This is a genomic window from Streptomyces sp. S6 (genome assembly GCF_054880855.1).
The window spans coordinates 1-41,465 of sequence record NZ_JBTYMC010000024.1 but is presented as its reverse complement, the minus strand read 5'-3'; the positions used below and the strand labels follow the sequence as shown (position 1 = coordinate 41,465).

The 41,465-nt window shown below is 70.5% G+C and carries 40 protein-coding genes and 2 pseudogenes; 22 read left to right on the top strand and 20 right to left on the bottom strand.

The window, feature by feature from the left end; genetic code table 11:
* Nucleotides 1-621 (bottom strand): annotated as a pseudogene (locus tag ACVNF4_RS05875) (ABC transporter ATP-binding protein); the annotation flags it as partial.
* 105 nt (nt 622-726) lie between these two features.
* Between ACVNF4_RS05875 and ACVNF4_RS05870 the strand changes: the two are divergent.
* The 3 genes from ACVNF4_RS05870 (at nt 727) to ACVNF4_RS05860 (ending at nt 4,644) form a co-directional block, all read left to right on the top strand.
* Nucleotides 727-1,437: a hypothetical protein gene (locus ACVNF4_RS05870; RefSeq protein WP_461801585.1), complete on the top strand. Its 711-nt coding sequence runs from the start codon at nt 727-729 to the stop codon at nt 1,435-1,437.
* Nucleotides 1,438-1,482: 45 nt separating this feature from the next.
* Nucleotides 1,483-3,102 (top strand): peptide-N4-asparagine amidase, encoded by a 1,620-nt coding sequence (locus tag ACVNF4_RS05865; RefSeq protein WP_461801584.1) that lies wholly within the window; start codon nt 1,483-1,485, stop codon nt 3,100-3,102.
* A gap of 171 nt (nt 3,103-3,273) precedes the next feature.
* On the top strand, nt 3,274-4,644 hold the full coding sequence (locus ACVNF4_RS05860) for a cation:dicarboxylate symporter family transporter (RefSeq protein ID WP_461801583.1): 1,371 nt from the start codon (nt 3,274-3,276) through the stop codon (nt 4,642-4,644).
* Nucleotides 4,645-4,722: 78 nt separating this feature from the next.
* Here the strand turns inward: ACVNF4_RS05860 and ACVNF4_RS05855 are convergent, their stop codons facing one another.
* A complete protein-coding gene (locus ACVNF4_RS05855) occupies nt 4,723-5,169 on the bottom strand; it encodes a MarR family winged helix-turn-helix transcriptional regulator (protein WP_461801582.1) in 447 nt (148 codons plus the stop codon).
* 85 nt (nt 5,170-5,254) lie between these two features.
* Here ACVNF4_RS05855 and ACVNF4_RS05850 point away from each other — a divergent pair, with 85 nt between their 5' ends.
* Entirely contained in the window at nt 5,255-7,087 is a 1,833-nt protein-coding gene (locus tag ACVNF4_RS05850; RefSeq protein WP_461801581.1) for an ABC transporter ATP-binding protein, read from the top strand.
* A gap of 131 nt (nt 7,088-7,218) precedes the next feature.
* On the top strand, nt 7,219-8,064 hold the full coding sequence (gene mltG, locus ACVNF4_RS05845) for an endolytic transglycosylase MltG (protein WP_461801580.1): 846 nt from the start codon (nt 7,219-7,221) through the stop codon (nt 8,062-8,064).
* Nucleotides 8,065-8,447: 383 nt separating this feature from the next.
* Here mltG and ACVNF4_RS05840 read toward each other — a convergent pair whose 3' ends face one another.
* The gene (locus ACVNF4_RS05840; protein ID WP_461801579.1) at nt 8,448-9,527 is read right to left on the bottom strand and encodes an NAD(P)-binding domain-containing protein; all 1,080 of its coding nucleotides are present in this window, start codon (nt 9,525-9,527) and stop codon (nt 8,448-8,450) included.
* Between the two features lie 748 nt (nt 9,528-10,275).
* Here ACVNF4_RS05840 and ACVNF4_RS05835 point away from each other — a divergent pair.
* On the top strand, nt 10,276-10,698 hold the full coding sequence (locus ACVNF4_RS05835) for a secondary thiamine-phosphate synthase enzyme YjbQ (protein ID WP_461801578.1): 423 nt from the start codon (nt 10,276-10,278) through the stop codon (nt 10,696-10,698).
* Between the two features lie 121 nt (nt 10,699-10,819).
* Here ACVNF4_RS05835 and ACVNF4_RS05830 read toward each other — a convergent pair whose 3' ends face one another.
* The 4 genes from ACVNF4_RS05830 to ACVNF4_RS05815 all read right to left on the bottom strand — a co-directional run bounded on the left by ACVNF4_RS05830 (nt 10,820) and on the right by ACVNF4_RS05815 (nt 13,688).
* On the bottom strand, nt 10,820-11,548 hold the full coding sequence (locus ACVNF4_RS05830; protein WP_461801577.1) for a hypothetical protein: 729 nt from the start codon (nt 11,546-11,548) through the stop codon (nt 10,820-10,822).
* 6 nt (nt 11,549-11,554) lie between these two features.
* Nucleotides 11,555-12,160 carry an RNA polymerase sigma factor gene (locus ACVNF4_RS05825; RefSeq protein WP_461801576.1) on the bottom strand — a complete coding sequence of 202 codons (606 nt, stop codon included), beginning with the start codon at nt 12,158-12,160 and terminating at the stop codon, nt 11,555-11,557.
* Nucleotides 12,157-12,354, bottom strand: a complete 198-nt coding sequence (locus ACVNF4_RS05820) for a hypothetical protein (RefSeq protein WP_461801575.1) — start codon at nt 12,352-12,354, stop codon at nt 12,157-12,159. Before ACVNF4_RS05820 ends, ACVNF4_RS05825 begins: the two co-directional genes overlap by 4 nt.
* Nucleotides 12,355-12,971: 617 nt before the next feature.
* Nucleotides 12,972-13,688 carry a polysaccharide deacetylase family protein gene (locus tag ACVNF4_RS05815; protein WP_461801574.1) on the bottom strand — a complete coding sequence of 239 codons (717 nt, stop codon included), beginning with the start codon at nt 13,686-13,688 and terminating at the stop codon, nt 12,972-12,974.
* A 186-nt stretch (nt 13,689-13,874) separates the two neighbouring features.
* On the opposite strand from ACVNF4_RS05815, the pseudogene ACVNF4_RS05810 reads away from it, so the two are divergent.
* Nucleotides 13,875-14,432 (top strand): annotated as a pseudogene (locus ACVNF4_RS05810) (SWIM zinc finger family protein); the annotation flags it as partial.
* A 129-nt stretch (nt 14,433-14,561) separates the two neighbouring features.
* Here the strand turns inward: ACVNF4_RS05810 and ACVNF4_RS05805 are convergent.
* A complete protein-coding gene (locus ACVNF4_RS05805) occupies nt 14,562-15,788 on the bottom strand; it encodes a glycosyltransferase 87 family protein (protein WP_461801573.1) in 1,227 nt (408 codons plus the stop codon).
* Nucleotides 15,789-15,917: 129 nt separating this feature from the next.
* Between ACVNF4_RS05805 and ACVNF4_RS05800 the strand changes: the two genes are divergently transcribed.
* Together ACVNF4_RS05800 and ACVNF4_RS05795 are read left to right on the top strand one after the other, a co-directional pair.
* Complete coding sequence (locus ACVNF4_RS05800) at nt 15,918-17,060, top strand: glycosyltransferase family 4 protein (protein ID WP_461801572.1); 1,143 nt, start codon at nt 15,918-15,920, stop codon at nt 17,058-17,060.
* 130 nt (nt 17,061-17,190) lie between these two features.
* The gene (locus tag ACVNF4_RS05795; RefSeq protein ID WP_461801571.1) at nt 17,191-18,822 is read left to right on the top strand and encodes a GMC oxidoreductase; all 1,632 of its coding nucleotides are present in this window, start codon (nt 17,191-17,193) and stop codon (nt 18,820-18,822) included.
* A 19-nt stretch (nt 18,823-18,841) separates the two neighbouring features.
* Here the strand turns inward: ACVNF4_RS05795 and ACVNF4_RS05790 are convergent, their stop codons facing one another.
* Complete coding sequence (locus ACVNF4_RS05790; RefSeq protein WP_461801570.1) at nt 18,842-20,638, bottom strand: AMP-dependent synthetase/ligase; 1,797 nt, start codon at nt 20,636-20,638, stop codon at nt 18,842-18,844.
* Between the two features lie 279 nt (nt 20,639-20,917).
* Here ACVNF4_RS05790 and ACVNF4_RS05785 point away from each other — a divergent pair, with 279 nt between their 5' ends.
* The 6 genes from ACVNF4_RS05785 (at nt 20,918) to ACVNF4_RS05760 (ending at nt 25,814) form a co-directional block, all read left to right on the top strand.
* Nucleotides 20,918-21,673, top strand: coding sequence for a metallophosphoesterase family protein (locus ACVNF4_RS05785; RefSeq protein ID WP_461801588.1), 756 nt, complete (start codon nt 20,918-20,920; stop codon nt 21,671-21,673).
* Between the two features lie 83 nt (nt 21,674-21,756).
* Nucleotides 21,757-22,197 (top strand): SRPBCC family protein, encoded by a 441-nt coding sequence (locus ACVNF4_RS05780; protein WP_461801569.1) that lies wholly within the window; start codon nt 21,757-21,759, stop codon nt 22,195-22,197.
* Nucleotides 22,198-22,277: 80 nt separating this feature from the next.
* Nucleotides 22,278-23,420, top strand: a complete 1,143-nt coding sequence (locus tag ACVNF4_RS05775) for an ArsA family ATPase (protein ID WP_461801568.1) — start codon at nt 22,278-22,280, stop codon at nt 23,418-23,420.
* Between the two features lie 53 nt (nt 23,421-23,473).
* Nucleotides 23,474-23,914, top strand: a complete 441-nt coding sequence (locus tag ACVNF4_RS05770) for a DUF5304 domain-containing protein (protein ID WP_461801567.1) — start codon at nt 23,474-23,476, stop codon at nt 23,912-23,914.
* A gap of 59 nt (nt 23,915-23,973) precedes the next feature.
* The gene (locus tag ACVNF4_RS05765; RefSeq protein WP_461801566.1) at nt 23,974-24,927 is read left to right on the top strand and encodes an ROK family glucokinase; all 954 of its coding nucleotides are present in this window, start codon (nt 23,974-23,976) and stop codon (nt 24,925-24,927) included.
* 170 nt (nt 24,928-25,097) lie between these two features.
* Nucleotides 25,098-25,814, top strand: a complete 717-nt coding sequence (locus ACVNF4_RS05760) for an endonuclease/exonuclease/phosphatase family protein (RefSeq protein WP_461801565.1) — start codon at nt 25,098-25,100, stop codon at nt 25,812-25,814.
* Here the strand turns inward: ACVNF4_RS05760 and ACVNF4_RS05755 are convergent.
* Nucleotides 25,811-26,392 (bottom strand): hypothetical protein, encoded by a 582-nt coding sequence (locus ACVNF4_RS05755; protein ID WP_461801564.1) that lies wholly within the window; start codon nt 26,390-26,392, stop codon nt 25,811-25,813. The genes ACVNF4_RS05760 and ACVNF4_RS05755 overlap by 4 nt on opposite strands.
* The gene (locus ACVNF4_RS05750) at nt 26,385-27,170 is read right to left on the bottom strand and encodes an alpha/beta hydrolase (RefSeq protein ID WP_461801563.1); all 786 of its coding nucleotides are present in this window, start codon (nt 27,168-27,170) and stop codon (nt 26,385-26,387) included. Before ACVNF4_RS05750 ends, ACVNF4_RS05755 begins: the two co-directional genes overlap by 8 nt.
* A 159-nt stretch (nt 27,171-27,329) precedes the next feature.
* Here ACVNF4_RS05750 and ACVNF4_RS05745 point away from each other — a divergent pair, with 159 nt between their 5' ends.
* The 4 genes from ACVNF4_RS05745 (at nt 27,330) to ACVNF4_RS05730 (ending at nt 31,167) form a co-directional block, all read left to right on the top strand.
* The gene (locus ACVNF4_RS05745; RefSeq protein ID WP_461801562.1) at nt 27,330-28,067 is read left to right on the top strand and encodes a lysophospholipid acyltransferase family protein; all 738 of its coding nucleotides are present in this window, start codon (nt 27,330-27,332) and stop codon (nt 28,065-28,067) included.
* Between the two features lie 174 nt (nt 28,068-28,241).
* Nucleotides 28,242-29,423, top strand: a complete 1,182-nt coding sequence (gene macS, locus ACVNF4_RS05740) for a MacS family sensor histidine kinase (RefSeq protein ID WP_461801561.1) — start codon at nt 28,242-28,244, stop codon at nt 29,421-29,423.
* Nucleotides 29,420-30,085, top strand: a complete 666-nt coding sequence (locus ACVNF4_RS05735) for a response regulator (RefSeq protein WP_461801560.1) — start codon at nt 29,420-29,422, stop codon at nt 30,083-30,085. Before macS ends, ACVNF4_RS05735 begins: the two co-directional genes overlap by 4 nt.
* 53 nt (nt 30,086-30,138) lie before the next feature.
* Nucleotides 30,139-31,167, top strand: coding sequence for a 6-phosphofructokinase (locus ACVNF4_RS05730; RefSeq protein WP_461801559.1), 1,029 nt, complete (start codon nt 30,139-30,141; stop codon nt 31,165-31,167).
* A 114-nt stretch (nt 31,168-31,281) separates the two neighbouring features.
* Here the strand turns inward: ACVNF4_RS05730 and ACVNF4_RS05725 are convergent, their stop codons facing one another.
* Nucleotides 31,282-33,105: an anthranilate synthase family protein gene (locus tag ACVNF4_RS05725; RefSeq protein ID WP_461801558.1), complete on the bottom strand. Its 1,824-nt coding sequence runs from the start codon at nt 33,103-33,105 to the stop codon at nt 31,282-31,284.
* An 86-nt stretch (nt 33,106-33,191) separates the two neighbouring features.
* Nucleotides 33,192-33,248 (bottom strand): trp operon leader peptide, encoded by a 57-nt coding sequence (locus ACVNF4_RS05720; RefSeq protein ID WP_461801587.1) that lies wholly within the window; start codon nt 33,246-33,248, stop codon nt 33,192-33,194.
* Nucleotides 33,249-33,349: 101 nt separating this feature from the next.
* On the opposite strand from ACVNF4_RS05720, the gene ACVNF4_RS05715 reads away from it, so the two are divergent.
* Nucleotides 33,350-34,705, top strand: a complete 1,356-nt coding sequence (locus ACVNF4_RS05715) for a class II 3-deoxy-7-phosphoheptulonate synthase (RefSeq protein ID WP_461801557.1) — start codon at nt 33,350-33,352, stop codon at nt 34,703-34,705.
* A gap of 141 nt (nt 34,706-34,846) precedes the next feature.
* Nucleotides 34,847-35,068 carry a (2Fe-2S)-binding protein gene (locus tag ACVNF4_RS05710; protein ID WP_461801556.1) on the top strand — a complete coding sequence of 74 codons (222 nt, stop codon included), beginning with the start codon at nt 34,847-34,849 and terminating at the stop codon, nt 35,066-35,068.
* Here ACVNF4_RS05710 and bfr read toward each other — a convergent pair.
* A complete protein-coding gene (bfr, locus tag ACVNF4_RS05705; RefSeq protein ID WP_461801555.1) occupies nt 35,065-35,544 on the bottom strand; it encodes a bacterioferritin in 480 nt (159 codons plus the stop codon). The two genes, ACVNF4_RS05710 and bfr, sit on opposite strands and share 4 nt — an antisense overlap.
* Nucleotides 35,545-35,705: 161 nt before the next feature.
* On the opposite strand from bfr, the gene ACVNF4_RS05700 reads away from it, so the two are divergent.
* The gene (locus tag ACVNF4_RS05700; RefSeq protein ID WP_461801554.1) at nt 35,706-36,338 is read left to right on the top strand and encodes a sulfite oxidase-like oxidoreductase; all 633 of its coding nucleotides are present in this window, start codon (nt 35,706-35,708) and stop codon (nt 36,336-36,338) included.
* Between the two features lie 15 nt (nt 36,339-36,353).
* Here ACVNF4_RS05700 and ACVNF4_RS05695 read toward each other — a convergent pair whose 3' ends face one another.
* From ACVNF4_RS05695 to ACVNF4_RS05670, 6 genes are all read right to left on the bottom strand, one after another.
* The gene (locus ACVNF4_RS05695; protein ID WP_461801553.1) at nt 36,354-36,830 is read right to left on the bottom strand and encodes a DUF4396 domain-containing protein; all 477 of its coding nucleotides are present in this window, start codon (nt 36,828-36,830) and stop codon (nt 36,354-36,356) included.
* A 108-nt stretch (nt 36,831-36,938) separates the two neighbouring features.
* Complete coding sequence (locus ACVNF4_RS05690) at nt 36,939-37,805, bottom strand: deoxyribonuclease IV (RefSeq protein ID WP_461801552.1); 867 nt, start codon at nt 37,803-37,805, stop codon at nt 36,939-36,941.
* 59 nt (nt 37,806-37,864) lie between these two features.
* The gene (pknB, locus tag ACVNF4_RS05685; protein ID WP_461801551.1) at nt 37,865-39,778 is read right to left on the bottom strand and encodes a Stk1 family PASTA domain-containing Ser/Thr kinase; all 1,914 of its coding nucleotides are present in this window, start codon (nt 39,776-39,778) and stop codon (nt 37,865-37,867) included.
* 124 nt (nt 39,779-39,902) lie between these two features.
* A complete protein-coding gene (locus ACVNF4_RS05680; RefSeq protein ID WP_461801550.1) occupies nt 39,903-40,697 on the bottom strand; it encodes a thiazole synthase in 795 nt (264 codons plus the stop codon).
* 3 nt (nt 40,698-40,700) lie between these two features.
* Nucleotides 40,701-40,901, bottom strand: a complete 201-nt coding sequence (gene thiS / locus ACVNF4_RS05675) for a sulfur carrier protein ThiS (protein WP_461801586.1) — start codon at nt 40,899-40,901, stop codon at nt 40,701-40,703.
* Between the two features lie 29 nt (nt 40,902-40,930).
* Nucleotides 40,931-41,465 (bottom strand): FAD-dependent oxidoreductase (locus tag ACVNF4_RS05670; RefSeq protein ID WP_461801549.1); only part of this gene is annotated, 535 nt, incomplete at its 5' end.

Genomic DNA, 41,465 nt, shown 5'->3' with positions numbered 1-41,465 from the left:
GCGCCCCGCCTTGTCGCGCTCGACGTCGGCCCGCCGGGTCGCCCTCGGCAGCAGCGGCAGCGCCGCGAACGCCACGACGGGCGCACCGACGGCGACGATCACGCCGAGCGCGGGCTGGTAGACCAGCAGGCCGGCGCAGACGAGGACGACGGTCAGTGCGGCGGCGGTGAACCGGGAGACGGTCTCGACGAACCAGCCGATCTTCTCGATGTCCCCGGTGGAGACGGCGATCACCTCACCGGCCGAGACCTGCCGCGTGAGCGCCGACCCCAGCAGCGACGCCTTGCGGGCGAGCAGTTGCTGGACGCGGGCCGAGGCGGTGATCCAGTTGGTGACGGCCGCCCGGTGCAGGAACGTGTCACCGACGGCCGTCACGACACCGCACAGCAGCATCAGCGCGCCCGCCAGCGCGAGCCGTGTGCCCGACCGGTCGACGACGGCCTGGACGGCGTAGCCCACGACGAACGGCAGCCCCGAGACCGCCGGGAAGTGCAGCAGGCCCCACGCGAGGGCCTTGAGCTGACCACCCGCCTGGCTCCGGCCGAGCCACCACAGGAAACGGGGCCCCGAGCGTGCGTCCGGCACACCCGGATCGAGGTACGGAAGGTCTTTGATCTGCATGACGTCCCAGTCGGAAGGAGGCGCAAACCGTGTCAGCCTCGCCGTGGCGGACGATGAATCACAACCGGTTTTCCCTGGGCCGCCGAGATTGAGACCATGGGGCGCATGCGAGGAACCGCGATACGAACCGCGGCGGCGGCCGGAGCGCTGCTCGCCGCCCTGACCGGCTGCGCGAGCACGCAGGCGCACGACGGCGGGAACGCCGGGGCGAAGAAGCCCGCCGCCGCGAAAGCCCTGACCGCCATCCCGGACGTCGGCCCGGCCTTCCACGACCGCATCCCCGCCGCCGCCCGACAGGTCGTCACTGTCTACGGGGACGGCAGGAACTCTCCGGACGCGACGGTCGTTCTGTACATCAAGCAGGGCAGAACCTGGCAGAAGGAGAGCAGTTGGCCGGCCCACAACGCGCGCAAGGGCTGGACGACCGATCACCACGAGAACGACGGCCGCAGCCCCGTGGGGGTGTTCACGCTCACCGACGCGGGTGGCGTCCTGAAGAACCCCGGCACGAAACTGCCGTACACCCGCTCCGGCGCCTTCGAGACGCCGAGCTGGTGGCAGAAGCCGTACCGGCACGACTTCGACTACGTCATCGCCATCGACTACAACCGGATCAAGGGCACCTCCCCGAGCGACCCGACACGCCCGGAGGGGGAGCGGAAGGGAGGCAGCATCTGGCTCCACATGGACCACGGCACCGGCACCTCGGCCTGCGTGACCCTGTCGAAGACCGGCATGGCACACCTGCTGACGACGCTGGACCCGGCCGCGCACCCGGTCGTCGTGATGGGGGACCGGGCCGAACTGAAGGCCTGAACCGCACGGTTGCGAGGCGGGGGAGACTCCCCTAGAACACCGGCCATGACGAGACGGCTCATCATGTCCATGTTCACCATGCTCGCCGCGCTCACCGCGGCGGCCCTCCCCTCGGCCACGCTCCCCGCACAGGCCGTCGGCACCGCCCGAGTCGCCGACGCCCCGCCCGAGTTCGGCTCCGACTGGCACGACCCCCTGACCGCCGCCCCGCCCGTCCCGAGGCCCCACACCGAGTCCTGTGAAGTCACCGTCGCCGAAGCCCAGTTCCGTGACTTCACGCCCTACCGGGGCACCTACACCCCGCCCGCCCGCTGCGGCGACCGCTGGAGCAGGGTCGTCCTGCGCCTCGACGGCAAGGTCAAGGGCCGCCAGTACGACCGCCTCGGCTACCTGCACATCGGAGGCGTCGAGATCTTCCGCACCTCGACCCCGCAGCCCTCGCCGGACGGCATCGCGTGGTCGGTCGAGAAGGACGTCACGCGGTACACCGACACGCTCCGGCGCGCGCAGGACGTGGAGATGCTGATCGGGAACGTCGTGGACGACATGTACACGGGCGTGCTGGACGTCAAGGTGACGCTGACGTTCTACAAGGCGCCGGTGCCTGCCAAGGCGACGGGCGCTTCGGGCGATGCCGTCCCCGACAAGGTCCTCACCCTCACCCCCGACCACACCCTCACCACCCCGCGCAACAGCGAACGCATCCTCGCCGAGGTCTACGCGACCGGCTCCGGCGGCGGCTGCGAGGAGTACTGGTACCTGTCCGTCCCGACGCCGGCGCCCTACTCCTGTCAGACGCCGGACGGACCGTACCGGGAGGTGCGGATCAAGGTGGACGGCCAACTGGCCGGAATCGCCACGCCGTTCCCGACGGTGTGGACCGGAGGCTGGTCCAACCCCTTCCTCTGGTACGTCGTCCCGGGCCCCCGCGCCTTCGACATCAAGCCGATCGAGTACGACCTGACCCCCTTCGCGGGCCTCCTCAACGACGGCCGTCCGCACCGCGTCGAGGTGTCCGTCGTCGGCGTCCCCGAGGGGCAGACGGGGTGGAGCGCGCCGGTCAACGTCCTCGTGTGGCAAGACGCGAGGAAGGCGCGGGTCGGCGGCAGGCTGCTCACCCACAAGGAGAGCGCCCCGGCCGGTGACTCGACGTACACGCCGGGCGCCGAGCACCGGGTCGACACGGAGGCCGGGCACAGCCTGACGGTCGCCGGGTACGTCGACACCTCGCACGGCCGGGTCACCACCAAGGTCACCCGGACCCTGGCCCACACCTCGACGCACCGCTGGGCCGACGGGGAGAACACGGACGCCCTCGACGGGATGTGGACGGACGACGAGACGGTCACCGCCGGCCGGCACACGACCCGCACGCACCGGACGTACACGATGGACGGCACGACGACGATCGGCGCGGACGCCCGGCTGCGCACCGTCATGACGCTCGGCGACCGGTCCGTCGTCAGCGACTCGCGCGGGTACCGGTCGCGGCTCGACGACACGTACACGGGCGACGCGACGTACACGACCGGCGTGCCGCGCGACCAGCGCCACGGCGTCGCCACGACGACCGAGCGCTACCGCCTGACGGGCTCGCGCGGCTGCTACGACCGCACGGTGACGGCGGTTCAGGGCGTGCTGACGCGGGACAGCAACGCCTGCTGAAACCTTCCGATGTGTGATCCATCACCCCGGCCGTGATTTACAAATCGGCAACACGGAGGTCTTCCCCCTGAGTCACGGGCACTCCAAAGTGATCGGCACGGAAGACACTTTCCGTATCGCAGAAGTCCCGTAGGGCTTCCGCGAGTTCGCCGTCCCCTCCCAGGAGTGCCCGTGCCGCAGTCAGTACCGTCCCTGCCGCGACGCGTCGCACGAACGCTGCGTACCTCGCTCTTCCTCCAGGTCGCGATCGCGCTCGTGCTCGGAATCGCCGTCGGTAAACTGTGGCCGGGCTTCGCCTCCGACCTCCAGCCGCTCGGTGACGGGTTCACCCGGCTGATCAAGACGATCATCTCGCCGCTCGTGTTCTGCGTGGTCGTCGTCGGGATCGCCAAGGCCGGTGACCTCAAGGCGTTCGGCCGGATCGGGCTCAAGGCGCTGATCTGGTTCGAGGTCGCGAGCACGTTCGCGCTGCTCGTCGGGCTCGTCGCCGCCAACCTCGTCCAGCCGGGCTCGGGGATGCACGTCGACCCGGCCACGCTGAACACGGCGGCGGTCGACGCGAAGACGAACGGCGGCTCGCTGCCGTCGACCACCGACTTCATCCTCCACGCGCTGCCGACCTCGTTCATCGGCGCATTCGCCGAGAACTCCCTGCTCCAAGTGCTGATCCTGGCCTGCCTGGTAGGCGCCGCGCTGCTGCACCTCGGGCACACCAAGGTCCCGCAGGTGCTGCCCGCGATCGAGCAGGCCCAGGAGATCATCTTCGCGATCGTCGGCTTCGTCATGCGGCTCGCCCCGATCGCCGTGTTCGGCGCGATGGCCGTCCTCATCGGCAACTACGGCCTCGGCGTGATCGAGACGTACGGCAAGCTGATCGCCCTGTGCTACGCGGCTGCCGCCCTGTTCGTCGCGCTGCTCGCGGTCGCCCTCAAGGCGGTGACGGGGCTCAGCCTCTGGAAGTTCCTGCGCTACATCCGCGAGGAGATGCTGCTCGCGCTCGGCACCGCCTCCACCGAGTCGGTCATGCCGCGTGTCATGCAGAAGCTGCGCAAGGCGGGTGCCCGGGACGACGCGGTCGGCCTCGTCCTGCCGACCGGCTACTCCTTCAACCTCGACGGCGCCTCCCTCTACCTCTCCATCGGCACCCTCTTCATCGCCCAGGCGGTCGGCGTCGACCTCAGCCTCAGCCAGCAGATCACCGTGGTCCTCGTCCTGATGCTGACGAGCAAGGGCATGGCCGGCATCCCCGGCTCGGCCTTCCTCGCCCTCTCCGCGACGGCGTCCTCCCTCGGCGCGATCCCGGCGGGCGCGGTCGCCCTGCTGCTCGGCGTCGACCGGATCATGGACTCGATGCGCGTCGTGACGAACCTCCTCGGCAACTGCGTCGCGGTGTTCGCGGTGTCACGGTGGGAGGGGGCGCTGGACGTCGAGCGGGCGAAGAAGGTGCTGGACGGGGAGATCGATGTGGTGCAGGAGGATGCGGTGCCGGCCGCTGTGCCCGCCCAGCTTGCCAAGAAGGAGCCTGCGTCCGAGGCGAGCTGAGCTCTCACCGGGGATTTCCCGCGACCGCCGTGCCCTCGGGTGCGGCGGTCGCGTTTCTTCGCTGTGTGTGCCGCCGCCTCAGTGGTGCACCGGCATGCCGCTCATCAGCGTCTCCAGCAGTTCACCGAGCGCCTCCCGCTCGTCCTCGGAGAGCGGCGCGAGGATCTCCGAGGCGGCGGAGCGGCGTGCCCCGCGCAGCTTGAGCAGGGCACCGACGCCGTCCTCCGTCAGTTCGATGCGGATCACGCGGCGGTTGGCCGGGTCGGGGACCCGGCGCACCTTGCCGTTCGCCTCCAGGCCGTCCACCAGCGTCGTCACCGCGCGCGGGACCACTTCGAGGCGCGCGGCGAGGTCGGCCATGCGCGGCGGGGAGGGGTACTGCGCGAGCGTGCGCAGCAGGCGGGACTGGGCGGGGGTGACGCCCAGGCCGCACCCCTCGATGTGCCGCTTCTGGATGCGGTGCACGCGGCGGGTGAACCGCAGCAACTGCTCGGCGAGCAGGCTGTCGGAATCTGGTGTGCCCATACGGGAACAATAACAGGATGCCAATCATTGTGAGTATAGGTAACAATGAGCGTGATCCTGATCCTCGTGCTTCCCGAAGGAGCCCATGCACCCCGACCGAGAGAAAACTGCCTGGAACCCACCGGCCGACCGCGCAGCCACCGAGCCGCAGCCCCGCCAGGTCCGCCGCATCCTCAAGCTGTTCCGTCCCTACCGCGCCCGCCTCGCCCTCGTCGGCCTGCTGGTCGCCGCCTCCTCCCTGGTCGGCGTCGCGACGCCGTTCCTGCTGAAGGAGACGCTGGACGTCGCGATCCCCCAGGGCCGTACGGGCCTGCTGAGCCTGCTCGCCCTCGGCATGATCCTCAGCGCCGTCCTCTCCGGCGTCTTCGGCGTCCTCCAGACGCTGATCTCGACGACGGTCGGCCAGCGCGTCATGCACGACCTGCGCACCGCCGTCTACGGCCGCCTCCAGCGCATGTCCCTCGCGTTCTTCACACGTACGCGCACCGGCGAGGTCCAGTCCCGCATCGCCAACGACATCGGCGGCATGCAGGCGACCGTCACCTCCACCGCGACGTCCCTCGTCTCCAACTTCACCAGCGTCGTCGCCACGATCGTCGCGATGCTCGCCCTCGACTGGCGGCTCACCGCAGTCTCGCTGCTGCTTCTGCCGGTCTTCGTCTGGGTCAGCCGCCGGGTCGGCGCCGAGCGCAAGAAGATCACCACCGAGCGGCAGAAACAGATGGCCGCGATGTCCGCGACGGTCACCGAGTCGCTGTCGGTCAGCGGCATCCTCCTGGGGCGCACGATGGGCCGCTCCGACTCCCTGACCAAGTCCTTCGCGGACGAGTCGGAGCGGCTGGTCGACCTGGAGGTCCGCTCCAGCATGGCCGGGCGCTGGCGGATGTCCGTCATCGGGATCGTCATGTCCGCGATGCCGGCGGTCATCTACTGGGCGGCGGGCGTCGCCCTCCAGCTCGGCGGGCCCGACGTCTCGCTGGGCACGATCGTCGCCTTCGTCTCCCTCCAGCAGGGGCTCTTCCGGCCCGCTGTGAGCCTCCTGTCGACGGGGGTGCAGATCCAGACGTCCCTCGCGCTCTTCCAGCGGATCTTCGAGTACCTCGATCTGCCGATCGACATCACCGAGCGTGAGAACCCCGTCCACCTGGAGCAGGTGAAGGGCGAGGTGCGGTTCGAGGGGGTGTCGTTCCGGTACGGCGGTGAGGGTGCGGGGGGCGAAGGTGCCGGCCGCGCGATCCTCGACGGCGTCGACATCACCGTCCCCGCAGGCCGCAGCCTCGCGGTCGTCGGTCCGACCGGCGCCGGCAAGTCCACGCTGGGCCACCTCGTCCCCCGGCTGTACGACGTGACGGGCGGCCGGGTCACCCTCGACGGGGTCGACGTCCGGGACCTCGACTTCGACACCCTCGCGCGGTCGGTCGGCGTCGTCTCCCAGGAGACGTACCTCTTCCACGCGACGGTCGCGGAGAACCTCCGCTTCGCCAAGCCGGACGCGAGCGACGAGGAACTGCGCGATGCGGCGCGCGCGGCGCAGATCCACGACCACATCGCCTCCCTGCCCGACGGGTACGACACGGTCGTCGGTGAGCGGGGCCACCGCTTCTCCGGCGGTGAGAAGCAGCGGCTCGCCATCGCGCGGACCATCCTGCGCGATCCGCCGGTGCTGATCCTCGACGAGGCGACCAGCGCGCTGGACACGCGCACCGAGCACGCCGTGCAGCAGGCGATCGACGCGCTGTCGAAGGACCGGACGACGGTGACGATCGCGCACCGGCTGTCGACGATCCGGGACGCGGATCAGATCGTCGTCCTGGAGGGCGGTCGGGTCGTGGAGCGGGGGACGCACGAGGAGTTGGTGGCGGGGGAGGGGAGGTACGCGGGGCTGGTGCGGACGGACGAGCGGGTGACGGCTTCGTGAAGGGGGCCGCTTCCTGGGGAGGCCGCCTTATGGGGCGCTGCCTGCTGAGGGGTACGGCTTTCGAAGGGGCGATGATCCGACAAGGCGAAGATATGCCCGGTTTTTATCGGTATGCGGGTTACCGTGCCCGCATGCAGATGAACACTCCGCCCGGGAGCGCGATCCGTCTGACGCGCCGTGGCCGCACCGTCCTCGTCGTCGCCGGGGCCGTGGTGGCCGCTGCCGCCGTGGCGGTGCCGCTGCTGAGCGTCGAACGGCCCGCCGCCGAGGCCACGAAGCCGAAGGTGCTGACCGTCCCCGAGGGGTGGCGCTCCGGCCAGGTCTACGAAGCGGTCGACAAGGCCCTCGCGCTGCCGGTCGGTACGACGCGGAAACACCTGCCGAAGGCCGGCCTCAAGCTCCCGACCGACGCCGAGGGCAACCCCGAGGGCTACCTCTTCCCCGCGACGTACCCCCTCACCGAGAAGACGACCCCCCAGTCCCTCCTCATGTACATGGTCGACACCGCGAACAAGAAGTTCAACGGCGCCCCCATGGCCGCCGGTGCCCAGCGCAACGCCATGAACGTCTACCAGGCCGTCACCATCGCCAGCATCGTCCAGGCCGAGGCCGCCACCAAGGCCGACATGGGCAAGGTCGCCCGCGTCGTCTTCAACCGCCTGGAGCGCGGGATGCCCCTCCAGATGGACTCGACGATCAACTACGCCCTCAACCGCTCCACCCTGAACACGGCCGACGCCGACACGAAGATCGACAGCCCCTACAACTCCTACCAGCGCATGGGCCTCCCCCCGACCCCCATCGACAACCCCGGCGAGGAAGCCATGCGCGCCGCCATCACCCCCACCCCCGGCGACTGGCTCTACTTCGTCACCGTCAAGCCCGGCGACACCCGCTTCACGGCGAACTACGCGGAGCACCAGCGGAACGTGGCGGAGTTCAACAAGGTGCAAGGGCGGAAGGCGAGGGCGAGCTGAGGGGAGCGGGCAGTGGGTGGGGCCGACCGGCGTCGGCTGTCCCCCTCTGGGCGGCGGGGTGCCGGGACGCTCGTGCGGCTGACGGCGGACATTCCTCCTGAGGGCGCCTCCTCTCAAGGCGCGACCCCCTGAGGTGGGGCCCGAGACGCGAGTGCTGCCGGTGCGGGCCTCATTCGGCGGCGCGCGGCGGCTGCCGTCCTCCCCAGGCGGGGTGAGGGGTGGCAACGTCCGACGACAGCGGCTCTGGTTCCGCCCTCCAACCGTCGGCCCGTTCCGTCGACGTCCGTCCCGCAGTCCCGCCCAACCCGCTGCCCCAGCTGCTCCCGGCCCGGTTTCCAGGCCGAGGCGCGTTCAGGCGACGTCCCCCGGTATCCCCCTGTCCGCTACGCCGCCGCCGACTCCCCCCTCCCCAGCAGCCGCCGGACATCCCGTACCGCCGCCCGCCCCGCCCGGTTCGCGCCGATCGTGCTGGCCGAAGGTCCGTAGCCGACGAGGTGGACGCGGGGGTCGGCGGTGGCGCGGGTGCCGGTGAGGCGGATGCCGCCGCCGGGTTCGCGCAGGCCGAGGGGGGTGAGGTGGGCGAGGGAGGGGCGGAAGCCGGTGGCCCAGAGGACGACGTCCGCCGGTTCCTCGTGGCCGTCCCGCCAGCGGACGCCGTCCGGGGTGAGCCGGTCGAACATCGGACGGCGGTCGAGGACCCCGTTCGCCAGCCCCGCGCGGATCGCGTCGTTCAGCGGCAGACCCGTCACCGAGACCACACTCCTCGGCGGCAGCCCCTGCCGCACCCGGTCCTCGACCAGCGCGACCGCCGCACGCCCCTCCAACTCGCCGAAGGGCCCCTCGCGGTAGACCGGCGGACGCCGGGTGACCCAGAGGACGGAGGCGGCGTAGGGGGCGAGTTCGAGAAGGTGCTGCGTGCCGGACGCGCCCCCGCCGACGACCACCACACGCAGACCCGCGAAGGCTTCGGGCCCGGGGTACTGGGCCGTGTGCAACTGTCGTCCGCGAAACGTCTCCTGCCCCGGGTAGCGCGGCCAGAACGGCCGGTCCCAGGTGCCGGTCGCGTTGATCAGCGCCCGCGTCGACCAGTCGCCGTCCGACGTCTCGACCAGCAGCCGGCCCCCGTCCCCCGCACGCACTGCACGCACGTCCACCGGACGCCGTACCCGCAGGTCGAAGGCCTCCTCGTAGCGCGCGAAGTACTCCCCGATCACCTCGGACGACGGCCGCCCCGGGTCCGCCCCCTCCAACTCCATCCCCGGCAGCGAGTGCATCCCGTGCACCTTGCCGTACGTCAGCGAGGGCCACCGGAACTGCCAGGCGCCGCCGGGCGCGGGGGAGTGGTCGAGCACCACGAAATCCCGCTCCGGCCGAAACCCCGTCCGCCGCAGGTGATACCCGCTGGACAGCCCCGCCTGCCCGGCGCCCACCACGACCACCTCGACCTCACGCATGTCGTTCACGTTTCTACCAACGAGGACGGGGCCGAGGCTCTTCCCGTACCGGGCCGTCCTACGCCGGGCCGTCCTACGCCGGACGCGGACGACGCCGGATCGGCTCGCCGGCGTCGTCGAGATGGGGAGGACCCTGTTGAGCCGCCGGTCCACGAACCGAGCGAGGCCGGTCTTCCCGGGGCTGTGGAGGCGGGTGGTGTTGAGGGGGAGCGCGGTGGGGCGAGGTGGCGTCGGGTGGGAGCCTGTCTGTGCGGGTGTGTCGAGCGTGGCTGGGGGTGGCTTCCGTGCCTGTTCAGGGGTGTGGGGGAGGCTCGTCCGGCGGCAGGAGATCGGGTTCGCGGGCCAACGCCCTTGCCGGTGAGGCGTGTTGGGGATAAGTGCCGGAGGGGAGCTTCGGGGTTGGTCGCCAATACGCCGGTCGTGCTGAGGAGTTGCCGCTGCGCGAGCAACAGGTTCGGAGCGACTGGAGAGGTTGAAGGACCCATGCTCATGCCCAACTCTCCACCGGCAAGGCGGAGTTCGGTATCCCGAATAGTCGCGGACGTGTCGCGGTCACCCCTCCTCGCCACGCGTGGCCGCATCGACGTCCTGTGGGTGACCTCCGCCGCGTGCTCCCCGCACCACCCCACGGAGCCCGTCGAACATGGCCGGAGCCGGAGCGGGTGATCAACGGGAGATGCGACCCTCGAAGTTCTGCCGAGCGGACATCGGCACGGACCCGACGCCCCCACACGCACCGGCCGGAGACAATAGGACCATGTCCGACGCCTTCACCACCCGTGTCCTGCACATCACCTCCGGTTCCCGCGAACGGGTCGTCGACCTCACCCACGACTGCGAGACCTTCCTACGCGAGGCCGCCGCGGGCCGAAACGGCCTCCTCAACGTCTTCGTCCCCCACGCCACCGCGGGCATCGCCGTCATCGAGACCGGCGCCGGCAGCGACGACGACCTCCTCGCCGCCCTCCACACCCTCCTCCCCGCCGACAACCGCTGGACCCACCGCCACGGCACCCCCGGCCACGGCCGCGACCACGTCCTCCCCGCCCTGGTCCCACCCCACGCCACGCTTCCGGTCGTCAACGGGACTCTGGAGCTGGGGACTTGGCAATCCGTGTGCCTGGTCGACACCAACATCTCCAATGCCGACCGTCAGGTCCGGCTCAGCTTCCTGGGCTGAGCCTCCGGCACGACCATCGCCGTACCTTGAGCGCCCGATACAGGGCTACGGCAGTGCCTCATCGGGGCATGTCGGCTTACGGCCGCCGTGATGGATCACCGCGTTCTCCGGCACGTGCTTCTCAGATGATGAGCTCTTCGAGCCGGTGGGCGAGTGAGGGGTGGGACTGGAGGGCGGGGACGCCGTCGATACGGTAGACGTCGAGGTCACCGACGGCATCCCTTACGGCTTCCTCGGGGACGGCAGTGACATCGTCGGGCAGGTCGAGGTAGACCGTCACCCCGCCGGGGCCCGGCGGCAGGGCAGAGGTGCCGGTGCGGGTGTCGACGACTTCGTGGGCGACGGGCGTGTATTGGCACGGTTCTTCCTGTAGGACGGTGATCTGCCGGGCCCAGTGAGTCGCGTCGTACCACTCCCCGCGGTGCAGGTGGAGCAGGTAGAGGCAGACGGCGCCGGTGGCCTGGCCGCCACCCGCCGCGTACTGGAGCCAGAACTGGGCGCCGTCCTCTCTGCCGCCGAGGAACAGGACGCAGGCGAAGGCGAGTGCTCCTCCCGGATCGCGGGCGGTGTCGAAGCAGGCGATGCGCTCGACGGCATCGTCGTCACGCAGGACACCCCGGCACAGGGCGTTCAGGTCGGCCCCGGCCTGCTGGTGCAGCGCCACCCGGCCCCTGTTCGACGGCGGGGAAGGAGAGGCCGACGGGGTCTGGGGCCAGTGCAGTTCGTGAAGCTGTGCGGTGATGCGACGGCGGCTGGCCTCGCGGTGCGCGACCGCCCCGTCCCCGTCTCCATCCCGGACGCGGGCACGTTCGAGCACTTCGTCGATGGTGCGCGGCTGGTGCGGGCGCATCGGGTCTCACTCCTCGTCGTCAGCCTCACCGGGCTTCAGCTTCAGGTCTACGGCCAACTGGCGCTTGGCGGAGCGGCAGGTGGACCGCACGGTCGCGTCGCACACCCCCATCACCATGGCGATCTGGCGGGTCGTGAAGCCGAGCGCATAGCGCAGCACCATGACATCAAACTGCCGCTCAGGCAGTCGGGCCATTGCGGCATAAAGGCCCATACCGTCTTCGAGTTCGGTAATCTGCGCCCTGAACCGCGAGCGGAAATCGCCGAGGATGGGGGTGCAGGCCGCGCGTATGGCGCGCTCGAACGCGAGGGTTTCCCTGGCGGACGGGTCACGCCCTTGCGCCTGGAGTTCGGTGGCGACCCGCTCCTTCAGCAGCGCCCAGGCGTACGCCGCGACATTCTCCTGACGGGTGACCTCCGACCAGATGACCGCCAGGATCACGAAGGTCTGGTCGACCAGGGCGTCGGCGGCCTCGCGGTCGCCCAGCTGAATGTGGGCGTACTCGAAATACGCCTGGTGATAGAGCTCATGGAAGGCCCAGAAGGCCGGCGGCATCACGTCGCTGGAGTCCTGCAGGGCCTGTTCGCCACCCCTTCCGGAAGGCCCGGTCATCGGCCGCCTCCGCTGCTGTTGTCGTCCTGGAGTGCCGAGCGGTCGGCGGGTCGGTCGTGGGCGAGGAGGCTTGCCGCACCGACGCGAACCCCGGCGCCCAGCAGGCGCCGCACGCCGGCACGGACGTCAGGCGCGAACGCCCGGACCGCGGCGGCGGAGGCCAGCACGAGGCTGGCGACGTCGACCAGTGTCACAGTGGTGATCCCTTGATCTCGTGTGATCCCGCACGGCACCGGTCGTCACCCCCACAGAGCGTCCGGCACCTGGAGCTTCATTGCTCCTGGGCACCAGCAAACCGCCCGCCAGGTCGATTCGTGCACCGCCCTCACCACCACTTTTTAACGGACGGTAGCCTTCCGGTTGCAGCAAATGCGCTCACCTGTTTGCAGTTGTCCCCCCGATCTCGATTTCACACTGTGTCACCCTCTCGTTACCTGCGGCATGAGGCTCCCAGTGGGCCGCCCGCCCCGTTTTGCGCAAACGAACCACACCGGGGCAGACAAATGGATGTGGCGCACATCACGGCAATATGAGGATTCGCGCGCGCCCTCCGTGCGAGGGATCTAATCCGTCGGCCACACCCTTGGGTGTGGTGCGCGAGAGACAACCCCGACCGCCAGGTCCGACTGTCGTTCCTCGGGTGGTTCCGTGGCGCCCGTGGCTGGGGGAGTGATCTCCGGCCGCAGCGAGCCAGGAACTTGCCAGGCTCAGGTCGGAGCCGGGGGAGCCGTTCCTCGCGCCGAGGCGCGCATGCCTGAGCGCCATCAGGGGCGGTTCCGGGGTTCGGCGGGGTCGGAACGAAGCCGTCGCGTCAGCTTTCGGGAAGGCTGAACCGGTAGCCCTGCCGGATCATCCAGGGGAGCAGCTCGCGCAGGGCTGCCACGGTCTGGCTGCGGTCGCCGCCGCCGTCGTGCATGAGGACGACGCCGCCGGGGCGCAGTTCCCGTTCCACGGTGGCGATGATCGAGGCGACACCGGGGCGCGACCAGTCGCGGGGGTCGACGGTCCAGCCGAGCGGGCGTAGCCCGTCCTGCACGGCTATCCGGCGGTTCTCGGGGCTGAAATCGCCGCCGGGAGCACGGAACCACCTGATCCGGGTGCCCGGCCCGCCGGCCTCGCTGATCATTTCCTTGGCCGCGGTGATCTCGTGGACCTGTGTGGTGTACGGGAGGGTACGCATCGGCTGGGGGTGGTCCACGGTGTGGTCGCACAGCTGGTGGCCGTCGGCGAGGACGCGCTTGACCAGGGCGGGGTACGCGGCGGCCTGGTCGCCTATCTGGCAGAAGGTCGCCTGCACGTGGTACTGGGCGAGCAGGTCCAGGACCTGACCTGTGAACGGCCCCGGGCCGTCGTCGAAGGTGAGTGCCACGGTCCGGCCGTACGTCGCCGCACTGCGGGCGATCGAAGCGCTCGGGGCGTCGGTTGCGGCGCTTGCGCTCGCACCGGTACCGGCCAGGGCGAACGAGACGGCCACTGCGCAGCCGAGAGCCGCACGGCGCAGCACACGGACGGGACGGGAGTTCTGCATTCTGTTTCGCTCCTGGGGTGACCGGCCGTGTCGGGACGGCGAGGACGGACCCTCACGACAGTGACCGAATGCCTGACCGAAGCAAAGGGTTCACCGGCATTTGCAGCTTTTGTCACAAACAGGCCGATAGTGGCCCTCGTCACTGCGGCCGTCCCCGCCACCCTGCGGGGGCGGTTGAATAGGGGTATGGCACGGCAAGTGGTGGGATTCGGCGAAGACGAGCTGCGGGCCCTGGCCGGGGCCCGGTCCTTCGAGCGGGGGCTGGGGTATCTGGACGCGGTGAGCGGTCTGGAGGTGGGGGCTTCCTCGGTCGTCGCGTCGGTGCATGGCACCGGTGTCTACGAGGTGGAACTCACCCTCGGCGAGGGCACCGGGATCTCGGGCTGGTGCGACTGTCCGTACGGGCAGGAGGGCAACTTCTGCAAGCACTGCGTGGCGGTGGGACTGACCGTGCTGCGGCGGGCGGACGCGGTCCCGCGGCAGCGGGCAGCCGCCCGGACCCGGACCGCCGGCCTGGATGCCTGGCTCACGGCGTTGTCCCGGGACGAACTCCTCGCGCTGGTGCAGGAACAGGTCGTCGGCGACCGGGAGTTGCGCCGTCGGCTGGAGCTGCGGGCCGCAGCCGCGCGCTCCGACCTCGACACGGTCCGGGAGCGGGTCCTCGCGCTCCTCGATCCGCGGCCCTTCGCCCGGTACGGGTACGTCGAGTACGCGGACGCCCCTGGATACGCGCGGCAGCGAGGGGGACGGCGTGGGTGACGGTCGCCGGGACCGTCGTCCAACTGCCCCTGGCCTACGCCCTGTCGGGGTACGGGCTGCCCGGGATCTGCGCGGCGCTCGCCGCGTCGATGGCCGTGCAGTTGCTGCTCCTGTTCAGGAAGAGACCTCCGCGCGCGTCGGCTGGGGCGGGACCGGCAGCGGCTTCGGACGAGGAGCCGTCGAGCGCCAGAGCCGGGCGCAGGCGGTGACGGCGGCGGCGAGGAGGAGGCCGTTGCGCAGGAGGACCAGGGCGACACCGAGCGGCGTGCTGTGGACGACGTCCTCGAAGTACACCGGGAACTCCAGGACCGTCACCGCCGACGCGGCCACCACCAGCACCGCCGGGAGCGTCATCCGGGTGGCCCGGAAACAGAGGCAGACGGCGACCGTGCCGAGCAGCCACAGGAGGTACTGGGGGCTGATGACCCGGCTGGAGAGGGTGAACAGGAGGACGGCGGTGAAGGCCGCGTCCGCCGGGGTGTGCACGGAGAAGCGGCGGGCCAGCAGGCGCCACAGGAACAGCCAGCCGAACGCGGCCGACGTCAGGAACAGGGCGGCCGTGCTGACCGTCTTCACGCCGGGCCCCACGAACTCCAGCGAGCCGTAGTGGAACAGCACCTCCCCGCCCCACCCGAACCGCCGGGCCACGTGGAAGACCAGCGCCCCCAGCGACTCCACCTCCGTCCCCCGGTCCCGCTGGAACGTCACGAACGAGAACGCGCCCGGCATCACCGCCGCGAACCCGCCCGCCACGGCAACCGCCGTCACCGCCGCCGCCCCCCACGCCCGGCGCCGCACCACCCCCGCGAGCAGCAGCGCCGGCCACACCTTCAGCAACGCCCCGAACCCGATCAGCGCACCCATCGCCCTGGGCCGCCGCACCCCGGCGAGCAGCGCGCCCACCGCGACGGCCGTCACCATCACGTCGTACCGGGCGTACACGGTCGGCCCGAGCAGCGGCACCCCCACGGTCCACACCCACGCTCCACGCCGGGCCCGTCCGGGGCGGTGCGCGGCGTGGAGGAGGAGCGTCAGGACGGTGAGGTCGGCGATGAAGGCCAGCAGGTAGAACGCGGTCGGGTAGCCGAGGAAGGGGAGCAGCGCGGGGGCGAGGATCGGCAGGGCGGCGGCCGGTGGGTACTGCCAGGTGACGTCGTGCGGGGGGAAGGTGCCGGTGCGCAGGACGTCGTACCAGTGCCGGTAGATCACCGAGACGTCGGTGGTGACGTCGGGGCCGGGGAAGGGGAGCAGGTGGCAGACCAGGAGCAGGAGGAGCAGGCGGGTGGCTGCCCAGGTGAGCAGCAGCGCGGCCGGTGGTCGCCGTGTCCCCGTGATCTCCACTTTTGCCCCTTTTCCTACCTGATTGGCGTGTGGGGCACATCCTGCCTGTGAGGCTGGGGGAGAGCCGTGAGGCCGGGCCGGGGATCACCTGCCGGGGCCCGCCCCGCCCGTCCGTTACAGTCGGCCGCGATGCACAAGACCCTCGTCGTCACCAACGACTTCCCGCCCCGCCCCGGCGGCATCCAGGCCTTCCTGCACAACATGGCCCTCCGCCTCGACCCCGACAGCCTCGTCGTCTACGCGTCCACCTGGAAGCGCACCCGCGAGGGCATCGAGGCCACCGCCGCCTTCGACGCGGAGCAGCCTTTCCCCGTCGTACGGGACCGGACGACGATGCTGCTGCCGACGCCCGCGGCGACCCGGCGTGCGGTGTCCCTCCTGCGTGAACACGGCTGCACCTCCGTGTGGTTCGGCGCGGCGGCCCCCCTGGGCCTGATGGCCCCGGCCCTGCGGCGGGCGGGCGCGCGGAAGTTGGTCGCCACGACGCACGGCCACGAGGCGGGGTGGGCCCAACTCCCCGCCGCCCGGACCCTGTTGCGCAGGATCGGGGAGTCCACGGACACGATCACCTATCTCGGCGAGTACACGCGCTCCCGGATCGCCGGCGCGCTGACGGCCGAGGCCGCTTCGAGGATGGTCCAACTCCCGCCCGGGGTCGACGAGAAGACGTTCCATCCGGGGTCGGGGGGCGCGGAGATCCGAGCGCGGCTGGGACTCGCCGACCGCCCGGTGGTGGTGTGCGTGTCCCGGCTGGTGCCTCGCAAAGGGCAGGACACGCTGATCCGCGCGATGCCGCTGATTCTGAGGGCCGAGCCGGACGCGGTGCTGCTGATCGTCGGGGGCGGGCCTTACGAGGGTGACTTGCGCAAGTTGGCTGCGGAGACCGGGGTTTCGGACTCGGTGCGGTTCACGGGGGCTGTGCCTTGGGGGGAGTTGCCGGCTCATTACGGCGCGGGGGACGTCTTCGCGATGCCGTGCCGGACTCGCCGGGGTGGCCTGGACGTCGAGGGGCTGGGGATCGTGTACCTGGAGGCGTCGGCGACGGGGCTGCCGGTGGTGGCGGGGGACTCGGGGGGTGCGCCGGACGCGGTGCTGGACGGGGAGACGGGTTGGGTCGTACGGGGGGAGTCGGCAGAGGAGGCGGCGGAGCGGATCGTGGTGCTGCTGGGAGATGGGGAGCTGAGGAGAAGGATGGGGGAGAGGGGGCGCCGGTGGGTGGAGGAGAAGTGGCGATGGGATCTGCTGGCCGACTCTTTGAGGGCGTTGCTGTGACCAACTCAGGGGCGCGGGGAACTGCGCGACCAGCCACGAACTACCCGCACCCGCAACACGACAGAAACTCGGCAGACGAGTAGGCACCCAACCCCTAGCCGGAACCTGGGACTCCCCCCATGCTCCGCATATGACAGAAAAACTGACACAACGTCAGCTCAGTAGACGCCAAATCCTGGGCATGGCCGCCCTCCAGACGGCCGCCACCCTCGGCATCACGAGAATCTCCCTCCAGTCGGCCCGAGCGGAAGAACCCGAGTCCGTAGACAACTCACCGGCGATAGTGATCGGCTCGGGATACGGCGGAGCCGTGGCCGCACTCCGCCTGGCCCAGGCAGGGATCCGCACACTCGTCCTCGAAATGGGCCGCGCCTGGAACACCCCGGGCGCGGACGGCAAGGTGTTCTGCAACACCGCGAGCCCCGACAAACGCTCGATGTGGTTCCGCACCCGCACCGAGGCCCCCCTCGCCTCGTTCCTGTGGCTGGACGTCGTCAACAGGGACATCACCTCCTACCCCGGCGTCCTGGACCGCGTGAAGTTCGCGAACATGTCGGTGTACGTGGGCAGAGGAGTCGGCGGCGGCTCCCTCGTGAACGGCTCGATGGCCGTCACCCCCCGCCAGTCGTACTTCGCCGAGCAGTTCCCGACGGTCGACGCGGCGGAGATGTACGGCACGTACTTCCCCCGGGCCCGAGCCATGCTCGGCGTGAACACCGTCGACCCGGACTGGTTCGAGTCCACGGAGTGGTACAAGTTCAGCCGCACGGCGAGGAAGTCCGCACTCAAGGCCGGTCTGAAGACGACGTTCGTGCCCAGCGTCTACGACTTCGCGTACATGCAGAAGGAAGCGGCCGGCACGGCACCCAGGTCGGCGCTCGGCCAGGAGGTCATCTACGGCAACAACAACGGCAAGCGCAGCCTCGACAAGACGTACCTCGCCGCAGCGCTCGGCACCGGCGACGTCACCATCCACACCATGGAGAAGGTCACCGGCATCTCCCGTGCGAGCGACGGAAGTTGGGTGCTCAGCGCCGACCGGATCGACGACACGGGAGCGGTCGTCGAGACGAAGCAGTACGGCTGCGCCTACCTGTTCCTCGGCGGCGGCAGCCTCGGCACCACCGAACTCCTCGTCAAGGCACGCCAGTCGGGCACGCTCCCCGCACTGGACGCGAGCGTCGGCGCCGGCTGGGGCACCAACGGCAACGTCATGCTGGGCCGCGCCAACCACCTGTGGGACACGACCGGCGCCAACCAGTCCACGATGCCGGTCATGGGCATCGACGACTGGGCCAACACCGACAACCCCGTCTTCGCCGAGCTGGCCCCGCTGCCGACGGGGCTGGAGAACTGGGTCAGCCTGTACCTGGCGATCACGAAGAACCCGGAGCGCGCGACCCTGTCGTACACCGATGGTGCCCTGAGCCTGAGTTGGAACACCGCACAGAGCGCGGTCTCGGTCGCGATGGCGAAGAAACTGTTCGACCGGATCAACGCGGCGAACTCCACGATCTACCGGTACGACCTGTTCGGCACACCCAGCAAGGTCTTCGCGGACGACTTCTGCTACCACCCGCTCGGCGGCTGCGTGCTGGGGAAGGCGACGGACAACTACGGGAGGGTGAAGGGGTATTCACGGCTGTACGTCACCGACGGCTCACTCGTGCCCGGCAACATCGGCGTGAACCCGTTCGTCACGATCACCGCGCTCGCCGAACGCACGATGGCGCGGGTCCTCGTGGAGGACACCGCGCCATGAACTCGTGTGCGAAAGCGCACTACTTGGCGTAGAGCGCCTCGATCTCACCCGCGTAGTCCTTCGCCACCACGTTCCGCTTCAGCTTCAGCGACGGGGTGAGGTGGCCCGAGTCCTCCGTGAACTGGGAGGAGAGAATGCGGAACTTCCGCACCGATTCCGCTTTCGACACCGCGGCGTTGCCGTCGTCGACGGCCGTCTGGATCGCCGCGAGGAGATCCGGGTCGTCACGCAGCGACGCCGCGGTGACATCCGCCGGCTTGCCGTGCTCGGTGGCCCAGCGGCCCAGGAACTCGTCGTCGATGGTGATCAGCGCGGCCACGAACGGCCGCCCGTCCCCGACGACCATGCACTCGGCGACCAGCGCGTGCGCCCGGATCCGGTCCTCGATCACCGCCGGGGCGACGTTCTTGCCGCCCGCCGTGACGATGATCTCCTTCTTGCGGCCGGTGATCGAGAGGTAGCCGTCCTCGTCGAGGGTGCCGATGTCCCCGGTGTGGAACCAGTTGTCGGCCAGTGCCTCGGCGGTCGCCGCCGGGTTGTTCCAGTACTCCTTGAACAGGTGCTCGCCGTGCAGCAGCACCTCACCGTCGTCCGCGATCCGCACCACCGACCCGGGCAGCGGCTGACCGACCGTCCCGATCTTCTGCCGGTCCCACGGGTTGAACGCCGTCGCCGCACAGGACTCCGTCAGCCCGTAGCCCTCAAGTACGGTGAAGCCGATCCCCCGGAAGAAGTGCCCGAGCCGCTCACCCAGGGGAGCACCCCCGGAGATCGCGTACTCGCCCCGGCCGCCGAGGACCGCGCGCAACTTGCTGTAGACCAGCTTGTCGAACACCTTGTGCTTGATCTTCAGCCCCAGCGACGGACCCGACGGCAGGTCCAGCGCTTTGCTGTAGGCGATCGCCGTGTCCGCGGCCTTGTCGAAGATCGCACCCTTGCCGTCCGCCTGCGCCTTCGCGCGCGCCGAGTTGTAGACCTTCTCGAAGACCCGCGGCACGCCCAGGATCAGCGTCGGCCGGAACGACGCCAGTTCGTCCGTGAGGTTCTTGATGTCCGGCAGGAGGCCCAGCCTGATCGGCGCCATCATCGGCGCGATCTGCACGAGCCGCCCGAAGACATGCGCCAGCGGCAGGAACAGCAGCACACTGCACTCGCCGGTCTTGAACAGCGGGCGCAGCCGCTCCACGACGTTCCCGCACTCCGCGAAGAAACTCCGGTGCGTCAGGACACAGCCCTTGGGGCGACCCGTAGTACCCGAGGTGTAGACGATCGTCGCCGGGTCGTCCGCCTTCGCCCGCGCGCTGCGCTCGTCGACCGTCGTGTCCGGCACGTCCGCGCCGAGCCGCCCCAGCTCCTCCACACCCCCGGCCTCGATCTGCCAGACGTGCTTCAGCGCGGGCAGCGAACCGCGCACCGACTCCACGGCCGCCGCGTGCGACTCCAGCTCCACGACACAGGCCGTCGCACCCGAGTCGGAGAGGATCCAGCCGATCTGCTCCGGCGAGCTGGTCTCGTACACCGGCACCGTGACCGCGCCCGCACTCCAGATCGCGAAGTCCAGCAGCGTCCACTCGTACCGCGTGCGCGACATCAGCCCGACCCGGTCACCCGGCTCCACTCCGGCGGCGATCAGACCCTTCGCCGCGGCGTGCACCTCGGCGAGGAACTCCGTCGCCGTCACGTCCTGCCAGGCTGCGCCCACCTTGCGGGCGATCACGGCGACGTCCGGGTGCTGCGCGGCGTTTCTGCGGACGATGTCCGTCAGGTTGCCGTCCGCAGGGACCTCGTACAAAGCCGGAAGGCTGAACTCGCGCAAGACTGCTGCTCCTCATAGGGCGCCGGCGCCACGACGGTGTGCGATGCGCGACGGAACGGTCCAAGGGCTCGGTGGACTGCCCGGACGTTACCCGCCGGTATGGTGACTTCGACAGGGGGTCCGGCAGAGATGTTCGCCGTGTCACACCTCTCTGGTACTGCTCTGCGTACGGTAGTCCACCAACTTACTGACCGGCCAGTAACGGCCGTCGTGGACGTCGCTGTTCACCCGCCGCCTTCCCGCCTACCCTTGATCGTCATGGCTTCCACACGCATCCACGTGGTGAGTGACGTCCACGGCAACGCGCGGGACCTCGCGCGCGCCGGGGAGGGCGCCGACGCGCTCGTCTGTCTGGGCGACCTGATCCTCTTCCTCGACTACGCCGACCACTCCCGCGGCATCTTCCCCGACCTCTTCGGCGCGCAGAACGCGAGCCGGCTCGTCGCCCTGCGCACCGAGCGCCGCTTCGCCGAGGCCCGGGAACTCGGCCGGCAGCTCTGGGGCCAGGTCGACGGCGACCGCGCGACCGTCATCGAGAGCGCCGTCCGCAGGCAGTACACCGAACTCTTCGCCGCGTTCCCGACCCCGACGTACGCCACCTACGGGAACGTCGACATGCCCGCGCTCTGGAAGGAGTACGCCGGACCCGGCACCACCGTCCTCGACGGCGAGGTCGTCGAGATCGGCGGGCGCACGTTCGGGTTCGTCGGCGGAGGGCTGCGCACCCCCATGAACACGCCCTTCGAGATCTCCGACGAGGAGTACGCCGCGAAGGTCGAGGCCCTCGGCTCCGTCGACGTCCTGTGCAGCCACATCCCGCCGGAGGTGCCGGAACTCGTCTACGACACGGTCGCGCGGCGCTTCGAGCGCGGCAGCCGGGCCCTTCTCGACGCGATCCGCCGCACCCGGCCCCGCTATGCCCTCTTCGGACACGTCCACCAGCCCCTCGCCCGGCGCATGCGGGTCGGCGCCACCGAGTGCGTCAACGTCGGTCACTTCGCGGGGTCCGGGAAGCCGTACGTCCTGGAGTGGTGAGGGGCGTGAAGTCGGCAGGTCATGCGCGCGGTAGCCTTCACGCGCACCCTTCTTACCGGTCCGCATCTGGAGGAGTCCCGGCGATGGCGGAACACACCAGTTCGAGCATCACGATCGAGGCGGCACCGGCCGACGTCATGGCGGTCATCGCCGACTTCGCCCGCTACCCGGACTGGACCGGCGAGGTGAAGGAGGTCGAGGTCCTCCAGACCGACACCGCCGGCCGCGCCGAACAGGTCCGTCTCGTCATGGACGCCGGCGCGATCAAGGACGACCAGGTCCTCGGCTACACGTGGACCGGCGCGAACGAGGTCTCCTGGACGCTGGTGAAGTCGCAGATGCTGCGGTCACTGGACGGGTCGTACACGCTGAAGGCGGTGGGTGCCGGGGCGACCGAGGTGACGTACCGGCTGACCGTCGACGTCAAGATCCCGATGCTGGGGATGATCAAGCGGAAGGCCGAGAAGGTCATCATCGACCGGGCGCTGGCGGGGTTGAAGAAGAGGGTGGAGAGCGGCGAGTAGTTCGGGTGCGGCTGGGTGGCTGGTCGCGCAGTTCCCCGCGCCCCTAAAAGAAGAGGGCGTTTCAGCTAGCGTTCACTCTTATGCGCACTCTCCTGGTCATCGGGCCTGGTGGTTGCGGTCGTACGACCACTGCCGCCGCCACCGCCCTGTCCGCCTCCCGCACCGGCACCCGGACCCTCGTCCTCAGCGCCGACAGAGGCGACACCCTCGGAGCCGCGCTCGGAGTCCCCACCGGGGACAGACCGGTCGCCGTGAACGAGCACCTCACCGCCTGGCGCCCCGACCCCTCCGCCGGTTTCCGGGACGACTTCCTCCGCTTCCAGGAGAAGGCCACCGCAGCCCTCGACCTCCTCGGTGCCGCGCGGCTCGAAGCCGAGGAGATGACGTCGCTGCCCGGCGCGGAGGAACTGAACCTCCTGCGGGCCCTGCGGGACGCCGTGCTGTCGGAGCGGTTCGAGCTGGTCGTCGTCGATCTGCCGCCGACACCCCAGGCACTCACCCTCCTCGCCCTCCCCGAAGAACTGCGCCGGTACATCCGGCGGCTCCTTCCCGCCGAACGGCAAGCCGCCCGCGCCCTGCGTCCGGTGCTCGGCAGGCTGGCCGGTGTGCCGATGCCGGCGGAGTGGCTGTACGAGACGGCGGGCAAGTGGGACACAGAACTCGCCGCCGTCGAGGCCGTGTTGGCCGATCCCGGCACCGGCGTGCGGATCGTCGCCGAACCCGGGCCCGCCGGGGACGACGCCGTGTGGGACGCCCGGCGGGGGCTCGCCCTGCGACAGCTCCCCCTGGAGGCACTCGTCGCGAACCGGGTGCTGCCGGACGAGGGTGGCTGGCTCGGGGGGATCGTCGCGCAGCAGCGCAAGACGCTGGACGAGTGGGACGCGGAGACGGTCGCCCACCTCGGCAGGGACCCCCGAGGACTCGACGACCTGCGTGACCTCGCCGTCCCTCCCGTCGACCTCCCGGCGAACCCCGTCGAGTGGCCCGTCACCGAGGGGGACGGCACGTTCGTGTGGACGCTGCCGCTGCCCGGAGCCGTGCGGGAGGAGCTGGACCTGATCCGGCGGGGCGACGAATTCGTCGTCACCGTCGGCCGGTTCCGGCGTATCGTCGGCCTCCCTTCCGCCCTGCGGCGCTGCACGGTCGAGGGCGCCTCGCTGCGGGACGGCGAGCTGAGGGTGCGGTTCGCGCCGGATCCGCAGTTGTGGCCCCGAGAGCGGTGAAGGACGTACCGCCGTTCGGGTACCGTCGTAAGGAGAGCCGTGAGGGAGACGTCATGAGCAGCGACGACAGCGTGGGCCGCGCGACGGACGACGACGCCTGGGCCACCGCCTGCGAGGAGGACCTCGCCGCGGAGAAGGCCCGCCGCCGCGCCCGGTACGGTCCGCCCCCCGGCTCGGCCGGCGAGGAACTGCGCAAACTCTTCGACGCCGTCTCCGAGAAACTCGGCGGCCTCCAGTCCCCGCTGCTCGGCGCCGTCGCGGGCCCGGCGGCCCAGCAGGTCGTCCGCCAGGTCGTCCAGCAGGCCAAGGCCGTCGTCGAACCGGTCGTCGAACGCAACCCCGACGTCTTCGACCACCTCTCCGCCGCCGGCGGTGAACTCCTCGCCGCGTACCGCTCCGCCGTCCAGCGGCAGGAGGCACGCTGGACGAAAGGCGACGGACCTTCGGAAAAGGACGACGGAACGGGCCCCGGCCAGCGCATCGACGTGGACTGACCGAGGCCCCCCTCCGGTACGGTGGCCCATAGCGGGGCTCGACCGAAACTGAGGGATTCATGGGACTCACCATCGGCGTCGACATCGGCGGCACGAAGATCGCGGCCGGCGTGGTCGACGAGGAAGGCACCATCCTTTCGACCCACAAAGTGCCGACCCCGGGCACACCCGAAGGCATCGTGGACGCCATCGCCTCCGCCGTCGAGGGAGCGCGTGCCGGGCACGAGATCGTGGGGGTCGGCATCGGCGCCGCCGGTTACGTCAACCGCCAGCGCTCCGAGGTCTACTTCGCGCCCAACATCCAATGGCGGGGCGAGCCGCTGAAGGAGAAGGTCGAACAGCGCACCGGCCTCCCCGTCGTCGTCGAGAACGACGCGAACGCCGCCGCCTGGGGCGAGTACAAGTTCGGCGCAGGCAAGGGCCACCGCAACGTCATCTGCATCACCCTCGGCACCGGCCTCGGCGGCGGCATCATCATCGGCAACAAGCTGCGCCGGGGACACTTCGGCGTCGCCGCCGAGTTCGGCCACATCCGCATGGTCCCCGACGGCCTCCTGTGCGGCTGCGGCTCCCAGGGCTGCTGGGAGCAGTACGCCTCCGGCCGCGCCCTGGTGCGCTACGCGAAACAGCGCGCGAACGCGGCCCCCGAGAACGCCGAGATCCTCCTCGGCCTCGGCGACGGCAGCCCTGACGGCATCGAGGGCAAGCACATCTCGATGGCGGCGCGGCAGGGCGACCTGGTGGCGGTGGACTCGTACCGGGAGCTGGCGCGCTGGGTGGGCGCGGGCCTGGCGGACCTGGCGTCGCTGTTCGACCCGTCGGCGTTCATCATCGGGGGCGGGCTGTCGGACGAGGGCGAGCTGGTCCTGGACCCGATCCGCAAGTCGTACAAGCGCTGGCTGGTGGGCGGCAATTGGCGCCCGGTGGCGGACGTACTGGCGGCGAGCCTGGGCAATGACGCGGGCTTGGTGGGGGCGGCGGACCTGGCAAGGGAACCGGACCCGATCATGTAAGGGTGCCTGGTGTCTTCTGTCTTTTAGGGGCGCGGGGCTGTATCGATGTGCGGCTACCGCCGCGTTGGGGGTACCTCCCTGCTGGAAGAGCTTGGGGGAGCGACCAGCCACACGCGGCGGCAGTCGCACACAACCCCAGCGCCCCTCCCCATTGGGCGTAAATTGACGCCATGCCGCTGCCCCCCACCATCCGCGTCCTCACCTACAACATCCGCTCCCTCCGAGACGACACCCCAGCCCTCGCCCGCATCATCAAGGCAGCCACCCCCGACCTCGTCCTCCTCCAGGAAGCCCCCCGCTTCTTCCGCTGGCGCAAGAAACTCGCCCGCCTGGCCAGAGCGGCAGACCTGGTGACCCTCACCGGCGGCGGCACAGCGGCCGGCCCGGCGATCCTCTGCTCCCTCCGCACGACAGTGGAACGCACCGAGGACGTCCTCCTCCCCCTCACCACCGGCAACCACAGACGCGGCTTCGCGACGGCGGTCGTCCGCATCGGCAACGCCCGCCTGGGCGTCCTCTCCACCCACCTCTCCCTGGACGAGGAGGAGCGCCACGACCAGACCGCCACCCTCCTGGACAGGCTCGCCGGTATGGGGGTGGACCACGCGATCGCCGGCGGCGACATCAACGAACCCCCGTCCGGCCGCTCCTTCACCCGCCTCGCGGAAACCCTCCAGGACACCTGGGCCACCGCCCCCTGGGGCACGGAACACACCTTCCCAGCGTCCGACCCGACCCGCAGGATCGACGCGATCTTCGCGACGAAGGGCATCGAGGTCCTGACCTCCGGCGTCCCCAAGGACTTCCCCGGCATCACCGAGAACGACCTGAGGGCGGCCACGGACCACCTCCCGGTCCTGGCCACCCTCAGAATCCCCGCGAACTAGACGACCGCTCCTCGCCCAGGATCGTCGTCCCCTTCTTCGTCCGTCCGCATCCGCATCACCAGCGTCGCGAACCCCCCGAGGAACCCGCCGATCCCGATCGTCGCGAGCCACCACGTCATGTCCCACCCGAGGAGCACGGCGAGCAGCAACAGCACCGGCCCCCCGACGACCCCGAGCCACGCGAACTTCGCGGTCGTGTCGGCCTCGGGGAGCGGCGGCGGCTCGGGGGGCACGAAGTGTCCTTCGTCGTCCTCCCCGAGGTCGTCCTCGCTCGGCTCGGCCGGCGAGTAGTCGCGGGGCCCGACGCCGGGCGCGAACGTCACGGAACCGCCGAGCGGCTTGTCGGACGACGGCTCGGCGGGCTTCTCGGAAGCTGGAGTCTCCGGCGCGTCGTCATTGGTCTGCGCTTCGAGCAGCGCGAGATCCTCCACCGACTTGAACGGCTTGGCGCCCGGCGGATCCTTGGGCTCGTCCCCGTACCCGGCGACGATGGCGGCCCAGGCCGCCTCCTCGTCGAACGGGACGCTCTGCTCCTCCGGCTCCGCGTTGTCCTCGCGGTCGGAGTCGTGCTCAGCCACCTGCCGTCGTCCCTTCTTCGGCGACACCCCTGTCAGCTGCGAGCCGGTCGATGAACGCGATGCTCTCCTCGACGACACGGTCCGCGTCGTGGTCCAACGTCGCGACGTGGTAGCTCTGTTCCAACACGACCTCGCGTACGTCCAACGACGAGATCCGGCTCAGGATCCGCGCGGAGTCCGCCGACGGGACCACATGGTCCTGCGCGGACCGCAGGAGCAGCACCGGCTGCGTCACCCGGGGCAGCTCGCCGTCGAGCGTGCGCAGCGCGCCGCGCAGGGAGTGGGCGCAGTGCAGCGGGACCCGGTCGTACCCGACCTCTTCGACGCCCTCCTTCGCGATGTCGCTGGCGATGCCCGGCGTCGTCCGGATGAGGTGGCGGGCCACCGGAAGGGCGTACGCGGCGAGGCCGTGCACCTTGTTCGCCGGATTGACGACCACCACACCGGCGATCTCCGCGCCGTGCTTCGCGGCGAGGCGCAGGGCGAGGGCGCCGCCCATGGAGAGACCGGCGACGAAGACCGTCGTACACCGCTCGCGCAGGGTGCGCAGCTCGCGGTCCAGCTCGGCGTACCAGTCGGGCCAGCCGGTGAGCGCCATGTCCTGCCAGCGGGTGCCGTGGCCCGGCAGGAGCGGCAGTGAGACCGTCAGGCCGTGGGCCGCGAGGCGTTCGGCCCAGGGGCGCAGCGACTGGGGGGAACCGGTGAAGCCGTGGCAGAGCAGGACGCCGACCTCTCCGCCCTCGTGGCGGAACGGCTCTGCTCCAGGAAGGACCGGCACATCGGTCTCCTGTCTCTTACGGAGGGTCTTCTACAGAAGGTCTTCTACGTGGGACGTGTGGTTCACCGTACGCGACCGCACTGACACCGACCAGGCCCGTCGGCGGGTTCCGGCGTCCTCCGGGTTAAGGTCTGTTCGACACAAACAGGAGGCACTCGGTTGTTGTACGGCGCGATGAAGGTCGCTATCGGGGGACCGCTCAAGGTCACCTTCCGACCCTGGGTGGAGGGTCTGGAGAACATCCCCGCCGACGGGCCCGCGATCCTGGCGAGCAACCACCTCTCCTTCTCCGACTCGTTCTTCCTGCCCGCTGTCCTCGACCGCAAGGTGACGTTCATCGCCAAGGCCGAGTACTTCACCACCCCGGGCGTGAAGGGCCGGCTGACCGCCGCGTTCTTCAAGGGCGTCGGCCAGCTCCCCGTGGACCGCTCCGGTGCGCGCGGCGCAGGTGAGGCGGCGATCAAGAGCGGGATCGAGGTGCTGGAGCGCGGCGAGCTGTTCGGGATCTACCCGGAGGGCACCCGCTCGCCCGACGGCCGCCTCTACCGGGGCAAGCCCGGCGGCCTGGCCCGCGTCGCCCTCGCGACCGGCGCTCCCGTCATCCCCGTCGCGATGATCGACACGGAGAAGATCCAGCCGCCCGGCCAGGTCGTCCCCAAGCTGATGCGGCCCGGCATCCGCATCGGCAAGCCCCTCGACTTCAGCCGCTACGAGGGCATGGACCAGGACCGCTTCGTCCTGCGCGCCCTCACCGACGAAGTCATGTACGAGATCATGAAGCTCTCCGGCCAGGAGTACGTCGACATCTACGCCACGGCCGCCAAGCGCCAGCTCACCGAGGCCGCCAAGGCGGAGAAGGCGGCACTGGCACAGGCCAAGAAGGAGAAGGCCGAATAAGGTCGCGGTAGGACTTCGGGGGTGGGGGACGTGCCCAGACGGGAACGCGAGGGAGCCGGAGGGCGTGCCGGTGTCGAGGGGCCGGGCGCGCGGAGGCCCGAAGGGCTGAGCACGGTCGGGTCCTCGACACCGGCTGAGGCGCCCGGAGGCGAGCGAGCCAAAAAATGGGGCGTCATGCGCATGTCGGTCGAGCAGCCGCTCTGGCGTGCGCTGACCGGCTACCGCGTGCTGACGATGCTGTACGCGGTCGGCCTGTTCGTCAGTAATTACAGCGACTACGACCGGCCCGAGATCGCGTACGTCTACTTCCCCCTGCTGTGCATATGGACGCTCGCCACCCTCCCCAGGGTCGCGAGCGCCGCCAACTGCACGAAACGCTTCCTCACCGCCGACCTCACCATCGCCGTCGCCGGCATCCTCCTCACCCCCCTCGCCGTCACCGACGAGACCATCAACTCCGGCGGCCCCACGCTCCCCTCGATATGGACGGCCGGTTCCGTCCTGGCGTTCGCCATCAAGGGCGGCTGGCGCTGGGCCGCCTTCGCCTCGACGCCCGTCGCGGTCGCCAACCTCGTCGAGCGCGGCACCCCGGCCCACGACACCGTCCACAACGTGATCCTCGTCTGGGTCGCCTCCATCGCCATCGGGTACGTCGTCGAGGTCGCCCGCGCCTCCGAGCGGACCCTCGCCCGCGCCCTGGAGATCGAGGCCGCGACCCGCGAACGCGAGCGGCTCGCCCGGGACATCCACGACAGCGTCCTCCAGGTGCTGGCCATGGTGCAGCGCCGGGGCGCCGTCATCGGCGGGGAGGCCGCCGAGCTGGGACGGATGGCCGGCGAGCAGGAAGTGGCGCTCAGGACACTCGTCTCCGGCGGCCTCACCCGGATCTCCCGGGTCTCGGAGGACCTCGCGGACGGCGCCGTCGTCCGCGAGGTCGACGAGGATCCGGACGACGACGGCCCCGTCGACCTGCGGACCCTCCTCGCCCCCTACGCCGCAGCCCGCGTCAGCCTCGCCGAACCCGGCGCACCGGTCGTCCTGCCCCCGGCCGCCGCCCGCGAACTGGCCGCCGCCGTCGTCGCCGCCCTGGACAACGTGCGCCGGCACGCCGGTGAGGGCGCGCAGGCGTGGATCCTCGTGGAGGACGAGCCGGACGAGGTGATCGTCACGGTCCGGGACGACGGTCCCGGCATCCCCGAGGGACGGCTCGCGCAGGCCGAGGGGGAGGGGCGGCTCGGGGTCGCCCAGTCCATCCGGGGCCGGCTGCGCGACCTCGGCGGACGCGCCGACCTGATCTCGACGCCCGGACAGGGCACCGAAGTGGAACTGACCGTGCCCAAGAAGGGGAGCCGATGAGCATCAAGGTCATGGTGGTCGACGACCACCCCATGTGGCGCGACGCGGTCGCCCGGGACCTCGCCGAGAACGGTTTCGACGTCGTCGCCACCGCAGGGGACGGCGAACAGGCGGTCCGGCGCGCGAAGGCCGCCGTCCCCGACGTCATCGTCCTCGACCTCAACCTTCCGGCGAAGCCCGGCGTCCAGGTGTGCAAGGAGGTCGTCGCCGCGAACCCCGCGCTGCGGGTGCTCGTGCTGTCGGCGAGCGGGGAGCACGCGGACGTGCTGGAGGCCGTGAAGTCGGGGGCGACGGGGTACCTGCTGAAGTCGGCGTCCACGGAAGAGCTGCTGGACGCGGTGCGGCGGACGGCCGTCGGGGACCCGGTGTTCACGCCGGGGCTCGCCGGGCTCGTCCTCGGCGAGTACCGCCGGCTCGCCTCCGACCCGGCGCCGTCCTCCGCCGGCGGCGACCAGCCCGACGCGCCCCGGCTCACCGACCGGGAGACGGAGGTGCTGCGGCTCGTCGCGAAGGGGCTCAGCTACAAGCAGATAGCCGAACGCCTCGTCATATCCCACCGCACGGTCCAGAACCACGTCCAGAACACCCTCGGCAAGCTCCAGCTCCACAACCGGGTCGAGCTCGTCCGGTACGCCATCGAGCGGGGTCTCGACGACGAGTGAACCGCGCGCAAGACTGACACTCCGTCAGAACCGTGCGACGAAGGGACTCGTCCATGCGTGTCGGAGTACTGACCGGAGGCGGCGACTGCCCCGGCCTCAACGCCGTGATCCGCGCGATCGTCCGCAAAGGCGTCCAGGAGTACGGCCATGAGTTCACCGGCTTCCGCGACGGCTGGCGCGGCCCGATGGAGGGCCGCTCGATCCCCCTCGACATCCCCGCCGTCCGCGGCATCCTCCCCCGAGGCGGCACCATCCTCGGCTCCTCCCGCACGAACCCCTACCGGGAGGACGAAGGCGTCGACCGCATCAAGACGATGCTGGACCGCCAAGGCGTCGACGCCCTGATCGTCATCGGCGGCGAGGACACCCTCGGCGTCGCCGCCCGCCTCTCCACCGAGGAGGGCATCCCCTGCGTCGGCGTCCCCAAGACCATCGACAACGACCTCTCCGCCACGGACTACACCTTCGGCTTCGACACCGCCGTCGGCATAGCCACCGAGGCCATCGACCGCCTCCACACCACCGCCGAGTCCCACATGCGGGTCCTGGTCGTCGAGGTCATGGGCCGCCACGCTGGCTGGATCGCCCTGCACTCGGGGTTGGCGGGCGGCGCCAACGCCATCCTCATCCCGGAACAGCGCTTCGACGTCGACCAGGTGTGCGCCTGGGTGACATCCCGCTTCCGCGCCTCCTACGCCCCGATCGTGGTCGTCGCGGAAGGGGCCATGCCGAAAGACGGCGACCTGGTCCTCAAGGACGAGTCCCTGGACTCCTTCGGGCACGTCCGGCTGTCGGGAGTCGGCGAATGGCTGGCCAAACAGATCGAGAAACGCACGGGGAACGAGGCCCGCACGACGGTCCTGGGCCATGTGCAGCGGGGCGGCACCCCCAGCGCCTTCGACCGCTGGCTCGCCACCCGCTTCGGCCTCCACGCGATCGACGCGGTCCATGAGGGCGACCACGGGGTGATGGTCGCGCTCAGGGGGACCGACATCGTGCGGGTGCCGCTGGCGGCGGCGACGGAGAGGCTGAAGACGGTGGACCCGGCCCTGTACAAGGAGGTAGGGGTCTTCTTCGGTTAGACGGCGGCGAGCGGGCGGGCGAGCAGCGAGTCTTTCAGGGGCGCGGGGCTGTGTTGAATTTGCGGCTACCGCCGCGTGGGCGCGACCAACTACGGCGAACCCGCACCCGACCGACTACCTCACAGGCCGCAGCACCTCCATCAACTCCCGCACAATCCCCACCCCGTTCAACGTCAACACCGACTCCGGATGGAACTGCACCCCGGCGAAACCCGCCCCGCGCACCGCATGCACCTCCCCGTTCTCAGCCCGGCTCACCTCGACCTCGTCCGACACCTCACCTCGCGCCACGAAGCTGTTGTAGAACCCCACGGTCTCCCGCCGCCCGAACAGCTCGATCTCCGTCTGAGCCCCCTGATACGGCACCTCCTTCCGCACGATCTCCATCCCCAACTCCGCGGCGATCAGCTCGTGCCCGAGGCACACCCCCAGCACCCCGTACCGATGCCCGCGCAGCAACTCGGCCGTCAGCTCCCGCAGGAACCGCATCTTGGGATCACCGAGGTCGGAGGGGTCACCGGGCCCGGGGCCGAGGACAACCGGCCCCGGGTGCGCGAGGACGGCCTCGCGGAGCCCGGGTTCGTCGTAGCGACGCACGCTCACCTCGACCCCGCCCGTGCGGAGCACATGCGCGAGCATCGAGGTGAACGTGTCCTCCCCGTCGACGATCAGGGCATCTCCGGCGGCCGTCGCCGAAGGCACCTGCATGCGCAGCCAGAACGGCGCCAAAGACGCCCGGCGTCCGTCGAGCGCCGCCCGTACCCGGGGATCGTCGGCCAGTCGCGGCAGCCCCCGCTCGGCACGCGGCCGGGACGGCCGTACCCCCAGCGCGGCCAGCACCCCCGCCGCCTTCGCGTGCGTCTCCGCGACCTCGCTCGCCGGGTCGGACCCCCGGACGAGGGTCGCGCCGACGGAGACGCGGAGGTGACCGGCGGCCGAGATGTCGGCGGTACGGATCAGGATCGGCGAGTCGAGGGTCTGCGCGCCCCCGGCGTCCCGCCCGAGCAGCGCCAACGCGCCCGCGTAGTACCCGCGCCCCCCGGACTCGTGCCGCTCGATGACCCGGCACGCGTTCTGGACGGGCGAGCCGGTGACGGTCGCCGCGAACATGGTCTCTTTGAGGACCTCACGGACGTCCAGCGAGGACTTCCCCCGCAACTCGTACTCGGTGTGCGCGAGATGGGCCATCTCCTTCAGCCGGGGCCCGATCACCACCCCGCCCATGTCGCCGACCGTGCACATCATCTTGAGCTCCTCGTCGACGACCATCGACAGCTCCTCGATCTCCTTGCCGTCCGCGAGGAACCCGAGCAGATGCTCCACCGACGGCCCCTCGGCCGGGTACCGGTACGTCCCGCTGATCGGGTTCATGACGACGGTCCCGCCGGACATCCGGACATGCACCTCCGGCGACGCGCCGACCAGCGTCCGCTCCCCGGTGTGCACGACGAACGTCCAGTACGCACCCCGCTCCCCTTCGAGGAGCCGCCGGAACAGGGCGAGGGCGTCCGCGCGGGAGAACCCCTCGATCTCCCCCTCGTACGTCCGCCGGATCACGAAGTTCGCCCCCTCGCCGCTGCCGATCTCGTCCCGCAGGACACGGCCGACGATCTCGCCGTACTCCTCGTCGCCGACGTCGAAGCGGCCGTCGGTCACCCGGACGTCGTGCGCGGGGAGCTGCGCGAGGGCCTCGTCGAGGGTGAGGGTGCGGGTCTCCTCCGGGACGAGGACGGTGAGCGGGGTGCCGTCGTCGCGTACGTCGAAGCCGCGCTCGCGGATCTGGCGGAACGGGATCAGGGCGAGGCCCTCGCCGGGGAGGTCGGCGAGGCGGTCGCAGGTGTGGGTGGGGCCGATGAGCAGCTCGACGGTGTGCTCGTCGTGGCCCGGCGTGCGGCGGCGCAGGAGCGCGAAGGGGCGGGAGTCGGTCAGGAGGTCCATGAAGTGCTCTCAGTGCTGAGGAGAGACGGACCCCTGGGAAACACGAAGGCCGCCTCTCGGGGCGGCCTGTGGGATGTACGCGCAGATCAGCGGGCCGCCGGGGGAGCGGTCCACCACCAGTTCAGGTTGGAGTGCGCGAACATGTGGCGCACCCTACCGCACCGGAGGGCGCGTTTTGTTTCTCCGGCGTCTCACCTTTCGAGCCGGGCGAAAATCGGTCGACATGACCCCGTAGGGTGACCCTGTGACCGTGAACGCTGATTCCCAAGCCGTCGCCGCGCTGGCGACCTGGCGTGACCTGCCCGCGGCGCAGCAGCCCGAGTACCCCGACACCGAGGCGCTGCGCAAGGTGATCGCGGAACTGGAGTCGTATCCGCCGCTCGTCTTCGCGGGCGAGTGCGACCAGCTGCGCAGCCGGCTGGCCGCCGTCGCCAAGGGGGAGGCGTTCCTTCTCCAGGGCGGCGACTGCGCCGAGGCGTTCGACGCGGTCGGCGCCGAGCAGATCCGCGCCAAGCTGAAGACGCTGCTCCAGATGGGCGCCGTGCTGACGTACGCCGCCTCGGTGCCGGTCGTGAAGGTCGGCCGCATCGCCGGCCAGTACTCCAAGCCGCGCTCCAAGCCCACCGAGACCCGCGACGGCGTGACCCTGCCGACGTACCGGGGCGACTCGGTGAACGGCTTCGACTTCACCGAAGAGGCCCGGATCCCGGACCCCGAGCGGCTGAAGCGGATGTACAACGCCTCCGCGTCCACGCTGAACCTGGTCCGCGCCTTCACCACCGGCGGCTACGCCGACCTGCGTCAGGTGCACGCCTGGAACCAGGACTTCGTGAAGTCCTCGCCGTCCGGCCAGCGCTACGAGCAGCTCGCGCGCGAGATCGACAACGCGCTGAACTTCATGCGGGCCTGCGGCACCGACCCGGCCGAGTTCCAGACGGTCGAGTTCTACTCGTCCCACGAGGCGCTGCTCATGGACTACGAGTCGGCGCTGACCCGCGTCGACTCCCGCACGGGCAAGCTGTACGACGTCTCCGCGCACATGGTGTGGATCGGCGAGCGCACGCGTCAGCTGGACCACGCGCACATCGAGTTCGCGTCCAAGATCCGCAACCCCGTCGGCATCAAGCTCGGCCCGACGACCACGGCGGAGGAGGCGCTCCAGTACGTCGAGCGCCTCGACCCCGACCGGGAGCCCGGCCGGCTGACGTTCGTCGTCCGCATGGGCGCCGACAAGGTCCGCGACAAGCTTCCCGAGCTGGTCGAGAAGGTCACCGCGTCCGGCGCGGTGGTCGCCTGGGTGACGGACCCGATGCACGGCAACACGTTCGAGGCGGCCTCCGGCCACAAGACCCGCCGCTTCGACGACGTCCTCGACGAGGTCAAGGGCTTCTTCGAGGTCCACAAGGGCCTCGGCACCCACCCCGGCGGCATCCACGTCGAGCTGACCGGTGACGACGTCACGGAGTGCGTGGGCGGCGGCGACGAGATCTTCGTCGATGACCTGCACCAGCGCTACGAGACGGCCTGCGACCCGCGGCTCAACCGCAGCCAGTCGCTGGACCTGGCGTTCCTGGTGGCGGAGATGTACCGCGACCAGTAGGTCTTGAGTGCATGAGTTGGGGCGCGGATCACATGAGATCCGCGCCCCTTCGCACTTTTACGCCACCGAGGCGGCGGGTAAGGTTAGGTTCACCTAATCGTGCTTGGCGTGTTTGGCGTTCTTGGTGGGAGGTGAATCCGCGTGTTCGTGTGCAGCTGCTTCGGAGTGACCGAGGCGCAAGTCCTGCGGCACGCGGAGGACGGCGCCTGCACGCCTCGCCAGATAGCCTCCGCCTGCAAGGCCGGCACGGACTGCGGTTCCTGCGTCCGGCGTATCCAGGCGATTCTCGGCCGGGGGGCCTGCAAGACGGCGGTGACCCGACTGGAGTCGGTGGAGCCTGCCTCCCTGGAAGAAGCCGCCTAGCTCTCTGGCTGTTCGATCAGCTGCGCGAGGTACAGGGCCTCGCCGAGCTTGTCGAGGAGTTCGAGCTGGGTGTCGAGGTAGTCGATGTGGTGCTCCTCGTCCTCCAGGATCGACTCGAAGATGTTCGCCGAGGTGATGTCGCCCTTCTCGCGCATCACCTTGATGCCGCGCTTCAGGCGGTCGATCGCCTCGACTTCGATCATCCGGTCCGCCTCGAACATCTCCTTGACGGTCTGCCCGATCCGGACGTGGAACAGCCGCTGGTAGTTCGGCAGGCCCTCCAGGAAGAGGATCCGGTCGGTCAGCACCTCGGCGTGCTTCATCTCGTCGAACGACTCGTGCCGGGTGTACTTCGCGAGCTTCGTCCAGCCGAAGTTCTCCTGCATCTTCGCGTGCAGGAAGTACTGGTTGATGGCCGTCAGCTCACCCGTGAGCTGCTCGTTGAGGAATTCGATGACTTCCGGGTCGCCCTGCATCGCCAAGGCTCCTTCCGTACGGGATCTGTGGGGAGGTTGCGGCAGATGATGGCACCGGCACGGAAGATCGTCCAGTAAGTGGTGGCTTAGTAAGTAAGGGCATGCTTAGTTCTGATTGACCCGATTTTCGGGTTCGTCTGCACGTCTGTCAGGATGGGGGCATGGGTCGTCCGGTGGAGCGGGAATCAGGAGAGAACAGACCGTCCGAGCTTCCACCGGGGCAGCGACTCCAGCGAGGCTGGCCGGTCACGCACTACGGTCCCGTCCCCAAGTTCCGCCCCGAGCGCTGGGACTTCCGCGTCTTCGGCGCCACCGCCGACGGTGAGAAACACAGCTGGACCCACGAGGAGTTCGCCGCCCTCCCGTACGCCACCGTCGTCGCCGACCTGCACTGCGTCACCAAATTCAGCATGCTCGGCGCGGAGTGGGGCGGAGTCCCGGCGAGCGCGGTCCTCTCCGCCGCCCCGCCCGCCCCCGACGTCACCCACGTCATGGTCTGGGCCGAATACGGCTACAGCGCCAACCTCCGCCTCACCGACTTCACCGACCCCCACGCCCTCTTCGCCAGCCACAAGGACGGCGAACTCCTCACCGCCGAACACGGCTTCCCCCTACGCCTCGTCGTCCCCCATCTGTACGCCTGGAAAGGGCCCAAATGGGTGCGGGGCATCGAGTACATGACCGCCGACCGGCGGGGGTTCTGGGAGGAGCGGGGGTATCACAACATCGGCGACCCGTGGCGGGAGCAGCGGTACTCGTATCAGGAGGGGCCGGGGGAGGGGCCGGAGCTGTAGCGGGGGCTCGGCGGTTCAGTGGTGGTGCTGGTGGACGACGGCGTGCCCCTTGCCCCGGCCGATCATCCACTTGTTCACCGGGACGGTGACGACGAAGGCGAGCGCCAAGGAGATTGCGAGTGAGGTCCAGAAGAGGGCGTCCGCGAGCTCCGCGTCCATCGCGTCCGGCCACAGGGCGATGACCCCGTTGTCGATCAGCTCCATCACCGCGATCGACAGGGTGTCCGCCGCGAGCGCCACCCGGACGGCCGCCTTGAGGCCGAGGCCGCTCCTGAGGACGCCCCTCAGGGTGAGCGAGTAGCCGAAGAAGAACGCGAGGGCGATCGCGAGGAACGTGGTCGCCAGGTTTCCCCAGCCGGCCGCCGTGCCGATGATCATCCCCAGGACTTCGCCGATGGCGCACCCGGTGAGGCAGTGCAGGGTCGCCTGGACGGCCATGGCCCAGGTGGCCGCCGGGGTGGGGCGGTGGTGTGCGTGCGCCTCGTGCTGCATGGGGACTCCCGAGGTCGGGGCGGGCTTGCGGGCTTGTGGCTTGCCTCGGGCAGGAACGCTATACCCCTAGGGGGTATTCCCCAAGGGGTCGGCCGTCCCGGAGTCTGTTCACCCGTCCCGGAGCCGCTTCAGCCGCTCCACGTCCGCCGCGTGTCCCTCCTTGCCGCCGGGGGTCTCGATGATCAGGGGGACGTTCTTTGTCGCGGGGTGGGTCATGAGGGCGCGGAAAGGGTCCTCGCCGATGTGGCCGGAGCCGATGTTCTCGTGGCGGTCCTTGTGCGCGCCGACGACGTCCTTCGAGTCGTTGGCGTGGATCAGCTTGAGGCGGCCCTCGCCGACCGTGTCGACCAGCAGGTCGAGGGTCTGGTGCATGCCGGTCGGGCCGGTGAGGTCGTGGCCGGCCGCGAAGATGTGGCAGGTGTCCAGGCAGACGCCGAGCTTCGGATGCGCGTCCAGGGCGTCGAAGTAGGGGCCGAAGTCCCAGGTTCGCGAGCACAGTGACGAACCCTGCCCGGCCGTCGACTCCAGCAGGAGGAACGGATCGTCGTCGTGCGTCAGCTCGTCCAGCAACGGCAGCAGATGCTCCCTGACCTGCTTCAGCGCGACATCCCGAGGCCGCCCCCCGGTCGCGCTCCCGGTGTGGACGACCACCCCGAGCGCCCCGATCTCCCGCCCCCGGCGCAGCGAATGCCGCATCGACTCGACCGACTTCTCGACGGTGGCCTCCGTGTGCGACCCGAAGTTGATCAGGTAAGGCGCATGCACATACGCCGGCACCTTCCGCTCCGCGCACCCTTCCCGGAACGCCTCGTCCTGCGCCGGATTCCCCACCGGCGTCGCCCACCCCCGCGGGTTCGCCACGAAGACCTGCACGGTCTCCGCCTTCAGCTCCTGGGCGTACGACAGCCCCACGGAGTGCAGACCACCGGCCACGGGGACGTGGCCGCCTACGGGGTTACGGGAAGGGAAGTTCACAGGTCCAGGGTGTCACGGGGGAGCGAAGGGACCTGACGGTCCCCGATGTGCTTCCGACCTCACCGGATCGTGATCGTGATGGTCGACCCCTTCGGAGCGGTGTCCCCGGCGGAGACGGACTGCTTCTTGACCGTGTCCCCGAAGAGCCCGAGGATGCCGCGGTCCTCCTTGACCTTGAAGCCGGACTGTTCGAGGAGGGACGTGGCGTCGTCGACGCTGGAGTCCACCACGTTCGGGACCTCGACCATCTCGGGCCCCTTGGAGAGGGTCAGGGTGACGGTGTCCCCGGCGGCGGCCTCGGCGCCGTCGGTGGGGGACTGCTCGGCGACCTTGCCCTTCTCCAGGTCGGAGTTGACCTGGACCGAGGAGACGGCGACCTTCAGACCGGCCTCCTTCAGGGCCGTCGTCGCCTCGTCGAGGTCCTTGCCGGTGACGTCGGGGACGTCGATCGCCGCGCCCTTGCTGATGACTAGGGCGACGGCGGAACCGGCACGCCGGGAGGTGCCGACGGCAGGGACCGTCCGGATGACGGAACCGGGGACGACGGAGTCGTCGAACTCGCGGGTGACGAGGCCGGTTCCGAGGCCGGCGGAGGCGAGCTGCTCGGTGGCCTGGCCCTGGGGGAGGCCCGTGACGGGCGGGACGCGGACGGTCTCGGGGCCGTCCGAGACGGTCAGCGTGACCGAGTTGTTCTTGCGGATACGGGCGCCCGGCGCGGGATCCGTGCTGATGACGGTCCCGCGCTTCACCGTGTCGCTGAAGGCGTGCTTCACCGAGCCGACGGCGAGCCCGGCGTCGTCCAGCCGCTCCTTGGCGACCGCCTCCGGCTTCGTGAGGACCGCCGGGACGTGCGTGAACTGACCGGAGTTGATGTACCAGACGCCGGTCCCGACCCCCAGCACCAGCAGCACACCGGCGACGAGAGCCACCACACCCCGCCGCCGCTGCACCGGACTTCGCCGGGGCGGTGGAGGGGGCGCCTCGAAGCGGGACGTGTGCTGGACGTCGTCCTCGTTCACCGGCAGCGGACGGGGCACCGTCAGCGCCCGGGGGATGACGCTGGTGCGGTCCCCGGCGATGTCGTGCTCCGACGCCGTCGACTGCGGCGGCAACGCGTCGAGCTGCTCCTCGCTGAGCGCCGCGCGGGCGGTGCGGACGAGGCCCAGCAGCTCCACCGCGTCGTTCGGCCGGACGTCCGGCGTGCGGGCCGTCGCCGACGCGACCAGCTCGTCCAGCTCGAAGGGGAGGCCCGGGACGACCGCCGACGGGGGCGGCACGTCCTCGTGGAGGTGCTTGTAGAGGACGACCGCCGGAGTCTCCCCCTCGTGCGGCTGACCGCCCGCCAGCATCTCGTACAGCACGACCCCGCACGCGTACACGTCCACGCGTGCGTCCGCCGTCCCGCCCTCCGCCTGCTCGGGCGCGAGATACGCGACCGTCCCGAGGACGCTGCCGTCGCTCTCCGTGACCGTGCCCACGGACCGCACCAGGCCGAAGTCGGCGACCTTGACCCGGCCGTCGTCCCCTATCAGCACGTTCTCCGGCTTCATGTCCCGGTGCACGAACCCCGCGCGGTGCGCGGCCCCCAGCGCGGCGAGCACCGGTTCGAGGATGTCCAGCGCAGCCCTCGGCTGGAGCGCGCCCCGCTCCCGCAGCACGTCCCGCAGGGTGCACCCGGCGATGTACTCCATCGCCAGGTACACGTACGGCCCGTCGGCCCCCTGGTCGAAGACCTGCACCACGTTCGGGTGCGCCAGCCGCGCGACCGACTTCGCCTCCCGGATGAACCGGTCCACGAACACCGCGTCCGCCGCCAGCGCGGGATGCATCACCTTCACGGCCAGCACGCGGTCCAGCCGCATGTCCACGGCCCGGTAGACCGTGGCCATCCCGCCCACCGCGATCCGCGCGTCGACGCGATAACGGCCGTCGAGCACCTGCCCGACGAGAGGGTCCTGAAGGGTCGTATCCACGCCGCCGAGTCTACGAGCCCGCACTGACAGCCCTGTCCTTGGCGGCCGGATGGGAACGGGGTTGTGACGTGCGGAGGCGCGGATTCCAGGAGGGACGCGTGCCGCCAGTGGCGGGGATCACGCCTCAGAACGCCGGCCGCTCCGGGTCGAACGCGGCCAGCCCCTCCGCCGGGGACGACGCCTGCGCGAAGTACCGGCGGGGGATGCGCCCCGCGAGCCGGGCCAGCCGCCCCGCGTCGACCGCGTACCGCATCGCCGACGCCATCCGCTCGGGATCCTGCGCCCGCGTCACTGCCGACGCGAGCATCACCCCCGCGCACCCCAGCTCCATCGCGAACGCCGCGTCGGACGCCGTCCCGGCGCCCGCGTCCAGGATCACCGGCACGCGCGCGTGCTCGACGATCAGCTGGAAGTTGTGCGGGTTGCGGATCCCGAGCCCCGACCCGATCGGCGACCCGAGCGGCATCACCGCCGCACAGCCCACGTCCTCCAGCTTCCGCGCGAGCACCGGGTCGTCGTTGGTGTACGGCAGGACGGTGAACCCGTCGTCCACCAGCGTCTCGGCCGCGTCCAGCAGCTCCACCGGGTCCGGCAGGAGGGTCCGCTCGTCGGCGATCACCTCCAGTTTCACCAGGGACGTACCGAGCGCCTCGCGCGCGAGACGGGCGGTCAGGACGGCCTCCCCGGCGGTGAAACAGCCGGCCGTGTTGGGCAGCACCTGAATGCCGAGCCGGTCGAGAACGGACAGAACCGATCCCTGGACGGACGGGTTCACGCGCCGCATCGCGACCGTCGTCAGCTCCGTCCCGGACGCCACCAGCGCCCGCTCCATGACGTCCAGGCTCGGCGCCCCGCCGGTCCCCATGATCAGCCGCGACGAGAACGCCGCACCACCCAGCAGAAACGGATCGTCAGCCACGGTTCAGCCTCCCTGCACGGCGGTCAGGACTTCCACCCGATCGCCCTCCGCGAGAGCGGTGGTGGCCCACCGCGCGCGCGGGACGACGGTTTCGTTCAGCGCGGCGGCGACCCCGGACGGCGCCGGGGCGAGCGCCCGCACGACGCGCTCCAGCACCGTCCCGGCGTCGAACTCCCGCACCTCCCCGTTGACCGAGATGCTCATACGACCGGTCGGGGTGTTCGTCGGGACGTTCATACGGCGGACTCCAGGAGGGAGGCGGCACCGAAGCGCCGGGGCGTGAAGGGACGGGCCTCCTCGGGCAGCTCACCGGAGGTCAGCGCGTGCGCGAGCGCGTCCCCGGTGACCGGCGTCAGCAGGACCCCGTTGCGGTAGTGCCCCGTCGCGAGCAGCAGACCCGGCAGAGCGGTCGGCCCGAGGAGCGGCGCGTTGTCCGGTGACCCGGGGCGCAGCCCCGCGCGGGTCTCGGTGAGCGGCAGTTCGGTGATCCCGGGGACCAGCTCGTGCGCGTCCCGCAGCAGCTCGTACACGCCCCCGGCGGTGACGGCCGTGTCCCACCCCTGCTCCTCGCTGGTCGCCCCCACGACCAGCTCCCCGCTCGCGCGCGGCACCAGATACACCTGGCTCCCGCGCACCACGGCCCGCACGGTACGGCTCAGGAACGGCGCGTACGCCGCCGGCACGGTCAGCCGCAGCACCTGCCCCTTCACGGGCCGCACCGGCGGCCGGACGGCGTCCGGGACCCCCGCGAGCCGCCCGCTGAGACTC

Coding starts and splice junctions, on each gene's coding strand:
- mltG (WP_461801580.1), top strand. CDS start 7,219: ATGCAGATGAACACTCCGCCCGGGAGCGCGATCCGTCTGACGCGCCGT.
- ACVNF4_RS05695 (WP_461801553.1), bottom strand. CDS start 36,830: ATGCAGCACGAGGCGCACGCACACCACCGCCCCACCCCGGCGGCCACC.
- ACVNF4_RS05815 (WP_461801574.1), bottom strand. CDS start 13,688: ATGCAGAACTCCCGTCCCGTCCGTGTGCTGCGCCGTGCGGCTCTCGGC.
- ACVNF4_RS05700 (WP_461801554.1), top strand. CDS start 35,706: ATGGGTCGTCCGGTGGAGCGGGAATCAGGAGAGAACAGACCGTCCGAG.
- ACVNF4_RS05725 (WP_461801558.1), bottom strand. CDS start 33,105: ATGGACCTCCTGACCGACTCCCGCCCCTTCGCGCTCCTGCGCCGCCGC.
- ACVNF4_RS05795 (WP_461801571.1), top strand. CDS start 17,191: ATGACAGAAAAACTGACACAACGTCAGCTCAGTAGACGCCAAATCCTG.
- ACVNF4_RS05775 (WP_461801568.1), top strand. CDS start 22,278: ATGCGCACTCTCCTGGTCATCGGGCCTGGTGGTTGCGGTCGTACGACC.
- ACVNF4_RS05760 (WP_461801565.1), top strand. CDS start 25,098: ATGCCGCTGCCCCCCACCATCCGCGTCCTCACCTACAACATCCGCTCC.
- ACVNF4_RS05870 (WP_461801585.1), top strand. CDS start 727: ATGCGAGGAACCGCGATACGAACCGCGGCGGCGGCCGGAGCGCTGCTC.
- ACVNF4_RS05835 (WP_461801578.1), top strand. CDS start 10,276: ATGTCCGACGCCTTCACCACCCGTGTCCTGCACATCACCTCCGGTTCC.
- ACVNF4_RS05825 (WP_461801576.1), bottom strand. CDS start 12,160: ATGACCGGGCCTTCCGGAAGGGGTGGCGAACAGGCCCTGCAGGACTCC.
- macS (WP_461801561.1), top strand. CDS start 28,242: ATGCGCATGTCGGTCGAGCAGCCGCTCTGGCGTGCGCTGACCGGCTAC.
- ACVNF4_RS05730 (WP_461801559.1), top strand. CDS start 30,139: ATGCGTGTCGGAGTACTGACCGGAGGCGGCGACTGCCCCGGCCTCAAC.
- ACVNF4_RS05830 (WP_461801577.1), bottom strand. CDS start 11,548: ATGCGCCCGCACCAGCCGCGCACCATCGACGAAGTGCTCGAACGTGCC.
- ACVNF4_RS05765 (WP_461801566.1), top strand. CDS start 23,974: ATGGGACTCACCATCGGCGTCGACATCGGCGGCACGAAGATCGCGGCC.
- ACVNF4_RS05865 (WP_461801584.1), top strand. CDS start 1,483: ATGACGAGACGGCTCATCATGTCCATGTTCACCATGCTCGCCGCGCTC.
- ACVNF4_RS05800 (WP_461801572.1), top strand. CDS start 15,918: ATGCACAAGACCCTCGTCGTCACCAACGACTTCCCGCCCCGCCCCGGC.
- ACVNF4_RS05850 (WP_461801581.1), top strand. CDS start 5,255: ATGCACCCCGACCGAGAGAAAACTGCCTGGAACCCACCGGCCGACCGC.
- bfr (WP_461801555.1), bottom strand. CDS start 35,544: ATGCAGGGCGACCCGGAAGTCATCGAATTCCTCAACGAGCAGCTCACG.
- ACVNF4_RS05770 (WP_461801567.1), top strand. CDS start 23,474: ATGAGCAGCGACGACAGCGTGGGCCGCGCGACGGACGACGACGCCTGG.
- ACVNF4_RS05735 (WP_461801560.1), top strand. CDS start 29,420: ATGAGCATCAAGGTCATGGTGGTCGACGACCACCCCATGTGGCGCGAC.
- ACVNF4_RS05855 (WP_461801582.1), bottom strand. CDS start 5,169: ATGGGCACACCAGATTCCGACAGCCTGCTCGCCGAGCAGTTGCTGCGG.
- thiS (WP_461801586.1), bottom strand. CDS start 40,901: ATGAGCATCTCGGTCAACGGGGAGGTGCGGGAGTTCGACGCCGGGACG.
- ACVNF4_RS05780 (WP_461801569.1), top strand. CDS start 21,757: ATGGCGGAACACACCAGTTCGAGCATCACGATCGAGGCGGCACCGGCC.